Raw genomic sequence first — 57,671 nt, 5'->3', positions numbered from 1 at the left:
TCTTTCCGACTGAAGATATCGGTCAGATCAGTGTGACGGTGGAAGGTCCGGAAGACGCCTCCTATCCGACCATGGTCAAGCTGATGACACAGGCATCGGAAATCATTCGCGCCAATCCGAATGTGGCGACCGGCACCGTGCGTACGCGTGACAGCAATGTCGGCAATATGTTTATCGGACTCAAGCCGCGTAACGAGCGTGAATCGATGGACGAAGTCTTGAGACAGCTGCGCAAGGCTGTGCGCGAGGTGCCAGGGTTGAATGTTTTCATGACGCCGGTACAGAACCTGCGACTGGGCGGACGTCAGAGCAAGAGCCAGTTCCAGTTCGTGATGCAGAGCGTGAAAGCGGCTGAGCTCAACGAGTGGTCGGAGAAAATCATGGCGCGCATGCGTGCCGATCATGCCTTCATTGATGTAACCAGTGATTCACAGCTCAAGGGGTTGCAGGCACAGATCGATATCGATCGCGATCGCGCCAACGAGGCAGGTATCGGTATCCAGGACATCCGCACCGCCCTGTACAGTACCTTTGGTGATCGACAGATTTCGACAATCTATACCAGTGCCAACAGCTATTACGTCATTCTGCAGGACAGCAATGTCGGACAGCAGGATGAGTCGGATCTGAGCAAGGTTTATCTGCGTAGCAAGACGGGGGCGCTGGTGCCGCTGTTAAGTGTGGCGACTGTCACGCGTACGGCCGGGCCGATCTCTGTCAATCATCAGGGGCAGCTGCAGGCAATTACGATTTCCTTCAATCTGGCTCCCGGCGTTCCTCTGGGTGAGGCAACCACCAATATGGATCGCATCAAGGCCCAGATCGAACTGCCGCAGAGCATTATCACCAGCTATGCCGGCGATGCGGCAGTATTTCAGGCATCGCAGGGCAATCAAATTGCCTTGCTGCTTCTGGCAGTTGTCGTGATCTACATCCTGTTGGGCGTGCTGTACGAAAGTTATATCCACCCGATCACGATTCTCGCCGGTCTGCCATCGGCAGTGGTGGGCGCCTTGCTGACCTTGCGTATCTTTAACGTCGAGCTCACGATGATTGCGATCATCGGCATTCTGCTGCTGATTGGTCTGGTCAAGAAGAATGCCATCATGATGATCGACTTTGCGCTGGCGGCGCAACGCGACGAGGGCAAGACGCCAGCCAAAGCGATCCGCACTGCATGTATTCTGCGTTTTCGTCCGATCATGATGACCACCTTGGCGGCCGCGATGGGTGCCATGCCGATTGCGTTGGGGATCGGCGCTGGTGCCGAGTTGCGGCAGCCACTGGGCCTGGCCGTTGTGGGCGGACTGATGGTGTCGCAAGTCATCACCTTGTTTATCACGCCCGTGATCTATCTGTTCCTTGATCGCTACAGTGGTAATGGCCCGTTGCAGATCACGTCAGAGCAAATGGAGGCCGCGCGCTGATACAGGTGAATCCTGCATGCAGTGGCCGAATCTGCGGTCACTGCAAATCTCTGCCCGGTGTCAGGTAAAATGCGGGTTGTTTTTCGCATTCGCTGACATTCTTCCCATTCTTTTAGAACGGCCTCATGTCCTATCAAGTTCTTGCCCGTAAATATCGTCCGAAGAGTTTCGACACGCTGGTCGGGCAGGAACACGTCGTGCGTGCACTGACGCATGCACTGGACAATCAGCGTTTGCATCATGCTTATCTGTTTACCGGCACCCGCGGTGTCGGTAAAACCACCTTGTCACGGATTCTCGCGAAGTCGTTCAATTGTGTCGGGCCGGATGGCAATGGTGGCATTACCGCGACGCCGTGTGGTGTCTGTGAAGCCTGTGTCGCAATCGATGCCGGCCGTTTTGTTGACTACATCGAGATGGATGCGGCTTCCAATCGTGGCGTGGATGAAATGGCGCAGTTGCTGGAGCAGGCAATCTATGCACCGTCGAACGCGCGCTTCAAGGTCTACATGATTGACGAGGTGCACATGCTGACCAATCACGCCTTCAACGCGATGTTGAAGACGCTGGAAGAGCCGCCCGAGCACATCAAGTTCATCCTTGCGACGACCGACCCGCAAAAAATTCCTGTGACTGTCCTGTCGCGGTGCCTGCAGTTCAATCTCAAGCAGATGCCGCCCGGTCATATCGTTTCGCACCTTGAGAATATTCTGGGTCAGGAACAGATTGAATTCGAGACCCCGGCCTTGCGTCTGCTGGCACAGGGCGCGCATGGTTCGATGCGTGATGCCTTGTCGCTGACGGATCAGGCCATTGCATATGCAGCCGGCAAAGTCACGCTGGATGCCGTTCAGGGCATGCTGGGTGCGCTGGATCAATCCTTCCTCGTCCGTATCCTTGATGCATTGGCTGAAAAGGATGGTACCGGATTGCTGGCAGTGGCCGATGAAATGGCCACTCGCAGTCTGTCGTACAACGCGGCCCTGCAGGACCTCGGATCGCTGTTGCATCGTGTTGCCCTGGCGCAGAGCGTGCCATCGGCTGTGCCGGATGATTTGCCGGAACGCGAGGATATTCTTCGACTGGCCGGTTTGTTTGATGCAGAAGAGATTCAACTCTTTTATCAGATTGCCGTTCACGGCCGTAACGAATTGGGACTGGCACCGGATGAATATGCCGGTTTCTCCATGACCTTGTTGCGTATGCTGGCGTTTCGTCCAGGGTTTGGCCCTACCGAGGCACGGCCTGTTGGCAATGCGGCGCCTGCGGCGACGGCAGCAGCCCGTCCGGCAGCAAGTGCGGCACCTGCTACAACGGCACGCCTGAGTGCAGCACCGCAAGTGGCCACGACCAGTGCGCCACTGGCGCGACCGGGTTCTGCTGGCGGCGTGAGTCCCGCACGTGCAGCACTGGAAGCGGCTCGCGCGGGGATGAAGGGCGGTACGTCATCCACACGTCCTCCCGTCCCTGCCGTGAATGCGGCAGTTGCAGCACCTGTTGCCGTTACGTCGTCTGTTCCAGCCACACGCACCTCACCTGCGTTTGACCAGGCACCACCGATGGATTTGCCGGATTTGCCTCCGGCGCCACCGTGGGATGACGGGGCAGATATGCCGCCTGTGCAAAGCGGACGTCATGAGGATTTCGCACCTCCGGCCGCTGCTCAAAAAAAAACTGAAGTATTAAACGCAACAGCAGATGCACCGATGCAACGGGGGCAGTCAGCTGATAAGGATCCTGTTCGTCCGTTTGTATTGCATCCGATCGATGGACTGGCGTGGGATGGTAACTGGCCGGTGCTGGCTGCTACCTTGCCCGTACGCGGCGTGGCGCAACAATTGGCGCAGCAGAGCGAGCTCATGGGTGCGCGGCGGGAAGGCAATACCATCCAGCTGGATCTGCAAGTCAGCGTCGAGACCTTGCTGGCGGCTGGCAGTGTGGACAAGCTGATTGCGGCATTGAGCGATCATTTCGGGCAGACGGTGCGCATCAACAGCAAGCTCGGTCCGGTACAGCATACGGCCAATGCCGCCGCCATGGCCGATCGCGCCGAACGTCAGCGCGAAGCCGAGCAATCGATGCAGGATGATCCCTTCGTACAAAAACTGATGCGGGAGTTTGGCGCGACCATCGTGCCCGGCTCGGTCAGACCCATCTGATCGCCTCGCTGTTCTCTCGTTCCTATCCATTTCGAATCAAAGGAGTTTCCCATCATGATGAAAAACCAGTTGGCAGGCCTGATGAAGCAGGCGCAGGCAATGCAGGACAACATGAAAAAGATGCAGGAGCAACTTGCATTGATCGAGGTCGAAGGTCAGTCCGGTGCTGGTCTGGTCAAGGTTGTCATGTCCTGCAAGCACGACGTGAAACGCGTGACCATCGATCCTTCGCTCGTGGGTGACGACAAGGACATGCTGGAAGATCTGGTTGCTGCAGCATTCAATGACGCGGTCCGCAAGGTCGAATCCACCACGCAGGAAAAAATGGCTGGCGCGACTGCTGGCATGCCGTTGCCACCTGGCTTCAAGATGCCTTTCTAAAATCGGTTTCGCTTGAAAACGCCATCCAGTCTCGACTTTCTGACCGAAGCGCTGCGCCGTTTGCCTGGCGTCGGCCCGAAGTCGGCACAACGCATGGCTTTTCATCTGATGCAGCATGATCGCGACGGTGCGGCGCAACTTGGTCGCGCATTGTCGCAAGCAGTGGAAAAGGTACGCCATTGCGCCATGTGCAACACCTTTACCGAGCATGAGATTTGCGAAGTCTGTCACGATGGCGAGCGCAATCCCGAAATGCTGTGCGTGGTCGAAACGCCCGGCGATCAGTTGATGATCGAACAGACGCTGACTTACAAGGGTTTGTATTTCGTATTGATGGGGCGTCTGTCGCCACTGGATGGTATTGGTCCTCGTGACATCCATCTGGAAAAACTGATCACGCGGGCGACGGACGGCATTGTGCAGGAAGTCGTGCTGGCAACCAACTTCACCAACGAAGGCGAGGCTACGGCGCATTACATCAGCGAAACGCTGAAAGCACGCGGTCTCAAGGTCAGTCGTCTGGCGCGCGGCGTACCTGTTGGGGGCGAACTCGAGTATGTCGATGCCGGCACGATTGCGCGTGCCATGCTGGATCGACGTACGACCTGACCATTTCGTCGTTTCAAGCGACACCTGCATGGAGTAATGCCATGTCCGGCTCCTTTCACCTGATCGATGGTCTATCCGTACGCTGGCACCAACTGAGTGCCTCGCTGCAGGCAGATACCACAGCGGCTTCTCAAGTCTGGTGGCAGTTGTGCGAACGTTTTTGCGAACCGCATCGTCGCTATCACGATCTCTCGCATGTGACGGCCTTGCTGGCACAGGCCGAGCGTTGGGCAGATCAGATACAAGACACGCATATCGTCCATCTGGCGATCTGGTTCCATGACGCCGTCTATGACCCGCAACGCCGCGATAACGAAGCACGCAGCGCCGATCTGGCACGTTGTGCCTTGCTGGCGATGGAAGTGGACGAGTCGCTGATTCCTTCCGTCACCGCTTGTATTGCTGCCACGGCAGGGCATCGTGTGACCACGACGGAAGTTGCGGACATGCCGCTGTTTCTTGATCTGGACCTGGCCATCCTCGGTAGTGATCCGGACGATTACGCACGTTACTGCGCGGCGATTCGCGCCGAATACGCCTGGGTTGAAGAGGCAGAGTATCGTGCGACACGCAGCAAGGTGCTGCAATCGTTTCTGGATCGCCCCGTGTTGTATTTCACCGAGCCATTGCGCGCGGAATACGAGGCACGCGCGCGCGCGAATATGCGCACCGAATTACAGACACTTTCTTCCATCTGATTTCCATGACGGCAATTTCTACTTCTTCCGGTCCATTGGCCGGCATCAAGGTTCTTGAGCTTGGCACACTGATCGCCGGCCCGTTTTGTTCTCGCATGCTTGCCGAGTTTGGCGCTGAAGTCATCAAGATTGAATCGCCGGATGGCGGCGATCCGATTCGCCAATGGCGTGTGCTCAAGGATGGCACCTCGCTCTGGTGGTCGGTGCAGGCACGTAACAAGAAGAGCCTGACGCTTAATCTCAAGGACCCGCGCGGACAGAAAATTGCACAGCAACTGGCTCTGGACGCAGACATCATTATCGAGAACTATCGCCCGGGCGTGCTAGAGAAATGGTCGCTCGGCTATGCGCAGTTAAAGGCGATCAATCCGGCAACCATCATGGTTCGTTTGTCAGGCTTCGGACAAACGGGGCCGATGAAGGATCAGCCCGGCTTTGGCGCAATTGGTGAATCCATGGGCGGACTGCGTTATGTCTCCGGTTTTCCCGATCGTCCGCCACTGCGTGTGGGTATCTCAATTGGTGATTCGCTAGCGGCCATGCATGGTGTCATGGGGGCGATGATGGCCTTGCGTCATCGCGATGTGACGGGTGGGCGCTGGAATGGTCAGTCAGGTGCCGGACTGGTTGCGGGACAAGGGCAGATGGTGGATGTTGCGTTGTATGAAGCCGTTTTCAACATGATGGAGTCACTCGTCCCTGAATACGATCACGCCGGTGTGGTGCGTGAACGCACGGGCGGTGCCTTGCCCGGTATTGTGCCATCGAATACCTACACGACTGGTGATGGCGAGAACGTTGTCATTGCAGGTAATGGTGATGCCATCTTCAAGCGTCTGATGCTGGCAATGGGACGTGATGATCTGGCCAGTGATCCGCAACTGGCGCGCAATGACGGGCGTGTGCCGCGTACAGCCGAAATCGATGAAGCGATACAGGCCTGGTGTGCAACGCAAACGATTGATTCGGCCTTGTCGATCTTGCAGAAGGCGGATGTCCCGGCCGGGAAAATCTATTCTGTGCGCGACATGATGAGCGATCCACAATTTCTGGCACGCGGCATGTTCGAGCAGCACAGCTTTGCGGATGGTACCCCGGTCAAGATGCCGGCCATTACTCCCAAGCTATCGGCTACACCTGGCAAGACAAACTGGCTGGGGCCAAAGCTGGGCGAACATACGGAAGAGGTACTGCGCACGCTGGGTTACGAAGAGGCAGCCATTGCCGATCTGCGGCGTGACGGTGTCGTGTAAATCGAAGAAGAGGAGATCAGATGGATAAGAATTTTTTCAAGCAGTTTGCCATTGCCCTTTGCCTGTTCCTGCTCGGGTACTGGACGTTCAACGGGCTGATTTTCAACTGATCTGTCGCTGACAATTAAAAAAGACGGCATGCAGTTGCAATGCCGTCTTTTATTCCGTTTAAATCCGGACGTCAGAAACGCACGCCGCCCGTCCACATCGCACCGGCCGTGCCGAACACAATCACCTCCGTGCACAACTGTTTATAGCAATAGCCAACGGCCGGAAGAATCACCGGGGCGGTACCATATTTGTTCAACGGTATCTTGTCCTGATACTCGTCCTTGTATCCGTGAATCAAACCGCCGACCACCTTGACGTAGGTGTTCGGTGATACATCAAACGGATGATATTTCTTGCCCCAATAAACCAGCGTTGTCGGTTGACGATACGAATTCTTGAAATGCGCGGCGCCCACCAGTGTGTTGTCGCGATAATTCCATTCCAGATTAAGCAGGTGCTGCGTATTGTTGTGCGCATCATCCGGACGGAAGTGACGGGTCGCAATACTGGTTGCAAAGTACATGTTGTGCGGTGCGCTTTCTGGCGCGACGTCGGTATCCAGGACCGTATCTGACGCGGCGGCGGGGAGTATGCCAGCAAAACCCAGAAGGAGCAGTCCGGCGGAGAATGCCTTGCGCGTAAAAGGCGCCGTGAGAAGAGAGTGAGTGGATTGAAACATGGAAATGCTTTCTGGAAATGTTGTCGATACATCTATCCGACCATCACTCTATTCCATCTGTTCCCAATAGTTTCTTTCAGTAACACTCTTCTTGGTTAAATTTTCTTAACTGCAACTTCACGTTGGCTGCCGCACAGACAATGCGACCAATCTGACGTGTTGCCGGTTTGGCTGCGTTTGGTCGCAATGTCCTGGCGCCGCTGATTCCGGCTTTTGCAAGGCGGTATCCGCGTTTGATGATGGAACTGGTATTGGCCGACCATTACGTCGATCACATCCGTGAAGAGATTGATGTGAGTATCCGTTTTGCGCAACAGCTCGAGCCGGGCCTGGTTGCACGGCGTATCGCCTGCGTGCCGCTCAGATTCTGTGCTGCACCTTCCTACCTGACGCAGCGTGGTGTGCCGCAGCAACCGGAGGATTTGCAGGCACATCAGTGTTTGCTATTTCGTTCACCGATGGATGGTCGTTTGCTTGGTTGGGGATTTTTGCGTCACGGCGTGCGATTCGAACCGCGCCTCAATCCCGCCATGATCAGCAATGACATCGACAGTCTTGCCAGATTTGCGGTGGATGGGGCAGGCATTGCACGGCTCGGTGCATTCATCGCCGATCCCCTGATTGCACAGGGGTTGCTGGTGCCCTTATTCGAGGTCGAGCAAGGTAAACGCAAGAAGGGCAAGGCAGATGGCGCGCGCGCCGATATCGAGCCGCTGACGTTCTACGCTTGTTATCAGGACAGACGTGCTGCCAACGGCAAGTTACGTCTGTTTCTCGATTATCTGCTGGAGAGCATGCCGCCGGCGTGGCAGTTGCAGGTGAAAGACGGCACATCGCCTCCATGAAGCGATGTGCCGCTTATCTTACTTGGCGAGGGCCTCGATCAGACCATCGAGTTTGATGGCATCCACGCAAAATGCACGTATGCCTTCGGCCAGTTTTTCCGTTGCCATGGCATCGTCGTTGAGCATGAAACGGAAACGTTTTTCATCGAGATCAAGTTGATCGACAGAAGCTACCTGCGCGTCTGCGGGCGAGAGCTTACGTGTCAGCGGCGCGTCCGATGCGGCCAGTTTTTGCAGCAGTTCCGGGCTGATGGTCAGCAGATCGCATCCAGTCAGTTCCGTAATCTGTGAGGTGTTGCGGAAGCTGGCACCCATGACTTCAGTCGCATAGCCGAACTTGCGGTAATACGTGTAAATGCGCTTGACCGATTGCACGCCCGGATCGTCAGCACCGGTGTAATCGGTGCCCGTGGATTTTTTGTACCAGTCGTAAATGCGGCCGACAAATGGCGAGATCAGTTGCACACGTGCTTCCGCACAGGCGACGGCTTGCGGCAGCGAGAACAGCAACGTCAGGTTACAGTGAATGCCATCCTTTTCCAGCACTTCTGCTGCGCGGATGCCTTCCCACGTCGATGCAATCTTGATCAGGATGCGGTCACGCGAGATGCCTGCGGCTTCATACAGACGAATCAGTTCACGACCTTTGGCAATCGAACCTTCGGTATCAAACGACAGACGTGCATCGGTTTCCGTCGAAACGCGTCCCGGGATGACCTTGAGGATTTCCTGACCGAAAGCGACCAGCAAATTGTCGACGATCACCTCGGTGGGCTTGCCGGCGTGATCGCGGGCAACTTTTTCCATGATCGGGCGGTACTCGTCCTTTTGGACGGCTTTCAAGATCAGCGACGGATTGGTCGTTGCATCCTGTGGTGCAAATGCCTTGATGGATTGAAAGTCGCCCGTATCGGCGACGATGGTGGTGTGCTGTTTAAGCTGTTCAAGCTGATTCATGCTGTCTCGTTTGGTGTTGGTATGTGATGTGGCCTGATGACTATTGTACGAAATGAAGGCAGGCTACGCAGATCAGTCATCCTGTGACGATTGTAAAAAGGAGTCGAATGGCATATCGATCTTCTGCAATGCCTTGCGCGCATTGTGCATGGTACGCCGCTTTTCCGGACTGAGTCGCAACGCCAAGCCGACCGCCAGAATGTCGATCACGACCAAATGGGCCAGCCGCGTGGAAATCGGCGTGTAGGGATCCGTATGGAAATGCAGATCGATAGGAATCAGCACGGTCGCCAGTTCTGCCAGCGGCGTGCCACTTGGCGCGAGCACGATGACTTCGGCGTGGCTGTTGCGTGCCAGTTGCACACTGCGCAGCATGGCCGCACTGCTACCGCGCTGGGAGATCGCAACGACGGCATCGCCTTGCTTCAGCAACGATGCTGCGATGCTGTGAATATGCGGATCGACATAGGCAACCGTCGGCACACCGGAACGGAAAAACTTGTGCTGCGCATCGGCCGCCACAATGCCGGACGTCCCCTGACCATAGAACTCGATCTTGTTGGCAACCGACAGTACCTGCAATGCGCGTTCAATTGCCTGTGCATCAAGGCCGTTACGCAAATCCAGCAGGGTATTGATGGAACGGCTGCAGATCTTGTCGACCAGTTCTGTTGCCAGATCGTCTGGCGCGGGGGCATCGGCATTGCCGGGAGCGAGGGCAAGACTTTGTGCCAGACGTAGTTTGAAGGCATGCCAGCCGTCAAAGCCGAGTGATCGGCAAAAACGGACGACAGTCGGTTCGGAGACGTCGGCCTTGCTGGCAAGCGCGGCAAGGTTGGCGTCAATCGCGAGCTCGGGTGTGGCCAGTACGGCCGCCGCAACTTTTTTTTCCGAACGGGAAAGCGAGTCGTAGCGACTGCGTATGGAATCCAGCAGCATGCTTATTCAGGCAGCGCTTCTTCACGCCATTGCAGGCCGTCGCGACCGATCAGTGCGCTGGCTGCTGCCGGCCCCCAGCTGCCAGAAGTGTAGGGAATCGGCTCGTTGCCTTCCTGCTCCCAGTGGCGCAGAATCGGCTCGACCCATTCCCATGCGGCTTCCAGTTCATCCGCACGCATGAAGAGTGTCAGATGGCCGCGCAGCACGTCGAGCAGCAGGCGCTCGTAGGCGTCCATGCGCGGCGTTTTGAAGGTTTCCGCAAAGTCGAGTTCCAGCTCGACCGGTTTCAGACGCATGCCATCACCAGGCGTTTTAGCCATCAGGTTGAGTTGCAGGCCATCATCCGGCTGCAGGCGAATCACCAGACAGTTTGGCTGAAAGCTGCTATTGGACTGCGCAAAGATCGAGTGCGGAATCGATTTGAAACGCACGACAATCTCCGCCAACTGATCGGCCATGCGCTTGCCGGTACGCAGGTAAAACGGCACGCCAGCCCAGCGCCATGTATCGATCTCGGCCTTGACGGCCACAAAGGTTTCGGTTGTGGAGTCGGGATTTGCACTGTTTTCGGCGCGATAAGCGGGGACGGGCTTGCCTTCGACATGACCGGCGCGATACTGGCCGCGCACGACATTGCGTGCCAGCGTGGTTGGCGTGAATGGCTTGAGTGAATGCAGGACTTTGAGTTTCTCGTCACGTACCGCATCCGGTGTGACTGACAGTGGCGGTTCCATTGCGGTAATGCACAGCAGTTGCAGCAAATGGTTCTGCAGCATGTCGCGCAACGCACCCGAGGTTTCGTAGTAACCCATGCGATTGCCGACGCCCAGCTCTTCCGCAATCGTGATCTGCACGTCGGAAATCCACTCACGACGCCACAGGGGTTCGAACAGCACATTGCCAAAGCGCAGTGCCAATAGATTCTGTACCGCTTCTTTACCCAGATAGTGGTCAATACGGAAGATCTGCGATTCCTTGAAGACCTTGCCGACTTCCAGATTGATCTGCTTGGCGCTGGCCAGATCGCGGCCCAGCGGTTTCTCGAGCACCACGCGTGAACTGTCCGTGACAAGGCCGCGTTGATGCAGATTCTTGCAGATACTTGCAAACAGGCTGGGCGACATCGCCAGATAAAACACGCGCGTCATGTCCTGATCATGACGCAACAGGTCGATGAGCGGATCGTAGGTCGCGGCGTCGGTCGCATCGAGAGAAACATAGCGTACGCAAGCGCAGAAGGCATTCCACGCTTCTTGCGTAAAGGTTTTTTCGCTGATATTCGGTCGCGCGTTCTGGTTCAGTTCTTCGACAAACTCCTTGTCGGTCCACGGGTGACGACCAACGCAGATGATCTGCGCGGAAGGAGGCAGATCGCCGGCGCGATGACGCGCATACAAGGCTGGAATCAGTTTGCGCATCGACAGGTCACCGCCGCCGCCAAACAGTACGAGGTCAAAATCGGAGAGTGCCATGATGTGTGCTTATTCGGTGAAGTGAAAATGTTAGGTTGATCGAAACGGTATCACGGTCGAGGATGGCGCGGCAATGCGGGTTTGTGCTGTTACGACAAGGTCAGGCAGCAGATTTGCCTGCGGCAGTTCTTGCGCGCGCAATCAGACCATTGGTCGAGCCATCATGTTGTGCAGATACGGTTGCGCCGGTCAGTTCGCCTTCAATGGTTTTTGCCAGAACCTTGCCCAATTCGACGCCCCACTGATCGAAGCTGTTGAGGCCCCAGACGACACCTTGTACGAAGACCTTATGTTCATACAAAGCGATCAGGGCACCCAGCGCAGCCGGTGTCAGTTCGTCCAGCAGAATCGTGGTGCTGGGACGATTGCCGGGAAAGGTGCGATGTGGAATCAATAATTCAATGTCGTTGTCGCTGACACCTTGTGCTTGCATTTCCTTGCGTACTTCGTCGGCCGATTTGCCACGCATGAACGCTTCGGACTGTGCAAAGCAGTTGGCCAGCAATCTTTCCTGATGCAGCGGAAGCTGATGCGACGGTTTGAGCACGGCGATGAAATCGACCGGAATGACGTCGCTGCCCTGATGCAATAGTTGAAAATAGGCATGCTGCCCATTGGTACCTGTATCGCCCCAGATGACAGGACAGGTAGCGAAGTCGACTGCGTTGCCATCGACATGCACGCGCTTGCCATTGCTTTCCATTTCCAGTTGCTGCAGATAGCCGGGAAACAGGGCGAGATCCTGATGGTAAGGGGCAATCGACACAGAGTCGCTGCCCAGGAAGTTGCGGTTCCAGATGCCGACCAGGCCCATCAGGGCCGGCAGATTCTTTTCGAGCGGTGCAGTACGGAAATGCTGATCCATTGCATGCGCGCCAGCCAGAAATGCCTTGAAGTTGTCGATGCCGATAGCGATCGCCAGTGACAGGCCGATTGCCGACCAGACCGAATAGCGACCGCCAACCCAATCCCAGAAAGGAAACATGTTTTCTTCAGCAATGCCGAACCGGGTAACCAGATCGGTTTGCGTCGAGACGGCGACAAAGTGTTTGGCAAGATGCGCTTCGGTTGTGCTGCGCAATAGCCAGGCGCGTGCCGATTGCGCATTGGTCATCGTTTCCGAGGTTGTAAATGTCTTGGAGGCGACGATAAACAGTGTGGTGGCAGGATTGATCTGTGGCAGCAAGGCAGCCAGATCGTGTCCATCGACGTTGGAGATGAAGTGTAATTTCAGACGCGAATGTACGAACGGACGCAATGCCTGACACGTCATCTTGGGGCCAAGGTAGGATCCGCCGATACCGATGTTGACGATATCCGTAATTTCGCGGTCATCGTAACCACGCCATGTGCCGTTCCGTACACGCTCGGCGAAAGCACCCATGCGATCGAGGACGGCATGCACATCGGGCACGACATTGTGTCCGTCGACCATCACCGTATCGCTGGCAGGGCGTCGCAAAGCGGTGTGCAGAACTGCGCGTTTCTCGGTCAGATTGATTTTGTCGCCAGCAAACATCGCCTCGCGTTGCGACTCGACCTGCGCATCACGTGCGAGATCGCACAGTAAGGACAGCGTGTTTTCGTTGATAATGTTTTTCGAAAAATCGATGAAGAGTCCGGCAGCCTCAAGCGAAAATTTATCGAAGCGGTCCGAATCCTGCTTGAAAAGATCACGCATCTGCCATTGCTTCGCGTCGGAAAGATGTTGCTGAAGCGCTTTGTAGGGTGCGGAGGCAGGCAGGGAAAATGTGGGCATGGCGATCTGTTCTTATGGTTGAATTAACTATACAGCAGATTATGGTAATTTCACTACAAATATATGCTCTGGCAATGACGTCATGATGACTCGGCAAAGCGGTATAGATGAAGATTCCCAGTTACGAGCCAAAGTATTGTCCAAAGTTCCTTTTCTGGCGCTGATTGGTTTGATCGGAGGTTGCTAGGTGGTTGACTGTGTTGCGAATGCACTGCCGTTTGTCTGCACCGAAGCGTTACTTCTTCGTCAAGGAATCATCCAATTTTTGTAGTAAAATTTCAAAATTGTTTTCAAGGGAAATCCCATGCCGCTCCACCCAGTGATCGCTGCCGTAACCGGGCGCATTGTCGAGCGTAGCCGGCTGTATCGTGCTGCGTATCTGAACCGCCTCGCGGACTCGATTCACCAAGGCACGCAGCGTAGCGCCTTATCCTGCACAAATCTGGCGCACGGCTTCGCCGCCTTTCCGGCGAACGACAAGCTGATTCTCAAGCAGCAGAAGCAGCCATCGGTCGCCATTGTTTCCTCGTATAACGACATGCTGTCGGCGCATCAGCCGTACGAGCATTTTCCACGCATTATCAAGAATGCCGTGCGTGAAGCCGGTGGTGTTGCGCAGTTTGCCGGTGGTGTGCCGGCCATGTGCGACGGCATTACACAAGGGCAGCCAGGCATGGAGCTCTCGCTGTTTTCGCGCGATACGATTGCCATGTCGACCGCAGTGGCGCTATCGCACAACATGTTCGACGCCGCGGTGTATCTGGGTATCTGCGACAAGATTGTGCCGGGTCTGCTCATCGGTGCCCTTCATTTTGGTCATCTGCCAGCAATATTCATTCCGGGCGGTCCGATGACCAGTGGTATGTCGAACTCGGAAAAATCGCGGATTCGCCAGTTGTACGCCCAAGGCAAGATCGATCGCGAGGGTTTGCTCGAAGCGGAATCCAAGTCGTATCACGATGCCGGTACTTGCACGTTTTACGGGACGGCCAACAGTAATCAGATGCTGATGGAAGTCATGGGCCTGCATTTGCCGGGCTCTGCATTTATTACGCCCAACACCCCCTTGCGTGATGCCCTGACGGCGCAGGCAGCGAAACGTGCCGTGGCGATCAGTGGTCAGGGTGATGCCTTTACGCCGGTTGGACAGGTGGTCGACGAAAAAACCATCGTCAACGGCATCATTGCTTTGTTGACGACGGGCGGTTCGACCAATCACACGATTCACCTGATTGCGATTGCGCGTGCGGCCGGCATCGTGATCGACTGGGATGATTTTCATCAGCTGTCGGCTGTCATTCCTCTGCTGACGCGTATCTATCCAAATGGTGAGGCAGACGTTAATCATTTCCACGCAGCGGGTGGCACCGGTTTTGTGATTCGTGAATTGCTGGACGCCGGGTTGTTGCATGAAGATGTCACGACTGTGATGGGTAAGGGTTTGCGTGCACATTGCTGCGAGCCATTTCTGGATGGTGACAAGCTGGTCTGGAAAAATGTGCCGACGGTGACCGGTGACGAGAAGGTGCTGCGTCCGGCGGCCGAGCCTTTTGCGCCGGATGGCGGTTTGCGCTTGCTGACCGGTAATCTGGGGCGCGCTGTCATCAAGATTTCTGCAGTGAAGCCGCAATATCACCGGGTCGAGGCACCGGCGATTGTGTTTACGTCTCAGGAAGAGTTCATGCATGCCTATCAGGACGGCAAGCTTGAGCGTGATTTTGTCGCTGTGGTGCGTTTTCAGGGACCAAAAGCCAATGGCATGCCGGAATTGCATGCCTTGACGCCAGCACTCGGTAATTTGCAGGATGCGGGCTTCCATGTGGCGCTGGTTACCGACGGTCGCATGTCGGGTGCCTCTGGCAAGGTACCGGCGGCCATTCATGTCTCGCCGGAAGTGTTGGCTGGCGGTCCGCTTGGTCGCGTGCGGAATGGCGACATGATCCGACTTGATGCAGAAGCGGGTACCTTGCAGGCACTGGTTGCTGAAGCGGAGTGGGAACGTCGGCCGCTGGCGCGGGTCGATCGTTCATCGAATGTGATCGGCATGGGGCGTGAACTGTTTGCGATGTTCCGCTCGTCGGTCAGCATTGCAGAAGAGGGTGCGGCGTCGTTTGGTCTGCCGCATCTGGCAACGCCATCGTCGCCGGAAATCAATCAGCCGAACGATGCTGCAGAGCCGTTTAGCGATGAAGATACCCATGTTCAACAATCCATATGAGTACCGATATGAACTTGCTTGAAATTATGCGGGCATCGCCGGTTATTCCGGTGATCGCCATTGACGATATCCGTCACGCAGTCCCCATGGCGCAGGCCTTGGTGGATGGCGGGATTCGCGTTCTGGAAGTGACCTTGCGTACACGCCATGGTCTGGCAGCGATTCGTGCGATTGCAGAGCAGGTGCCGGATGCGATTCTCGGCGTTGGTACCCTGACGCGTGCGGAGGATTTTGCTGCCGCACGTGATGCCGGTGCGGTTTTTGGCGTGTCGCCCGGACTGACGTCCGATCTGATTCAGGCATCACGTGCAAGCGGATTGCCGTTACTGCCCGGTGTGATGACGCCGTCAGAAGTGATGGCAGCGCGCGAAGCCGGGTTCTTTCAGTTGAAACTGTTTCCGGCGGTACCGGCAGGGGGTGTCGGCATGCTCAACGCAATTTCCGGTCCGTTGCCGGATGTGCTGTTCTGTCCGACAGGTGGCATTTCTCAGGAAACCGCGCCGCAGTTCCTGGCTTGCAAGAATGTGGCTTGCGTAGGTGGCTCCTGGTTGACGCCAAAAGAGTTGCTGGCAGCCAGCAACTGGGATGGCATTCGCACACTGGCAAAAGCAGCAGCCGGTTTGCGTTAAGCCTCTCGCACCATCGCTTCCTCGGCCGTGATGACGATATTGCGGCCAGCTGCCTTGGCGGAGTAGAGCGCAATGTCTGCACGGTGCATCAAGGCGATGATGCCTTCGTCGGCCCGATGTGTCGCGACGCCGATACTGACGGTATAGGGCACGGTCTTTTCGGTTGATTGTTGTCCCGGGGAGATGACGATGGAAGTGCCGCTGTTCAGTCGCGCACGCAAGCGTTCGGCAATGGCGAGTGCGGCGTTGGCGTCGGCTTCCGGCAGCAGGATCGAGAACTCTTCCCCACCCATACGTGCGATGTAATCAATGTTGCGGATTTCCAGTTGCGCACGCTCCACAATATCGATCAGGACATTGTCACCTGTCGCATGTCCATAGGTGTCATTGATGCGTTTGAAATAGTCGACGTCAAACATCAACAGCGACAAGGAACGTTTCATCCGCTTTGCCCGCAACAGTTCGCGCTCGGCAAATTCAAAGAAGGCACGTCGCGTCCAGGCACCGGTCAGGAAGTCGTGATTGGCATCCTGAATAGCCTTGGACAGCATGCGGTCATGGACCATCATGATCGCCCCCATGGTCAAGAGCGGCATGACCAGCGTGCCGAGTGACAGAAAGAGCAGATTCCAGCTTGACGCCTGCATGGTCGAAATCAGGTGGTCGGTGCCGGTCATGTAGACCACTGCACGCAAGCCATAGCCGATGAAAAACAAAATCGATACCCAGGCCGTGAAACGGGCAGGGTATGGTGAAAGAGTGAGGGATCGATGCGCTGACTGAAAAATCAGCAAGCCAATCGCGAGACAGTAAATGCCCAGAAACCACGACACAATCACGGTACGGATCGCGATGGAGTCGTACACGTAATGAAAGACGAGAAAGAGGGAGAATAGTGCAAGCAGGCTCAAGGCAATCGGCTTGAGTGGCAACAGCAGCCCGTAGTAGCGTCGAAAGCCCAGATAAATGATGCAAATCGCCAGCCCTGCCAGCGTGTTGGCTACAACGATCGACAGAAAATTCGGAATGAGTCCACGGCAGGCCAGCAGTACGAGGGCGATAGCAGCCAGTGCATTGGCGCCAGCCCACTCCCGCAGTCCAGGAATGTGGCTGCGCATGAGCGAGCCCAGCACAAACAGCATGACAACACTGAAGCCGGCTGTAATCAGCAGTAGGTTAAACGGACTAAGCATGAGGATCCGTGGTCGTTACGATGCACTAGCAGGAGATCAGCACATGTGCCAAAAGTTGCCAGCATATTGCTACGTCTTCGCCAAGAAAACGACCTGTTGCGCACTAGTATATCTGGGTATTGCTGCGCGGAAACGAACATTGCCTTGAAAATACATGAAAAAAATCCGCTCGTCCGACCGCTTGCTGCATCTTGTATTTTTGAAATGGTGCACCGAATGTGGGGCATATCGGCAGTCTGATCGCAATGTCAGCGGGATGATCCGTTAAAATAACGGGTTCTTTTCCCCCAAACCAGATATGCCATGACGATGACTCAAGACGAAATGAAACAGGCAGTAGCGCGTGCTGCCATCGATTATGTAACAGCGGGTGAAATCATCGGGGTGGGAACGGGCTCGACTGCCAATTTCTTTATCGATGAACTGGGGAAGGTCAAGGATCGTATCCGCGGTGCCGTTGCCTCGTCGGAAGCAACGGCTGACCGTCTGCGCAGCCACGGTATTCAGGTCATGGATCTGAATGAGGTGGAGGCTTTATCGGTTTATATCGATGGCGCGGATGAAATTACCTTGCAGGGCGCCATGATCAAGGGCGGTGGTGCGGCACTGACACGCGAAAAAATCGTGGCCTCCGTGGCACGTCAGTTCGTCTGTATCGCCGATGGCTCCAAACTGGTCAAGACGCTGGGCAAGTTTCCCTTGCCGGTCGAAGTGATCCCGATGGCAGAAGCATCGGTTGCGCGCAGTCTGAAGGCATTGGGCGGTGAACCACGTTTGCGTGTCAAGGATGGCACGACGGTGGTAACCGACAATGGCTGCTCCATCATTGATGTGCATGGACTGGAGATTGTCGATCCGGTTGCACTGGAAGCGCAGATCAACAATATCGTTGGGGTGGTGACGGTCGGTCTGTTTGCACAACGGGGCGCCAACATCGGCCTGCTTGGTACTGCAGACGGCGTCAAACGCATGACGTTCTGATTAGTAAAAATAAAAAAGCGCGCAGACCGACTGTTTATTGCGCGCTGAGAAGTTTCAGAAAATCGCGATAGGGAACAGGGCGACTCATCAGATAGCCTTGTCCTTCATCGCAACCATTCTGCTGCAGGAAGCGGGATTGCTCAGCCGTCTCGATACCTTCTGCCAGTACATTCAGGTTCAGGTTGTGTCCAAGCGAAATGATCGCCTTGACAATTGCCGCGCTGTCCTGACTGGTCGCAATATCGCGCACGAACGACTGATCGATCTTGAGCGTATCCACCGGAAAGCGCTTCAGATAGCTCAGGCTGGAATAGCCTGTACCAAAATCATCGAGCGAAATCTTCACGCCCAGTGCGCGTAATTCGGTCAGCATGGCAAAGGATTTATCGACATCCGTTGCCATCACGCTTTCGGTGATTTCCAATTCCAGATAACGCGCATCCAGTTCGGTTTCCTGCAAGACGCGGCTGACCAGATCGACGATATCGCCACGGGCCAGCTGGCGCGGTGACAGGTTGACCGAAATCGGGATCGGCGGATAGCCGGCTTTTTGCCAGTCGCGATTCTGACGGCAGGCCGTGCGCAGTACCCATTCCCCGATCGGAATGATGAGCCCGGTTTCTTCTGCCAGTGGAATGAAGCTGGCGGGTGAAACGCGGCCGGTCGGCGTTTCCCAGCGAATCAGGGCTTCGACGCCGATGATACGACCGTTGTTCAGATTCAGTTTGGGCTGGTAATGCAGGACAAACTCGTCATTCGGAATCGCCTGACGCAGGCGGTTCAGGAGCTCCAGCCGGTCGGTGACCGAGGTATTCATTTCCGCAGCAAAGTACTGGAAATTATTGCGTCCCAGTTCCTTGGCCTTGTACATGGCCGAATCGGCATTTTTCAGCAAGGTTTCCGCATCGCGTCCGTCATTTGGACACAGCGTCACGCCGATACTGCAGGTGATCTGGAAGTCCAGATCATTGGCTTTCCATGGTTGCGATACTTCATGCAACACGCGCTGCATGGTTTGCGTAATTGATTCTTCGTTGGGCTGGCTGGTCAGCAGCAGCACAAACTCGTCACCGCCCTGACGTGCCACGGTATCGCTTTCGCGCAGGCAACCAGTCAGACGCTGTGCAGTAATCTTGAGCAGCTCGTCACCCACCTGATGACCCAGACTGTCGTTGATGAATTTGAACTGGTCGAGGTCGAGAAAGGCGATGGCGGTCAGGTTGCCATAGCGTTGTGAATGCAGAATGGCCTGTTGCATCCGGTCGTACATCAGGGTGCGGTTAGGCAGGCCGGTCAGGGCATCGTGCGTTGCCTGAAACTGGATCTCGGCTTCGTGCAGCTTGCGTTCGGTAATCGCTTCGACAGTGCCTTCAAAAAACAGCAGTTTGCCGGCGCTGTTATAAACGGCGCGCGCATTTTCGGAGATCCAGATGATCTCGCCATTGCGTCGATAGATGCGCGATTCGAAATTGGTGACCACGCCATGCTGTTCCATCAGGCGCATGAATTCCACGCGTCGTTGCGGGTCCACATAGACCTGATGCTCGATATCGCGCAAGGTCGAAATCAGTTCGCGTGGCGAGTCGTAGCCATACATGCGCGCCAGTGCCGGATTGACTGCCAGATAGCCGTTGGTCGGTGTGGACTGATAAATGCCTTCGATCGCATTTTCAAAAATGCTGCGATAGCGACGCTCTGCTTCACGCAGGGCTTCGTCGGCTTCCTTGCGTTCGGTGATGTCCTGGATAAAGCCTTCAAGTACATCCCAGGTTTTATGGGTGTGCGAAATATTGGTGCCACGTTCCCAGACCCAGCGGACCTTGCCGTCGGCGCGAACAATGCGATATTCGAGGTCGAAGCGCCGATTCTGTTTGACCGCTGCCATGATCGTGGTGCGCACATACTCGCGATCATCGGGGTGCGTAATATCTTCGTAAGAGACGCGGCTGTTGAAGAGAATATCCTCTTCCTTGTAACCGGTCAGGCTCAGACAGCCTTCACTGACAAACTCCATTGTCCAGCTATCGTCCAGACGGCAGCGATAGACCATGCCTTCCAGATTGGCGAGCAAGGTACTCAGCATGCGCGCCTGCATTGACGGGTCGGTTGAATTGGAGGGCATTGATAAAAGCATAATTAAATCGAGCTTGATGAAATGCACATTGCCCTAGCTTTCCTTCGCCAAAACACTGCATGCAGCAAAATACATTTCCTTGAAGCAATTACAGTGCCACGCAATTCACTCAAATTTCGCACCAAAGTTGTGCCTTGGAGGCAGGTTTAAGAGTGAAAACATGGCCTTCTTTCTGTTAACGTGAGCCTGCCACAGAAATTGAATGTGGTTTACCGTAGTACGTTCAATGGGATACGCAAATACCGTACCCCATTGTCATCGGGTGGAGGCAGGGCGCCGGCGCGAATGTTGACTTGTATGGCAGGCAAGATCAGTGTCGGCATATCAAGCGTGCGATCACGTGCCGTGCGCATGGCGACAAATTCCTCTGCCGTCACACCATCATGCGCATGGATATTGGTTTTGCGCTGCTCTGCCACGGTGCTTTCCCAACATGGTGCGCGTTCTTCCGGTGGATAGTCATGACACATGAATAATTTTGTCGTTTCCGGAAATGACAGTAGCTTGCGGATCGAGCGATACATGATCGCCGCATCGCCTCCCGGAAAATCACAACGCGCCGTACCCAGATCGGGCATGAACAGGGTATCGCCTACAAAAATTGCGTCATCGATCTGGTACGCCATGTCGGCGGGTGTGTGTCCGGGCACGTATAACGCACGGGCCTGCAGCGCGCCAATATGGAAAATCTCGTCCTCGGCAAACAGATAATCAAACTGCGAGCCATCGGATAAAAAAGCCGGCTCCAGATTGAAAATCTGGCGGAATGTCTGTTGCACGATGCGAATCTGTTCACCAATCGCAATGCGACCGCCAAGCTGCTGACGCAGATGTAACGCCGCAGACAAATGATCTGCGTGTGCGTGGGTTTCCAGAATCCACTGTAACGTCAGCTCCTGCGCACGAATGAAGCGGATGACGCGATCGGCAGAGACGGTGCCGGTATGCCCTGATTTGGGGTCGTAGTCCAACACGGAATCGATGACGGCACAGGCTGAGCCTCGGCCTGCATGCACAACATAAGTGACGGTGCCGGTTTGTGCATCGAAAAACGATTCAACCGAAGCCGTCATGTGCGGGAAAAGAGCAGATGGAAGAGAGGTCGATGCAAACGATCAGCGCAAGTTGTCACTGATTTCGCGCGCCTGACGATCCATCCGGTCATAGAAATCGCGTGTCCCGATATCGCCATAATTACGTTGCCGATCCGGAATCAGAAATTGTAAGTCGCGCGACAATTCATCATCGATTTCGCTATCTTCTTCACTACCCCAACTGTTGTTCATATCTGTTCTCCTTGCTGCTGACTATTGTAATTTTTTCGGCTGTTGACAGCCAGCACAGGCGCTGTCGAACAACCGAATCTGTTGCGGATCAGCCCAACGTATCAGGGACCTCGTCGCTGCCTGGTAATTTGGCTGCCAGAATGCCGATCTGCTCGATGAGTGGCTGCTTGGCAAGCAGGCTGGCACCTGCAGATCCTTGCAAGGCTTTGGCAATTTCGCCCTCAAGGTGTGCCTTGCGGCCGGTTTCGTCGGCAAACGCGTCAAAAATACCGAAGACGCCCGGACTGATTTTGATGGCAACCCAGACTACGGTGCCGGGCTCGCCAAGTGCGTAGGAAAGTTGTGTCTGCAGAAATTCTTCCAGTTCCTTTTCCTTGCCTGGTTTGGCTTCCAGACGGACTTGCAATCCAAGATTGACCATGATGCCTCCTTGTATGTTTGACAATCGAGCAGTTCTTCTGGTGTTTCCTTGTTGCATGCCGCCTGCTGTAATTGCAGACGGCCCTTCATTCTAGACCGCATCCGTCACTGACGTGCATCGCATGATCACAAGCCGATAGCGTCAGAAAGATATTGCACGAATGGTTCGATGTGAAAACGGACATCGAAGCGCCTCATGCTTTATCATCATGGCCCTTTTTCCATTTACACAGACAGGTTGGTCATGGCAAATGCGTGCGGTGTTGATTTCGGGACATCCAACTCGACGGTGGGCTGGGCGCGTCCGGGCAGTTCGCCTTTGCTCGTGCTGGAAGACGGCAAAGTCACTCTGCCGTCGGTGGTGTTTTTCAATGCCGATGAAGAGCAGGTGTATTACGGTCGTGCCGCACTCAGTAATTATCTGGAAGGTTATGAAGGGCGTCTCATGCGGTCCCTCAAGAGCTTGCTCGGTACCAGCCTGATTGATGATCAGACCGAGGTGATGGGCAAGGTCTTGCCGTTTCGTACCTTGCTCACGCAATTCATCTCGGAACTCAAGCACCGCGCAGAGCAGGCCGCTGGTAGGGAATTTTCGAGCGCGGTACTGGGGCGGCCTGTGCATTTTGTCGATGGCAACGAGGAGGCTGACACGCTGGCGGAAGACACGCTGTACGAAATTGCGCAGTCAGTCGGTTTCAAGGAGATTGATTTCCAGTTTGAACCGATTGCCGCTGCCTTTGATTACGAAGCACAACTGACGCGTGAAGAACTGGTACTGATCGTTGATATCGGTGGCGGTACGTCCGATTTTTCGCTTGTGCGTTTGTCGCCGGAACGCGCCAGGCAGGCTGATCGTCGACATGACATTTTGGCGACGGGGGGTGTGCATATCGGTGGTACCGATTTTGACAAGTACCTGAGCCTCAACAGCATCATGCCATTGCTGGGCATGGGGTCGCGGCTCAATAGCGGTGTGGAAGTGCCCTCCAGCTATTTCTACAATCTGGCGACCTGGCATACGATCAACCTGACATACACCCAGAAGACCTATCTGCAGATTCGTGACATCTATCGGGATGCAACAGAAAAGAACAAGCTGGATACCTTGCTTGATCTGATCGAGAACCGTTCCGGTCACTGGCTTGCGATCAAGGCGGAGGAGGGCAAGATTGCCTTGTCTTCCGATGTGCAGACAGAACTGCATCTGGATCGTCTGCGTCCGGTGCAATCGCTGCTGCTGGACCGTGCTGTCTTCGAGCAGGCAATCGATCATCTGGTCACCGAGATCGAAGCGACCGTCGCTGCCCTGTTACGGGATGCCGATATTCACGTTGACGACATAGATACGGTGGTTTTTACCGGTGGTTCCAGCGGGGTACGACTACTGCGTGAAAAAGTGGCGGCCTTGTTGCCGAATGCCAAAAGAGTTGAAGGTGATCTGTTCGGTAGTATCGGTGCAGGCCTTGCGCTGGATGCCGAGCGGAAATTCGGCTGAGAATAAGGCAAGGTGGGCCTGCCGCACGTTTCAGTGTTGGCTGGCGTACAGACCTGAGGACCACTTCCTGGTGTAATCAAGTAGCTATCAATTGTTGTGCATGTGATGCATGCACAGTCCTTTCGATTACGTTTGATTTCCCAGATAAGGTGACAGCCTCATGGTCAGGCTTCAATTCTCCGTCCAGCTTGCATACGATGTCCTTGATGATGCGAGTGATTTCGTCTTCAACATTCAGGCTGCCAAAACCCAATGTCAGACGGTCGTTGACGAACATCTGGCGATCAGTCAGACAATCGATCCGATTTTCTTTACTGAACCCGTCAGCGGCAATCGTATGCTGCGTCTGCAGGCGCGGCGCGGCTCCCTGGTCATTCGTTATCAGGCGACGGTCGATATTCGCCACCGCCTCAGCCAGCCGGAGCAACTGTACGAAACTCCAATCGCCGATTTGCCGTCGGAGGCGTTTGCTTATCTGTATCCGAGTCGCTACTGCGAGTCAGACCGGTTGATCCATATGGCATGTCGCGAGTTTGGCACGATGGAGCCAGGCTATGGGCGTGTGCTAGCAATCCAGAAATGGGTGCAACAGCATGTGAGTTTCCATTCCGGCATTTCATGTGGCACGACATCGGCGACCGAAACCTTGGTGGAACGCGCTGGCGTTTGTCGAGACTATGCGCATCTGATGATTGCCCTGTGTCGTGCACTGAATATTCCAGCCCGCTTTGCATCGGGTATCGACTACGGTGCGGATCCGACACTCGGCCCGCCTGATTTTCACGCCTATGTCGAAGTGATGCTCAGTGGTCGCTGGTATCTGTTCGATGCAAGCGGTGTGACCGCACCAATGGGGCTGATTCGCATCGGTACTGGACGTGATGCCAGTGATACGGCATTTGCCACCATCTTCGGCAATGTTTCTTCCTATGCACCACTGATTGAAATCGATGCGTTTGATGACAGTCAGCGTGGCATTGTGATTCCGGTGCATTGCGAACACGCCTTGTCCACTGCAGATTGTGATGCCTGATTCCGCATAAAAATGGTATAAATAATTCCTTGCAGCGTGTTTCTCCACGCTGGTTTTTCCTTCGGATGTTCTTGTCACGGGCATGTCATGCAGGCAGCTTATGATCACGAACTTTTTTGCGGGATACTCAAGGAAAGGATCGGATGTTTGCTGCAGTGGATTTGGGATCGAACAGTTTTCGTCTGCACATCGGGTATCAGGAAGGCGAGACGATGCGTATCGTCAAGACCGCACGTGATCCGGTCAGACTGGGAGCCGGTCTCGACAGCAAGGGGAATCTGACACCGGCCGCGATGCAGGCAGCGATTGCCTCGCTCGCGCGCTTTCAATCCATTCTCAGTTCCTATCCGCTCAGTGCCGCGCGGGTTGTAGCGACTAACACCATTCGCATTGCCAAAAACGCTGCGCAGTTTTTACCTGCAGCTGAAGCCGCCATCGGCTACCCGATTGAGATCATTTCGGGTGAGGAAGAAGGACGTCTGATCTACATGGGTGTTGCAACCACCTTGCCACATGATGAAGGGCGACTGGTAATCGATATCGGTGGTGGCTCGACCGAAGTCATCCTCGGTCATGGCATGGAAATTCTCAAGGTCGAATCGTTCAGCATCGGCACCGTGCCGCAGAACGCCGGCTTCTTTGGCAATGGCGTGATCGATGCGGATGCGTTCGAAGCCGCGATTTTGTCGGCACGCTCCCGTTTCGAGGATGTTGCGCCGGAATATGACCGTAGCGCCTGGACGCAAGCCTATGGTTCTTCCGGTACGGCACGGGCGATTGGTGATGCGATTGCCCGTAACAATCTGGGCGATGGAATGGTGTCGTTCAAGAGTCTGGAAGCACTCAAACGTCGCCTGATCCAGTTTGGGCATGCGGACAATATCGATCTGGCCGGCATGAAAGCAGATCGGGCTACCAGTATTGCTGGCGGTGTTGCGATTCTGATTGGGGCCATGCACGAGTTTGGCATCAAGGTGGTGCAGCCGGTGGAGGCGGGTTTGCGTCTTGGTGTGCTGCGTGATCTGCAGCTGCGCGCAACACAGCGTGATCGTCGTGAAGAATCGGTGCGTGAATTTCTGAGGCGGTTTCGCGTGGATGAAAAACGGGCTGATCGCACTGCCCATATCGCCGCCGCCATGCTGACGTTGCTAAAGCCGGCCGATGATGCCCATGATCGCCTGTTGCGGTGGGGCGCGCTGTTGCACGAAATCGGACTGATTGTGTCGCACAGCGGGTTTCACAAGCATGCAGCTTACATGATTGAAAATGCGGATCTGCCCGGCTTTACGACACGTGAACAGCGTGTGATGAGCCGGCTGGTTCTGGCACAAAAAGGCAACTTGCGTAAAGTGGTCGATAACCTCTCCGATGCCGGCTTCGCCAAAGCGGTACTGGCATTGCGTCTGGCAGCCATGTTCATGCATGCGCGACTTGATGTGGATGCCGATGCTGCCGCGATCCGGATAAAAATGAAAAACAGTATCGAGCTTGAATTGCCGCGGACATGGGTGCGCGATCATCCGACGGTTGCCTACTGGATCGAGAAAGAGAAAGAGGCATGGGGTGAAATCGGCATTGATTTCAGATTGCGTTTGAGTAACTGAACTGTGCAGCTGAAAAGCGTGCTTGGCGCAGAACGATTCGGTAAAATGAACCTTTTGGCAACTTTGCCTTCAGAGCATCTGGCGTCTGTCGTCATGGGAGACGCGCATGCGGTTGCCGCTTGTGGCAACGTTTTTTGCCATGGAGTACGCAATTGTTTAACGAGCTCGTCGATATGGCCGCAGAGGCCGGCTACCTTGGCATCTTTTTGTTGATGCTGGCTGAAAACATTTTTCCTCCCATTCCGTCGGAACTGATCATGCCGTTGGGTGGCTTCGCCGCGGCGCGCGGTGACATGAGCATGCTGGGCGTGATTCTGGCGGGTACCGCGGGTTCGATCGCCGGTGCCTTGCCTTGGTACTACGCCGGCCGTTATTTTGGTACCGAGCGTTTGAAGCGAATGGCCGCGACACGTTTTGGTCGTGTGATGACCCTGTCGCCTGCGGATATCGATAACGCCTCGCAATGGTTCATGCGTTACGGTTACTTCGCCGTTTTCTTCGGCCGTTTGATTCCCGCGATTCGTACGCTGATTTCGGTGCCGGCCGGGATTGTACGCATGCCGATGCTGCCGTTTCTGTTTTACTCGACCGTCGGTTCCCTGATCTGGACTGCCTTTCTTGCATTTGCCGGTTATGTGCTGGAATCACAGTACGAATTGCTCGAAGGTTACATCGATCCGGTATCGAAAGCCGTGTTGCTGATCATCATCGGCGTCTACGTCTATCGGTTCGTCCGCTTCAAGCCACAGGCTTCCTGAAAGCGATGGGCTAGAACAGCAGCCCGTTCTTGCTGAACAGCGCGATATCCACGAAGCTGGAAAGGGACTGGTTGGTGCTGCCACGCACGGCCATGCCTCCCAGATCGGCGCTGCCGTTACTACCGAGGTCCTGAACCGTGCCTGTCTGTTTGCCACGACGAATGGTCATGGCAAGTGTCTTGGCAACGGCAAAGCCTTCCAGCGTGAGCGTCGAGGGCGGCTCGTCGCGATACTTCACCATCATTGTCTGATGTTCGCGTTGCAAAACGCTTTTTCCCGTATTCGGGTTGGGCACCACTTGTGAAAAAACCGTCCATTCCACCGCACGACTGCCGGCCAGTTCGCGTAGCGTTTCCAGATTGATCAGCGATGTACCGGCAACATAAATCTTGGGTGCTGATTTACGGAAAGCCTTGAGGAACATGCCTGTGTTGATCGTGTCGCCGATCACGATGACGACACCCGGTGAAGTGGCAGCCAGCTTGCGTGCTTCCGCTTCGGTTTGCTGCTCGTTCACCGTGATGCGTGCGGTACCGATTAGCTGCAGGCCGCGCTGCTTCAGTTCGCTGGTCACGAGCGCCAGCGTTTGACGATTGTTTGCCTCATCCTGCAATGCAATGCCGACACGCGTAATGCCAAGCCCGCCAAAGTGCGACAGCATGTGCTGCACTTCGTGCAGATAGTCAGGGCGCCACAGTACAAGTTTCCCGCCGGGTTTAAGGCTGCTGGCACTGACCAAGGGTGCATAGAGTTGCAGCCGACTGCGCTTGAAGGTGGGCGTGTCAAGCACGGCACGTGTGACAGATTCACCAATGCCTCCCAACAGATAATCGATCCGATCATTTTCGATCAGTTCGGTGGTCAAGCGTGCAGCAACAATGGCGGAAGACTGATCATCGCGGGCAATGTAGTGAATCTTCTTGCCGTTGATGCCGCCGGTCGCATTGACCATATCGAAGTAGGTTTTGATGCCGGCGACGTAGTCGCGGCCAAGGGAGGCATTGGGACTGGACAGATCAATCACCTGTCCGATCACGATCGTGTCCTGAGTGTCGGCAAACGCTGGTGCAGGTGTCATCAGCATGGGGCACACGAAGGCCAAGAAAAGCGTGAAAATCGGCAGGGGAAAACACATGGTGGCACGGGGATGGAGAAGGTCGAGCCACGATTGTGTGGGTGAAATATGACCGCATGATGAAATTTGATGGCATTTCTTGCGGCTTGAAAATAAATTGTATATATTATTTATACTATTTATTGCCAAGGAGTCGATTGTGTCGCAGGAAAATCAGGAAACCCTCGCAGCCAAGCCGGCTGCCACCAAGACGCTAGCCCAAAAGGCGCCAGCAAAGAAAGCTGCGGTAAAGAAGGCCGCGGCCAAACAGGTTGTAGCGAAGAAAGCGCCTGCCAAGACGGCGGAAGGCAAGCCTGGCGCCAGGAAAGCTGCAGTCAAAAAAGTCGCTGCAAAAAAAGCGCCGGCCAAGACATCGACCAAAGTGCCAGTGAAGGCTGCCAAGAACGCTTTACCTGCAAAAACAAAGCCGGTGGCCAAAACCAAAGTCACATCGAAAGTCACCGCGAAGGCTGAAAAGCCTGTGACCAAGGCTGCGGCAAAACCTGCCACCAAAGTCAAAGGGACGGGCAAGCGTGCAAGTACCAAGCTGGCCAAGCCAGCCACAAGCAAATCCAAGGTCCGCAAACCTAAACTGATCCGTGACAGTTTCACAATGCCGGATCTGGAATATCAGGTCTTGAGTGACGTTAAAAAGGCATTCCTCAAGGCAGGTGTTTCGATCAAGAAAAGCGAGTTGTTGCGTGCTGGCGTAGCCCTGGTCAAAGGACTGGAATTTGGCAAGCTGCATGACGTCATCAACAAGCTGACGCCAATCAAAGCCGGTCGGCCGAAGAAAGAGAAGTAAGAAGGACGTTATCCAATCGACCCATCGGCGCATGTCTGTGCCGTGATGTTGCCATGGCGTGGAAAGAAGCCGATGCTGCTGCATCGGCTTTTTGTTTGTTTGCATGTTTGTTGTTGTGTCATCAAACCGACATCAAACGGTCATCGTGCTGAAGTAATCGCTGGTTAGGCTGGCGCCTGTCATTACTTCAAGGACCGACCATGCAACGATTGCTTGCTCCAGCAGAACAGAGTGCTTCCTCCCCACGTTTGACCCTCAGCATCGCTTCCACACCCGCAGAAGTGCGTGAAGTGCAGCGACTGCGTTACAAGGTGTTCATCGAAGGCCTGGGGCTGGATGCACTCAAGAACAAGGAGCGTCTGGATCGTGACGAGTTCGATGCCTATTGTGACCATCTGATCGTGCGTGATTCGGCAACGTTGAAAGTGGTAGGAACCTATCGCGTACTGAGTCCACAAGCCGCCGAGCGTCACCGTGGCTTTTATTCCGAACAGGAATTCGATCTGACACGTATGGCCCACCTGCGGGGGCGTATCGCAGAAGCAGGGCGTGCCTGCATCCACCCCAAATATCGTAGTGGCGCGGTGATCATGCTGTTGTGGGCGGGTATTGCCGGCTTCATGCAAAAGCATGGTTGTGAATACCTGATCGGTTGCGCCAGCGTCAGTCTGGCCGATGGCGGCCTCAACGCTGCTGCGATCTATCACGCGATTGCGGAAAGCAATATGGCGCCGGCCGAGTATCGCGTACGACCGCATCTTGCTTTTCCGATCGCGCCACCGCGCAGCGACAGCCAGCCGGTGATTCCGCCGCTGATCAAGGGTTACCTGCGCAGTGGTGCATGGATCTGTGGCGAGCCAGCCTGGGATGCAGAATTTCACAGTGCCGACATGTTCATGCTGTTGCCGCTGGCACGACTCGATAGCCGTTATGCCCGCCACTACCTGAAGGAAGGAGAGACCGCATGAAGCCAGGCGAATCATTTCTGACCAAGGATTTTCTGAGAGCCAATGGCAAGCGCGAGCCGCTGCGCTTCCGGGCGATCTGGATTTCCGATGTCCATCTGGGAACAACCGGATGCCAGGCACAACGGCTGCTGGAATTCTTGCGTCGTACCGAATCCGATACCTTGTATCTGGTCGGCGACATCATCGATGGCTGGCAGCTCAAGCGTCGCTGGTACTGGGATCAGTCACACAATAATGTGGTACAGACGGTGTTGAAGAAGGCCAAGAAGGGGACGGAAGTGATCTTTGTCCCGGGCAACCACGATGAAGCCGTGCGACAGTTCATCGATCTGGATTTTGGCGGTATTCGGGTCCGCGATGAGCTGATTCATACCACGGCGCAAGGCAAACGCATGCTGGTGCTGCACGGTGATCGCTTTGACGGCGTGATCGCCTGCGCCAAGTGGCTCGCGTATGTGGGCGATAACCTGTACACGATGATTCTCAAGTTCAACCAGATTTTCAACAGTTGGCGCGCACGTGCCGGCCTGCCGTACTGGTCGCTCTCGCAGTATCTGAAATTGAAGGTCAAGAATGCCGTCAGCTATATCACCTCATTTGAAACCGCGCTGGCTGATGAAGCGCGTCGTCGTGGTCTGGATGGCGTGATTTGCGGTCACATTCACAAACCGGAAATTCGCGATATCGACGGCATCACTTACTGTAACGATGGTGACTGGGTGGAAAGTCTGACGGCACTGGTAGAGGATCAGGCTGGCGTGCTGCGTCTGCTTACCTGGCAGGACGTGGTGGGCGTCACCATGCAACAGCATAACGAAGAGATGGAGGCGCTATGCGTATCGCCATCGTAACGGATGCCTGGACGCCGCAAGTCAACGGCGTGGTCAACACCTTGCGTGCAACGCGCAAGCAACTGCGTCTGATGGGACATGCCGTCAGAATGGTGACGCCGGAAGGTCTGCGGACCTATTCGTGCCCGACCTATCCGGAAATTCGCCTGTCCTACAAGCCCTACAGCAAGGTGGCGGCAGTGCTGGACAGTTTTATGCCGGATTGCATTCATATCGCGACTGAGGGGCCGATGGGCCTGGCTGCGCGTCGTTACTGTTTGTCCAACGGGCTGGATTTCACGACGGCGTATCACACCCGCTTTCCGGAATATCTGCGCGCGCGCTTTCATTTGCCATTGGCCGTAACGTATCGCTGGCTTCAATGGTTTCATGGTCCGTCCAAGGCGGTGATGGTGCCGACACCACGCATGCAGCACACGCTGGAAAAGAGCGGCTTTCGCAACGTCGTGCAATGGAGTCGCGGCGTGGATACCGAACATTTTCGTCCTGGGCCGCGTGAAGAATCATCGCTGACACGGCCGGTGTATCTGTATGTCGGCCGTCTTGCCGTCGAAAAGAATATCGAAGCGTTCTTGCAGATGGAGCTACCGGGTTCCAAATGGGTGATCGGGGATGGCCCGATGCGCGATGAGTTGGAGCGCCGTTATCCCGGCGTTCGTTTTCTTGGCAACAAGGCGCATGATGCCTTGCCCGGCTATTACAACTGCGCGGACGTCTTTGTGTTCCCGAGCCGTACGGATACCTTTGGTCTGGTCATGATCGAGGCGATGGCATGTGGTGTGCCAGTAGCGGCTTATCCGGTGGAAGGGCCGATCGATGTCGTGGCCGATGGTCGTAGCGGCATTTTGAATGACGATCTGATGCGTGCCTGTTTCAATGCGCTGACACTCAAGCGTTCTGCCGTGCGTGAATACGCCTTATCCTATTCCTGGGAAGCGGCAACCCAGCAATTCTTGCGTAATCTGCATCCGGTGCGTCGCGTGACGCATGCGATTTTGCCGCAAACGTCGACGATCTGAACCAACGGGAGCGTGCGGCTCCTGTTTTCTTGCGTTCTCGTATTGTTATGCAGTGAAGAAATCTGATGACCGTGTGATCATTTGGTAACCAGATCGGGTGCCAGCACGCCACGCAGATAGTGTTCCATCTCGCCTTCGCGCTCCCGACGCACGATCCACCATACATTGCCTTTACGAATCGTCCAGTCCTGCTTGACCCCCGTCAGCAGCAACGACGCGACCTGGCCAAGTGTTGGCTGATGGCCGACGATCAGAACCGGCTCGCGACTATCCGGCCAATTGGATGCCGCGATAACGCGTTCTGCCGTAGAGTCGGGCGCAAGCTCATCGACAATCTTGAACTTGCGACCGAGTGCCTCGGCAGTTTGCAGGGTGCGCGTGGCGGGGCTGACCAGAATCCTGCAGCCGCTGGTGAGGTGCCGGTCCAGCCATTCGCCCATGCGCGTGGCTTGCTTGTGACCTTTGGGCGTGAGGGCGCGGCCTTCGTCAGGCTCGCCCATTTCCGCCTCCGCGTGTCGCCACAGGATCAGTTCCATCGTTACTCCGTTTTTACTCCGTAGAATTGCCGTGCAATTGCATCAGCCACGCTTGCGCGCAGAAGGGCGCAAGCTTGCCGCGCGGCTTGCGATTTCTGTAGACGCCATTGGCATCCAGATCCCATGCGTTGACTGTATCTTTCAGATAAGGTTGCAGCCCTTCATTGATCACCCGTTTCTTTAGCGCGGAATCGAGGATCGGGAAGGCGACTTCAATACGGCGGAACAGGTTACGGTTCATCCAGTCGGCGCTCGACAGATACACGTCATGTGCCAGATCGTTGCGGAAGTAGTAGATGCGGCTGTGTTCGAGAAAACGACCAACGATGGCGCGGACCTTGATGTTTTCGGACAGGCCGGGGACACCGGGGCGCAAGGCGCAGGCGCCGCGCACGATCAGATCGATTTTGACGCCATCGGCCGATGCAGCGTAGAGCGCGCGAATCACGGACTCATCCAGCAGTGCGTTCATCTTGGCGATGATGCGTGCCGGCCGGCCAGCGCGCGCAATGCGGGCTTCGTTGTCGATCGCCTTGATGAATTCCTTGTGCAGCGCAAAGGGTGCCAGCCAGAGTTTTTCCAGTTTTTTGGGTTTGGTCAGGCTGGTGAGATGGATGAATATCTCGTTGACCTCGGTGGCGATGGCCGGGTTCGCCGTCAGCAAACCAAAGTCGGTATAAAACTTGGTCGTGCTCGGATGATAGTTACCCGTACCCAGATGCGCGTAATAGCGGAACTTGCTGTCTTCGCGGCGGATCACCAGTGCCAGTTTGGCATGGGTTTTCAGTCCGACCACGCCATACACGACTTGCGCGCCGGCGCGCTCCAGGCGGTCTGCCCAGTTGATGTTGGCTTCTTCATCAAAGCGTGCCATCAGTTCGACAATGACAGTCACTTCCTTGCCATGCTGCGCCGCGTAGATCAGCGATTCCATCAGATCGGAGTTCATACCGGTGCGATAGATGGTCTGCTTGATCGCAACGACGTCCGGATCATGTGCGGCATCGCGGATGAACTCCAGCACAGGCTGGAATGACTGGAACGGATGATGCAGCAAGACATCGTGTTTGCGGATGGTGGCAAACAGATCGGTATTGGCCAGCTTGGGCGGATAAGCCGGAACGTACGGTGGAAAGCGCAGTTCCGGTTTGGTGACATGATCGATCAGTTCCGACAGGCGAACCAGATTGACCGGACCATCAACGGCGTACAGACGATTGTCGTCGATCGAGAATTGTTCGAGCAGAAATCTGGATAGGTGGGGCGGGCAGTTCTTTGCGACTTCCAGTCGCACAGCCACGCCAAAATTGCGGCTTTGCAGCTCGCCCTGCAATGCCTGACGCAGATTCTTGACCTCTTCTTCATCGACCCACAGATCGCTGTTACGCGTCACACGGAATTGTGAATATGCCAGTACCTCGCGTCCGGTAAACAAGTCGTTGATATGCGCGTGAATGACCGAGGACAGCAGGCAGAAGGAAACGCCGTCCTTGGATAGTTCATCCGGCAGACGGATCACGCGTGGCAATACGCGTGGCGCCTTTACGATGGCAATCGCCGTGCCACGCCCGAATGCATCCTTGCCGGACAGCTCGACAATGAAATTGAGACTCTTGTTAATCACCTGCGGAAACGGATGTGCCAGATCCAGACCGATTGGCGTCAGTAAGGGCCGGACTTCCCGGTCGAAATAGGATTTGACCCATGCGCGTTGTGCATCGTTACGATCCTGATCGCGTAATAAATGCACGCCTTGCTGCGCCAGCTGCGGCAGCACGGTTTCGTTCAGGACACGATACTGCCGCTCAACGATTTGATGACATTCGGCACCGGCTGCTGCCAGCGCGGCTGACAGCGCAGGCGTTTCCTCGATCCTTTCGCCATCCATATGGTTATTGGCGAGCAGGCTGGCAATCCGTACTTCAAACAGTTCGTCAATATTGCTGCTGACAATACATAAATATTTCAGACGCTCAAGCAAAGGGACCGCCGGATTTTCTGCTTGCGCGAGGACGCGGCGGTTGAATGCCAGTTGTGACAATTCACGATTCAGAAACAGGGCGCTCTTGGGTGGAACGGGCTGCGGAACGGCTTTTTTTAGCATTTTTCGGACTTTGGCCATAATGTGGTTTCCAGAGTCTATGTAGTCAATATGACAGCTTGATGACACGTTTTGTGTCCGTTTTGCACTTTATGACAGCTTTTTTCAAAAGTCATAAAGCTGTCATATTTGGTAGATACAGTTCGCCCTGTCTTGTTAGTCAACCCTAAGGAGCAGTTATGCGATTGAATCACCTCATCAAGTCCGCCGTTATCGCTGCAACTGCAGCAATGGCACTGTCGTCCGCTGTGGCCGCTGATATTACCGGCGCTGGCGCGACCTTCCCATACCCAATTTATTCCAAATGGGCAGAAACCTACAAAGCAGCAACCGGCACCGGCCTGAACTATCAGTCGATCGGCTCCGGCGGCGGCATCAAGCAAATCAAGGCAAAGACCGTTGATTTCGGCGCGTCCGATATGCCGCTGAAAGCAGAAGAACTGGAAGCAGAAGGCCTGCTGCAGTTCCCGGCCATCATGGGTGGCGTTGTGCCTATCGTCAATCTGGACGGCGTTGCTCCAGGTCAACTGAAATTCACGCCGGAAATTGTTGCTGACATCTACCTCGGCAAAATCACCAAATGGAACGATGGCAAGATCACCGCGTTGAACCCAGGCGTGAAACTGGCGGATGCAGACATCACCGTTGTTCACCGTTCGGATGGTTCGGGTACCACCTTCCTGTGGACCGACTTCCTGTCGAAAACCGTACCGGCATTCAAGGACGGTGTGGGCGCTGGTACTGCCGTGAAATGGCCAGTCGGCGTGGGCGGCAAGGGTAACGAAGGTGTTGCAGCCAACGTCCAACGTATCAAAGGTTCGATCGGTTACGTTGAATATGCATACGCCAAGAAAAACAAAATGTCACACACCCAGCTGAAAAACAGTGCCGGCAACTTCGTTCAGCCAGATGACAGCACGTTCAAAGCTGCGGCTGCCGGTGCCGAATGGGCAAAAGCGCCAGGCATGGGTGTTGTGCTGACCAATCAGCCAGGCAAAGACAGCTGGCCGATCACGGGTGCATCTTTCATCCTGATCCACAAAGCGGCTGCTTCGGCGGAGCGCACCAAGGAAGTTCTGGCCTTCTTTGACTGGGCGTACAAAAACGGTGGTGCTGCTGCATCCGAACTGGACTATGTGGCAATGCCGGCACCGGTCGTCAAGATGGTGACCGATGCATGGAAGGCAAACGTCAAGGATGCATCCGGCAAAGCAGTTTGGTAAGTGCGGTTCTCGCAGCGAATGGATTTAAAAAACACGCGCTGTTTGAATGAAGTTGCAAGGGCTGTCGCAATGAGGATGCCGATAACGGCATCGCAGGGCGGCAGCCCCTTCTGACAAAAAAGAATATGAGTGCAAATCCAACATCCTTATCCGAATCCATGATGACGCAAGATACCAACGCCCAACGAGAAGCCGCCTTCGGCAAGGCGCTCATGGCGACCATGCGCCGCCAGCGGGTACAGGATTTTCTGTTTCACAAGATTACTTTCATCTTCGCGCTGAGCGTGTTGCTGGTCCTGCTGGGCATTATTGCCTCGCTGATGATCGGTGCATGGCCGGCACTGAAGGAATTCGGATTGCCGTTCCTCACCAGTGTGGAATGGGATCCCGTCAATGACCAGTACGGCGCGGCGATTGCGATCGTCGGCACGCTGGTGACGTCATTTCTCGCGCTCCTGATCGCGTTTCCGATCAGCTTCGGTATTGCCCTGTTCCTGACCGAAATCTGCCCGGCGTGGCTCAAACGTCCACTGGGTACGGCGGTCGAGTTGCTGGCCGGTGTGCCGAGCATCATCTACGGTATGTGGGGCCTGTTCGTCTTTGCGCCCCTGTTTTCCGATTACATCCAGCCAGCATTGGCTGCGACGCTGGGCCAACTGCCCGTCATTGGTGAACTGTTCCGCGGCCCACAGATGGGTATCGGCATTCTGGCTGCCGGCATCATCCTCGCCGTCATGATTATTCCGTTCATTGCTTCGGTCATGCGCGATGTGTTCGAGATCGTGCCGCCGGTATTGAAAGAGTCGGCTTACGCAATGGGCTGCACCAAGTGGGAAGTGGTGCGCAAGATTGTGTTGCCGTACACCCGTATCGGTGTGGTCGGAGGCGTGATGCTGGGACTGGGACGTGCACTGGGTGAAACCATGGCGATTACCTTTGTCATCGGTAACGCGCACAAATTGTCGTGGTCGCTGTTCGCAGCCGGCAACAGTATTGCGTCGACACTCGCCAACGAATTCGCAGAAGCCGAAACCGTGCTGCACGTTTCGTCGCTGTTCGCACTCGGTCTGATTCTGTTCCTCATTACTTTCCTCGTGCTGTCGGCTGCCAAACTGATGCTGCTCGGGATGTCGCGCAAGGAGGGTGCAAAATGAGCGCCGATAACATGAACATGATGCAATCCGCATCCACCAATCCGGTCTATCGCCGTCGTCTGCTGATTCACCGCGTTGGGATCACGCTGTCGTTCCTGGCAATGGTATTAGGTCTGTTCTTCCTAGGCTGGATTCTGGTTACCCTGGTCTCGAAAGGAATCGGGGCGATCGGCTGGAACATCTTCACGCAAACGACGCCTGCACCTGGTAGTGAGGGTGGCGGTTTGATGAATGCGATTGTCGGCAGCCTGCTGATGGTCGGCGCGGCAACCTTCATCAGTACACCGATCGGCATCTTTGCCGGAATCTATCTGGCGGAATATGGTGAAGTCAGCCTCTTCGCTAAAGTCACACGCTTCGTGACCGACATCATGCTGTCGGCACCATCGATCGTGATCGGTTTGTTTATCTATGCAATCTACGTTGCCAACGTCAAACACTTCTCCGGTTGGGCGGGCAGCTTTGCGATTTCGCTGATCGCGATTCCAGTAGTGGTACGCACGACAGACAACATGTTGAATCTGGTGCCGACCAGCCTGCGCGAAGCCGCATTTGCCCTGGGTGCGCCACGCTGGCGCGTCGCCACCTTTGTCCGTCTGCGTGCGGTCAAGGCTGGCGTTATCACCGGCGTTTTGCTGGCGGTGGCACGCATCTCTGGTGAAACCGCGCCACTGCTCTTTACCGCGCTGAATAACCAGTTCTACAGCAGCAACATGAACGCACCGATGGCCAACCTGCCGGTTGTGATCTACCAATTTGCGATGAGCCCCTATGACAACTGGCGCGATCTGGCATGGGGTGGTGCGTTGCTGATTACCTTTAGTGTGCTGGCGCTCAACATCCTGTCACGTTCGCTGTTCAAACAGAAAAACCAACATTGATTCGAGGCCAGGCCATGACTACTCAAACCTCCATGAACATGATCAACAAGAAAACGCTCGAAATTCAGAATCTCAATTTTTACTACGGTAATTTTCAGGGTCTGAAGAATATCAATCTGGATATTCAGGACAAGAAGGTCACCGCGTTCATCGGTCCATCCGGTTGCGGAAAATCGACGCTGCTGCGTACCTTCAACCGTATGTATGACTTGTATCCGGGGCAGCGCGCCGAAGGCAAGATTCTCTACCACGGCAGCAATATTCTCGAGCCTGGTCAGGACGTCAACATGCTGCGCGCCAAGGTGGGCATGGTGTTTCAAAAACCAACGCCGTTCCCGATGTCGATCTACGACAACATCGCGTTTGGTGTGCGCTTGTATGAAAACCTGCCGAAAGGCGAGATGGATGAGCGCGTCGAATGGGCACTCAACAAAGCCGCACTGTGGACCGAAGTGAAGGACAAACTGAACAAGAGCGGCCTGAGCCTTTCCGGCGGTCAGCAACAACGTCTGTGTATCGCACGCGGTGTAGCCGTCAAGCCGGATGTGCTGTTGCTGGATGAGCCGACCTCGGCGCTGGACCCGATCTCGACTGCCAAGATTGAAGAGCTGATCAGTGAACTCAAGGGTGATTACACGATCGCGATCGTGACGCACAACATGCAACAGGCGGCGCGTTGCTCGGACTACACCGCCTACATGTATCTGGGTGAGCTGGTGGAGTTTGGCGAAACCGATCAGATCTTCATGAATCCGGCCAAGAAAGATACCCAGGACTACATCACCGGTCGCTTCGGCTGATCGGCAATCAGAATATTCAGGAGAACAACGATGTCAGGCGAACACTCTTCCAAGCAATACGACATGGATCTGGAAACCATCCGCTCCAAGGTCCTGCTGATGGGCGGTCTGGTCGAAAGCCAGTTTCAGGATGCGATGATTGCCTTCCGCAGTGGTAACGTTGCGCAAGCCGATCAAATCATCAAATCCGACGAGAACGTCAACAATCTCGAGGTATCGCTTGACGATGCCTGCAGCCATCTGATTGTCAAACGTCAACCGGCGGCAAACGATCTGCGTACCGTGATGGCGACCATCAAGGTCATTACGGATCTGGAGCGTATCGGTGATGAATCGACCAAGATTGCTCGTGCGGCCAAGGCCATCAGCGAACGCGGTCTGGCCACCGTCAATCACTATGAAAATGTGCGTGTGATGGCGGCCAGCGCCGGTAAAATGCTGCATGATGCACTGGACGCTTTCGCCCGTCTCGATGACAAGCAGGCGATTCGCCTGATCGCGGAAGATGCGGTAGTTGACCATGAGTTCCGGTCGGTGATGCGTAACCTGATTACCTTCATGATGGAAGATCCACGCACCATCTCCAGCGCACTGGATACCTTGTGGGTTGCGAAGGCGATCGAACGCATCGGCGATCATGCAAAGAACATTGCGGAGTACGTGATCTACATCGTCGAGGGCAAGGATATCCGCCACACCGATTACGCAGCAGCGCAGTTGGCAGATTGATTACTGGCAGACTAGCGCATGGAAGGATACTGAAGACAATATGGCAAGTGCCGATAAACCGACAATCCTGATTGTCGAAGACGAACCGCCGATCATCGAGCTTGTGACCTTTACGCTCAAAGGCGCAGGCTGGAATGTCGTGTCTGCACAGACAGCAGGAGAAGCATGGGACTTTCTGCAGCAACGTCTGCCGCAACTGATTCTGCTTGACTGGATGCTGCCGGATCAGAGCGGTTTGCGTTTGCTGTCGCGCATTCGTGGTGATCGCCAGTTCAACGAGCTGCCGATTATCATGTTGACGGCCAAGAGCATGGAAGAGGACAAGATCGCCGGCCTAGACAATGGTGCCGATGATTACGTTACCAAGCCTTTCTCACCGCGTGAACTGACGGCGCGCATCAATGCACTGCTGCGTCGCAAGACGCCGGAACATTCGCAAACCTTGATGACTGCCGGTGCGATCAGCCTCGATCCCGTCAGTTGCACGGTGAGTCTGAACAGCGAGAAGATCGACATCGGCCATGCCGAATTCAAGCTGCTCAAGTTCTTGCTGGCGCATCCCGAGCGCGTGTTCTCACGCAATCAGTTGCTGGATAAAGTGTGGGGTGACCACGTTGTGATCGAGGAGCGCACGGTGGACGTGCACGTCTTACGTTTGCGTAAAGCGTTGAAAGAGGCAGAATCGCTGATCAAGACCGTGCGCAGTGTAGGCTATATGCTTTCCGAGAAATAACCGGACGCTCGATGAATCCACAATTGCTGTTTTGGGTCCCTGCGGCTTTACGCCTGACATTTGTGCTGCTGGCGGCCGCAGTGATCGGCTACTTCTTCGGTTTGACAGCGGGCTTTGCCGCCGGATTGCTGTTTCTGTTGGTGCTGGTCATCGTGCAGCTCAAGTATTTGTATCTGCTGAGCGGCTGGCTGGATCACCCGGACAGCGAAAAATTACCAGATGGCTGGGGCGCGTGGACCGATGTGTTTTCGCGTTTGTATCGGCTGCGTCGTGATGACGAGCGCAACCGCAAGGAGCTCGGCGAGTGGTTGACACGCTTCCGTCAGGCGATGAGTCTGTTGCCTGACGGTGTCGCCATCATGGATGATGTGCTGTTCCTTGAATGGTGCAATCCGACGGCGGAAAAGCATCTTGGTCTGAGCAATACACGCGATAAGGGTATGCGCGTGACCAACTTGATTCGCGATCCGGCTTTTATCGACTACATCATCCTTGGTCGCTATGAACAGCCGTTGACGCTGAATGTCAAAGACCGAAAACTGGTTGTCCAGATCATCCCCTTTGAAAACCGACGCCAGATTCTGGTGACGCATGACGTGACGGACAGCGAACGTATCGACATGATGCGCCGCGACTTCATCGCCAATGCTTCGCATGAGTTGCGTACACCGCTGACGGTCATTAACGGCTTTCTGGAGATCGCACAGGCACAGCCGGATCTGGAACAGTCGATTCGCATGTCCCATTTGAAACTGATGATCGAACAGGGACAGCGCATGCAGAATCTGATCGAAGACATGCTGACTTTGACGCGCTTGGAATCGATCGACTATCCGTTGCGTACTGAGCAGGTCAATATTTGCAATCTGCTCGACCAGTTGCTGCGGGAAGCCAACGCATTGTCTGGCGGTCGTCACACAATCACGCTCGCGCTCGACGGCCCGAATATTGAAGGCAATACCGATGAGCTGCGCAGCGCCTTCGGTAATCTCGTCACCAACGCGATCCGTTATACGCCTGAAGGCGGTCACATCCACATCAAGTGGCAGCAGACGGAAAAAGGTCCGCAATTCTCGGTGCAAGACAGTGGGATCGGTATTCGCGCCGAACACATCGCGCGTCTTACTGAGCGCTTCTATCGCGTGGATAAGAGTCGTTCCCGCGAAACACAGGGTACTGGACTCGGCTTGGCAATCGTCAAGCACGTACTTTTGCGCCATAAGGCAACGCTGGCGATTGAATCGGAGGAAGGTAAGGGCAGCACGTTCTCCGCTTTCTTCCGGCAAAGTTAATTACCGAACATTCACGTCCACTCTGGTACATCTTGTAACGATTCCGTAGTGTCATCACGTTGACTTTTGCGTAAAAAATAGTGCAAAATTGATAACTATATTCGGTGCATTCTTGAATGTGTCGAGCGCAATTTAAATTGAAGGAATTGACATGAAGATTGCCGTTGCCGGAACTGGTTATGTCGGGATGTCCATCGCAGTATTGCTGGCACAGCGTCACGAAGTGGTGGCTGTTGATATTGATCCAGAGCGCGTTGATCAGGTCAATCGTGGGCAGTCGCCGATTGCCGATCCTGAAATCGAATATTTTCTCGCACATAAAAAACTGAATCTAAAAGCGACTACAGATAAAAGCGAAGGTTATGGCAATGCCGATTTTGTCGTCATCGCAACGCCGACGGATTACGACGTTGAAACTAACTACTTCAATACCAAATCAGTCGAATCTGTGATTGAAGCGGTCAATAGCGTTAATCCCAAGGCGGTGATGGTCATCAAGTCGACCGTGCCTGTTGGATACACAGTCAGCGTCAAGAGCAAGTTCAACTGTGACAATATCCTCTTTTCTCCTGAATTCCTGCGTGAGGGAAAGGCGCTGTACGATAACCTGCATCCATCACGGATCATCGTTGGTGAACAGTCGGAGCGTGCGAAGGTCTTTGCCGATTTGCTGGTCGAAGGTGCAGTCGAAAAGAATGCGCCGGTGATGTTCACGGACTCCACCGAAGCAGAAGCCGTCAAGCTGTTCTCCAATACCTACCTTGCCATGCGCGTGGCCTACTTCAATGAGCTAGATTCGTACGCTGCGGCACATGGGTTGAATACGCGTCAGATCATCGAAGGGGTTTCGCTCGACCCTCGTATCGGCAATCACTATAACAATCCGTCGTTTGGTTATGGGGGCTATTGCTTGCCGAAAGATACCAAGCAGTTGCTGGCCAACTATTCGCAAGTGCCGCAAAGCCTGATTCGCGCGATTGTAGATGCCAATACGACGCGCAAGGATTTCATCGCTGATGCGATTGTGCGCAAGAATCCAAAGGTCGTTGGTATCTATCGATTGATCATGAAGGCGGGCTCAGATAACTTCCGCGCTTCGAGTATCCAAGGGATTATGAAGCGTGTGAAAGCGAAAGGTGTTGAGGTTATTGTTTATGAGCCCGTACTTGAAGATTTGGAATTCTTCCGCTCACCAGTCGTAAATGACCTCGACGATTTTAAAAAACGCGCAGACTTGATTGTCAGTAATCGGTTGGTTATGGAATTACATGATGTGGCCGATAAGGTCTATACCCGCGATCTTTTTGGTAAAGATTAAATTCTAACATTTGTCTATAGAACATGCCGTACGTTAGAATAGCGTTCAATTGTTGAACGCTGGCTGCGGCATGTTGACAGACGAGTATCGCTACAAAATCCTCAAATTGCTTGAACAAGATCCTTCTCTTAGTCAGAGAGATCTTGCAGCGAAGCTCGACATCAGCCTCGGCAAAGTTAATTATTGTCTGAAGGCGCTCGTCGATGTCGGTGTTTTAAAAATCAGTAATTTCAAAGATAGTAGTAATAAGCTTGCCTATATGTATCTTTTGACCCCGAAAGGGTTGGAGGAAAAAGCAGAAATTACGCTTCGTTTCCTGAAACATAAAATTCTAGAGTACGAGTCTCTAAAAAGAGAAATCGAGTTACTGCGCAGCGATCTTCGGCACGAAAATAATAAAGACACTACTTCTTATGAGTAAAAAATTGCATTGATTGCTGGTGTGACAGGCCAAGATGGTGCTTACTTGGCTGAACTATTACTGGATAAGGAGTATGAAGTGCACGGCATTAAGCGCCGTAGTTCATTTTTTAATACGGCTCGTATTGATCATCTTTTCAATGATGTGCATGAAACCGGAAAACCTTTCTATTTGCACCATGGCGATATGACGGATTCGTCGAGCCTGACTCGGATTATCCAGAAAGTACAACCAGACGAAATTTATAACCTTGCTGCGCAAAGTCATGTTGCCGTTTCGTTCGAAGAGCCGGAATACACGGCTAACTTGGGTGCGCTGCGTATCTTGGAAGCCATCCGTATTCTCGGTTTGGAGAAAAAGACCAAGTTCTACCAAGCATCAACTTCTGAACTGTCGGGGTCTAGTACAGGAAGTCCCGCAAAAGGAAACCACGCCGTTTTTTACCCGCGCAGTCCTTACGCGGTTGCTAAACTTTACGCTTACTGGATCACGGTCAACTATCGCGAATATCATTTAACAAAACGATATTTTAAAATGAAAGAACTTACTCCCACCGGTGATTGGAGTTTGTCATTTTTATATGCTGATTGTTTTTTTGTGATTTTATTTTAAAGTGCTAAATACTCAAAAGACCGACGATCTTAGTTATTTCGAGTGGCAGTATATAACATAAAAAATTTATATATGAGAGAGTTTGCATTAACAACTAAAAGAATTTTGGGTGATTAAGGGATTTCTCAAACGCAGCAATATATTGATCGCAATCAATGCATGGTTGAAGTGCCGTAACACAAAATATAGTTACGAAACTACGTTTTCTCAGTATGTAGTTAAAGCCTTTTCTCGAGAAATATCTGTACCGCGATTGAAAAAAGATCGTCTATTGACGATCTTTTTTCTTGGAACGGATGAGCAGCAAGACCGCAGCGGGACGTTGCAAGCCATAGAAAAATTAGGGGATTTGCTTTACTCGTGCAGATGGCAGTTATGGTCAAAATAATCCAGGTTCGCCGGCTGAACGGCGTTCTACTGATACTCAGAGACTGCGCGAAATTTTTGTAAATTTTTCGAAATCAGGCATGATGCCGGATATTCTCATAGCTCAAACATGGACAAGTTTTATTGATCCCCAAGTGTTCGATGAAATTCGCTGCACTTATGGAACATTGATTGTAAATATTGGTATGGACGATCGACATCAGTTTTGGGGAGATCGTATACAAGGGGGCGGGGGGGAAGTGCCTACTGAAGACGTGCCACGATTATTTGCACAATCAAAAATTTTTTTGGGAGTTAGAGCAATAGGACATTGTTCAGATTTTTATGCACTTAAATGCGTGATTTTGATGCTCCAATGTCGGGAAGTTTTTATTTAAATCATGATAATTTGGATTTGCATGATCTTTACGAAATTGGGAAAGAAATAGAAACGTATAGAGATATTGAAGACTGTGTTGCTAACGTAAAATGGTATCTAATAAATAATGTTGAGTGTGAAAAAATTGCTGCGGCAAGAAGAGTACGTGCTGCGAGAGAACATACATGGAAAAATAGATTTAATTCGTTATTTAAAATAATAAAAAATAAATAGAAAATTAAAATATGAAATGAAAATTAATTGCCAAATTAATGTTTAAAAATTAAGTTTCCAATTTAAATTTATTTTGTTTTATTTGATGGATTGTAAAATATATGAAAAAAATATTTCTTGATGTCATATATTGCATTGAACATTCGATTATTTTCTGCAACAAAAATTTTTATCGAATAGATAAGCTAAATCAGTTTTTGGCTAAAAATTTTTTAATTGTACACCTGCAAAATCAGAGGCATGCATGAAAATACTGGTCACAGGCTGTGCTGGCTTTATCGGAATGCATGTTACAAAAAGGTTGTTGGCGCGGGGAGATATCGTTGTTGGTATAGACAATCTTAATGATTACTATGATCCACAATTGAAAGTGGCAAGACTCGCACAACTGAGCCATGCAAACTTCCGATTCGAGCGGATGAATATTGCGGACCGATCTGCTATGTCTAATCTCTTTGATTGTGAAGAATTTAATCGGGTAGTCCACCTGGCTGCACAGGCGGGTGTGCGTTATTCTTTGAAAAATCCACATGCTTATGCAGAGAGTAACTTGACAGGTTTTGTAAACGTTCTTGAAGAGTGTCGACGTCAAAACGTTCAGCATCTTGTGTACGCTAGCAGTTCCAGCGTGTATGGTGCAAACACTCGCATGCCTTTTTCAGTGCATAACAATGTCGATCACCCGCTTAGTATTTACGCAGCGACCAAGAAATCCAATGAATTGATGGCTCATAGCTATAGTCATCTTTTTAACCTGCCAACGACTGGATTGCGCTTTTTCACTGTGTATGGCCCCTGGGGGCGCCCAGACATGGCTTTATTCAAATTCACAAAAGCAATTCTTGCCGGTGACAATATCCAGGTATTCAATTATGGCAAGCACAGGCGTGACTTCACCTATATCGATGACATTGTTGAGGGTGTTATCAGGGTGATTGACCGGCCAGCCCAGCCTAACCCTGACTGGTCTGGTGAAGAGCCTGATGCTGGCAGCAGCCTGGCCCCCTGGAAAATATACAATATAGGCAATCAGCAGCCTATCGAACTGATGGATTACATTCATGCGCTTGAAGATGCATTGAATAAAAAAGCGAAGCTGGATTTACTGCCACTACAACCTGGTGATGTACCTGACACCTATGCAGATGTCAGTGATTTGGTAACGCAGTTTGATTACCGCCCCACCACCCCGGTCAAAAGCGGTATCGCCCAATATGTGGAATGGTATTTGAGTCATTACTTGGCTCAAAAGGCTTAACGCGATTCAGATCATGCTTTTCCGACGCTTGAAATACCATCTTGATCTAGCTAAGGACCAGGCGCGTCGCCTGTCAACCCTGGGCAGGATCAACAGCATCATCAAGGCGCGTAAACTCAAGAAAGGTTTATGCCAGCTTCATGCGCACTATGCAGGACTCTCCGCCGATCGAGCCATTGTTTATGATGAAAACTCTGCCTGGCTGGAAGCCCAGAAACGCATTGAAACCCGATGGCAAGGCCGCACTATCCATCCACAAATGCCATTACGCATATTTTGGGTAGGTGCCAACCGGGATCAAGACGAGTCAGGCTTTCTTCAAGCATTGCGTCAACACGCTCAAGTTACCGAGTTTTACAACCATACTGGCACCTATGGGCAGTGGTACAAGGATGAGCATGGCCGAGTGCAGGTCTATGACCCGGCGATCATTCAACTCAATGATCAACAGCTGCTGAGTCAATTGGGGTCAATCCGGAAAAATGGCGGGATTGACCTGCTTATGGGACAGATGTGGGCAAACTACATCTCCCAAGAAGCCCTGGCAGAGGTCCAGGCGATGGGAATACCGGTCATCAATATTTCAATGGATGACAGACTGCCAGATAACTGGTCTCATCGAAGTGGTGTCAGGCTCGGCGCAGTTGGACTTGCACAGCATACAGACCTAGTACTGACCACATCTTCCGAGACCTGTGCCTGGTATGCAGTTGAGGGCTGCCCGGCCATCTTCTGGCCACTGGCGAGCGACCCCTCCGTGTTTAAGCCCGATGCCGATGCTCCCCGTGATATTGACGTGCTCTTCATCGGCAATAAATACGGAATCCGTGCAGAGATTATTGATGGCCTGGCTCAACATGGCATTCAAGTGGAATGCTATGGTGCAGGCTGGCCAAATGGCCCTGCAACAGCCGAGCAATCTGCCGCGTTGTTCAAGCGTGCCCGCATTATTCTTGGCGTAGGCACCGTTGGCTATTGTGATGACGTGTTTACACTTAAGCTACGGGATTTTGATGCCCCCATGTCAGGCGCGCTATACCTGACTCACAGGTCACAAGACTTGCTGAAGCTGTATCAGGAAGGCGTAGAGATCGAATGTTACATGACGCCTGATGAAGCAGCCGTTAAAATCCACTACTATCTCGCGCATCCGCAAGCGCTTGAGTCTGTCGCAGCTGCCGGGCATGCCATGGTATTAAAGCGTGATACTTGGCTTAACCGTTTGCACCATACCTTTCTTAACCTCACCCTCACCCGAGAGAACACCTATCGCTTGCAGGATCCAATAGTGACAATACCCGAATCCAATGGGTAATCCAGGCCTTGGGCAACAGGAAGACCGAGATAACAGTCAATTGTTATGTTATGGCGACATGCTCAAGGCTCAAGCAGAATTTCTAACTACCTGATTTAGCCCCAAGGCAAAGCCTGCATAACGACTGACCCTCCACCAGTACGGAATCAGAGCTTTCCAATTCACTTATGAAATTGACATCGGAAAAATTGATTGTTGTGATCGGCCGGATGATTGATGCACTGGGCAGCCTTGTGTTTCTCAAACTTCTGGCCATATCCATTACTAAAGCCGACATGGGTAGCTACCTATTGGCATCATCGCTGCTTGCCGTAGTGTTGACTATCTCGTTTTCCGCATTCGACCAGGGTTTGATGCGTAATATTGCCGATTACAATAGCAAGCACGCGACCCTGCCTCGGCGTTATTCGGCAATGGTGACTGCCTATACCGTCCTGGCTTTGATTATTGGGGCATTAGTGAGCCTGGTCATGATGATGGAGGGATTGGGCAACTCCCTGCACACGGTGTTGATACCATGGGTATTCTGGCTTGCCTGTGATGCAATCAAGAACCTCAACCTGACAGTGGCAAGCGGGCTCCGCTCCCGCACCTTGATCGCCATCGCAACAGGGGTTGACTACACCAGCAGGATCTTGCTTTTATCCACTCTCGCCCTGCATGACTCACCCACCCCAGCCATGATCATTGGCCTGCTGGCGATTTCGAGTCTCGCTGCTTCATTCACCTACATGCTGGGTCAACGCCAGCTTTTGGCTCGATTTTCCTGGCTAGATATCCGCGCTACTCTTCACGAGTCACTGGCATTCTGCTGGCCCATGATCATCTGGGGCTTGTTCGGCTGGCTGCAGAACATGTCCAATCGCTGGCTACTGGATTACTTCGCGGAGCTTTCGGTAGTAGCGGAATATGGCGTCCTGGTCTCGATTGCCAGCTTTCCCGTGACGGCACTACTCGGTGTTATCGTGACTTATATCGTACCCATTCTATATGAGCACGAAAACAAGCAACATGGATCGTCATTCGACGCTGTGCTGAAAGTGGCGCTGTATTGCATACCTGCATTTTCCATGGTTATGCTAGTAGCTGGCTGGTGGCACAAGGAGTTGATTTCGCTGCTTTCAGCCCCGGAATATGCCCTACATTCACAGGTGTTGCCATGGATTGTCGCATCCGCATCCTTTAGCGCCATCTGCTCCATCCTCACCTACGCCGTCTATGCGCAACGTCGCCTATCCTCTTTGCTACTGGCAAATACCGTACCTGGGATTTTCAGCCTTGCCTTTGGTTATGCTGCTGTCAAGGAATACCAACTTGATGGCGCTATCCTGACGCTGATTCTCAGTCACATTGTCGCAGGCAGCATGTTCATTATCACATACCTTAGAGCAAGATCGGCTTCAAGCATGCCTGTTGCAATATCTGGAGGTGTAGTTGAACGTTAAGGACATGCAGTTGAGACTGACGACACGGCGGTGTCGCCAATGCCAATCTGTTCATCAATCAGGCAACTGTCATAGCAGTTGCCTCCAACAGGAAAAAGACTAAATATCGTGTGCGGTATCGCCGGATTCATCCACTCAACTTCTGCTGACCCAGCCAGACTGGGGACCCAGCTGAACAAGCTTATCCATCGTGGGCCCGATGGTAATGGGATATGGTCATCAAATTGTGGCAGGGTGGTGTTTGGGCATCGCCGTCTGTCTGTCATTGATCTATCAAGTAGCTCCCAGCAACCGATGACCAGCCAGGATGGTCGTTACACGATCATTTTTAATGGCGAACTATACAACTTTGCCGCGCTACGCCACACACTCACAGGACTGGGACACCGTTTTCATTCAACAGGTGACACCGAAGTGCTGCTTGCCGCCTTCGTCCATTGGGGACCTGACTGCCTGGAACACCTGAATGGCATGTTTGCTTTTGCCATCCATGATCGTGGCAATGCACATACCCCTGCCTCGGTATTTATTGCGCGTGATCGTGCTGGAGAGAAACCACTTTATTTTGCACCATCCGCAAGTGAATTCTGGTTCGCGTCCGAACTCAAGGCCTTGCCCCACCAGTCTGCGATCGACTTGCAAGCACTCAACCATTATTTATCGCTGGGCTACATTCCAGCAGGTATGTGTCTTTTTTCTGGCGTACAGAAACTACCCCCGGCACACTGCGCCAAGCTATCACTGGATACCTTCAAGCTTGATATCTGGCGTTATTGGTCCTTGCCACCCAATCAATCATCAGGGGCTGAAGATGGCGAAGCGCTCGCAGACGAGGCTGCAGCACTCATCGAAGACTCCGTACGCCTGCGACTAGTGGCTGATGTGCCAGTTGGGGTAATGCTGTCTGGCGGGCTGGATTCCAGTCTCGTTGTAGGAGCAGCTGCTCGTGTTAGCGCCAAAGCGGTCGAAACCTTCACGATTTCGCTTCCCGGTTCACACTTGGATGAGGCGCATCATGCACAAAAAGTGGCATCACATTTTGGCACCCGTCATCATGTACTGCCATTACAGGAAACCAGCCTGCAATTATTGGATGGACTCGCGCCATTCATTGATGAACCAATTGCCGACTCATCCATCCTGCCAGCCTGGATGGTGTTTGGCCTTGCGCGCCAGCAGGTCACTGTCGCCCTTGGCGGGGATGGCGGGGATGAGTTATTTGGTGGTTATTCGGATTACACCACCAGCCTGGCAGATGCCAGTCGCTGGGGCTGGGTTTCATCGCCCATCATGGCTGGAGTTGCCAGTGCAGCGGCCATGTTGCCAGCCGGGGTTCGAGGACGCAACCGCCTGGCATCGCTACGGCATGGCCCACTACAGCAGATGATATGGGGGCGTCCATACTTTGATCAGACCTTACGCCGCCGTATCCTGCAGCGGCATGCTGTGAATGAACTCGGGGAAGAGCTGGGCCAGGCCGAACAGTTTTTATTGAAACAGTTCCTGCAAGGTAGGGACCCCGTAGACTCCATGACGCGCACCCACTTCAACAGCATATTGCCAGATGATTTCCTGGTAAAGGTAGATAGAGCAAGCATGGCGCACAGCCTTGAGGTCAGGGCACCATTCCTGGATCATCGCTTGATTGAATTTGCCTTTGGGCGCTTGCCTTCCAGCTGGAAAGTGCACAATGGGGAATCCCGACGCTTGCAGCGTATACTGGCACGCCGCTGGCTACCCCGCGATCTGGATGTTCAACGTAAACAAGGCTTTTCCATTCCCCTGAATGAATGGTTACGCCAGGCTGGAGAGAAAGACTTGATGCGACGCATGGAAAGCCTGCCAGCACTATTCAATCTTGATGAAGTACATGCATTGGTCAGGGGGCACCTAGCAGGCAGGGCCAATGGTGGCCGCCTGTTTGCATTAATCATGTTGGCAATTGCCATGAAAAACGCCTGAAAATGAATACAAGACCATTGCTTACTGTCTGCATTCCTGCATACAACAGGGCACAACTTCTAACACCATTGCTGGACTCCATCCTCCAACAGGATTTCCAGGATTTTGACATCTTGATCTGCGAGGATGGTTCGCCAGAACGTAACGCGATCAGGCAGGTAGCCGAAGATTTCAGTGCCCGCTATCCAGGCCGGATTCGTTACCGTGAGAACGCTAGCAACCTCGGCTATGATGGCAACATTCGTGAATTGGTAGAACACAGTCGCGGGCAATTCTGCGTCTTCATGGGCAATGATGACCTGTTATGTGCAGGCGCTCTATCCTCTATCGCTGACATTGCACACAGGATCGATGACTGCGGTGTGATCGTACGCACTTACGCCACATTTGACACCGACCCGTCTATACACAAACAAGTGTTTCGCTACTATGCCGAAGAGCATGTATTCCCTGCCGGCCAGTCTGCCATCGCGGCCGGCTATCGGCGTTCCGTCGTTATCCCTGGTATGGTCATCAAGCGTGATGCCGCGGCTGGTTTCGCTACCGATCGCTTCGATGGCACCCTGCTGTATCAGCTCTATCTAGTCGGCATGATCCTGGCCCACCACAGCGTGGTATTCACTCCCGGGATCATCGCGCTGCGGCGCGATGGCACCCCGCCGGATTTCGGCAATAGTGCTGCGGAGCGAGGCAAGTTTGTTCCCCAGAACCAGACCCCGGAATCCTCCCTGCATTTCATGCAAGGCATGCTTGATATTGCCCGGCATATTGAAACCCAGACCGGCATGCCTGTCTTCAACGCGATCCGTTCTGACATCGGGGCATACTCATACCCGATACTCTCCATCCAGGCCAAACAGCCTCTGGGAGTGTTCCTGAAATATGGATTCTCGCTGGCTCGACTGGGTTTCTGGCGCTCACCACTCTTCCATGCCTACTTCATTGGCTTATTGCTGGTAGGCCCTGAATGGCTGGATCGATTGATCATCTGGATCAAGAACAAGCTGGGGCATACTCCACGCCTGGGCGCAGCGCGGGGGCAATCCTCTTGAAGTTGCTGATTGCTGGTGACTGGCACTCCGACCTACATGAGGAGGAATTGAGTCGCGCCTTCCGCCGTTTGGGCCATGAAGTGATCTCATTCAAATGGTTCCACTACTTTACTGACGCATCTCAGCAAGCTAGCTTCTTGTCTGGGCTACTTAAGCGCATCCAGAACAAGTTTGTTGTCGGCAAGGTGATTGACCAGATTAATCAGGACCTGATGACATTGGCGCTTACGCAACAACCTGATGCCATCTTTATTTATCGGGGTACTCACATCACGGCAGTCACGCTGCGTGCCATTCGTCAACAATTGCCTCGCTGCGTGCTGGTTGGCTACAACAATGACGATCCCTTTTCCCCAACACAGCCTCGCTACCTGTGGCGACACTTCATGGCAGCCATCCCGGACTATGACCTGATGCTTGCCTACCGACACGCCAACCTGCTGGAATTCGTGCGAGCGGGTGCACGCCGGGTTGAGTTATTACGCTCATGGTATGTGCCGGACCGTAGCCACCCGGTCACGCTGACACCAGCTGAACAAGGCAAGTTTGGGACAGATGTTGTATTTATCGGGCATTACGAACCTGACCAACGCATGGATCACCTAGAGGCCATTGTCGCGAAAGGCCATCAACTGAGGTTATTTGGCCCGACAAAATACTGGGCAAAACCTTTGGTGCGTTCTGCCCTGCTTCAACACCTTGCACCAACCAGCATGGTGTGGCGCGAAGACTATAATCGTGCGCTGTGCGGTGCAAGAATTGCATTATGCTTTTTCTCGAAACTGAACCGAGATACCTATACACGTCGCTGTTTCGAGATTCCCGCCACCAGAACACTGATGCTGTCGGAATATTCCGAAGACTTGGCGTCACTGTATCTGGAGGGAGTGGAAGCAGATTTCTTCCGCTCGCGGGAGGAAATGTTGGCCAAGATTGACTATTACATAAAAAAACCCGACAAAGCATCCCAGGTAGCAGAAGCTGGCTACAGGAAGGTCATGCGCGCAGGCCATGACATTGATTCAAGGGCAGCCATGCTGATGAACTGGATTAAAGAGGAAATCGGAAAACACCATGCATAAATATTCTAGGGCAATGCAGCTCATGCTAGCCTTGCGCCTCCAGCCAATTGCCTGGGCACTGCGACGATTCCACACGCCGGTGCATCCGAACGCCCTGGTGCTGGAAGTAGGGTCAGGCGGCAATCCTTATCCCCGCGCAAACGTATTGCTGGATGCCTACGAACATACGCGTGAAAGGCACTGGGTTCCGCTCACATCGGACCGTCCAACCGTGCTGGGTTTTGTCGAAAACCTGCCCTTCAAGGACAAGGCGTTTGATTTCGTCATCGCCTCGCATGTCCTGGAGCACTCAACTGATCCTGAACGCTTTCTCGCAGAGCTGCAACGTGTGGCCCGGGCAGGATATATCGAAGTACCTGATGCCTTGTTTGAACGCCTCAATCCTTACCGCGATCACCGTTTGGAAATTACCGACAGGGATAACACCCTGATCATCACCAAGAAACAAGCCTGGATCAATGACCCTGGCTTGGTCGAATTATACGAACATCGCGTCAAGCGTTACCTGACCACCATGCTGATGCCCAAGCGCCCATTCGAGTTTCATGTACGTTACTACTGGCAAGACAACATAGCCTATCAGGTGACCAACCCGGAAGTTGATACCAACTGGACACCGCCAGAACAGATTCGCCCCAGCACCTCCCTGTCACTCAAGGCACGCTTGCGCGAATGGGGCAGACAGGGAATCCGTAACCTGCTGTCGCAAAGGAAGAGAAATCAGGGTATTGACGTCTTTCCCCTGCTGCGATGCCCTTCCTGCCAGTGCGAGCAGTTGAATCGACAGGCAGAGCAACTGGTGTGTTCCAGTTGCCAAACGCGTTATCCCGTTCGCAATGGCTTGATGGTCATGAACGAACTCCAAGGGAAATGACCTTGCCCTCAAGCAAGCTGCATATTGGCATTGATGCCAGCAACATCCGCTCCGGTGGTGGGCTGACACATCTCGTCCGCCTCCTGAGTGCTGCAGAGCCAGCAGGATCGTCTGTCGCACGCGTCACGATCTGGACCAGTACACAGACAGCACAGCAACTTCCTCAGCGCTCCTGGATCAGACCTATCACTCCAGCTTGGTGCAATGGCGGGCTCCTGCATCGAGCCATAGGTCAGCAATATTACCTGCCTCAAGAACTGAAGCATGCCGGATGTCACGTGCTGTTTTCACCGGGCGGCACCATACCCTGGCAATGTCCGGTACCTGCAGTCACGATGTCCCAGAATATGCTGCCTTTTGAGCCATCACAGGCCGACCTATTTGGTCGCTGGAGCCTCATGCGCCTGAAAATGCAACTGTTGAGATATAGCCAAGGTGCGTCATTTTCACGGGCACAAGGCCTGATCTTCCTGTCCAACTATGCACGCAATACCATTCAAGACTTACTAAAAACAGTAACACCGCATACGGCACTGATCCCGCACGGGATAGAAGAGCGCTTCATGCATGTTCCACGACCGCAACGGCGATTGGAAGATTGCACGGAGGCACAACCGTTTCGCGTGATGTATGTCTCCATCCTGATGCCTTACAAGCATCAGCTTGAGGTAGCGCAAGCCATTGCTGCATTACGGCAACAGGGGTTACCCATTGAAGCAAACTTTATTGGTGCCCCATGGGGACAATATGCGCAGGCGTTTCAACATCTGTTGCAACAACTTGATCCAGATAATCATTTCCTGAAATATACAGGCCATGCTCCATTCGACAGATTGCACGGCTTGTACCATGAGGCTGACGCATTTATCTTTGCATCTAGTTGTGAGAATTTGCCCAACATATTGATTGAGGCAATGGCGGCAGGGCTACCCATCGCCTGCTCAAACAAGGGGCCCATGCCGGAAGTCCTAGGGGATGCCGGCATATATTTTGATCCCTATTCAGCACCATCCATCACTCATGCACTGCTACAACTGGCCAAAGATAATACAATGCGCTCGGTACTGGCACAGGCAGCATGGCAAAAAGCACATGCCTACTCATGGAAACAGTGTGCAGACGACACTTTGGCATTCATCGAACATGTCGTGCATCAGCACAAAGGAGGATTTTGATGTTTAAAAACAAGGCGCTGTTGATTACTGGCGGTACCGGATCATTTGGTAATGCAGTGCTGCGCCGCTTCCTCGACTCAGACCTGCAGGAAATTCGCATCCTAAGCCGGGACGAAAAGAAGCAGGATGATATGCGCAAGAAGTACAACAGCCCCAAGCTCAAGTTCTACATCGGCGATGTACGGGATTATCAATCCGTATTGAATGCAGTGCGCGGGGTGGATTATATCTACCATGCAGCAGCCCTCAAGCAGGTGCCATCATGCGAATTCCATCCCATGGAGGCAGTCAAAACCAACGTGCTGGGCACCGAGAATGTGCTGGAAGCCGCAATCAATTGTGGCGTCAAGCATGTCGTCTGCCTTAGCACTGACAAAGCGGTGTATCCCATCAATGCAATGGGGATCAGCAAGGCCATGATGGAAAAGGTCATTGTCGCCAAGTCTCGTTCCAGTACCAGCACCATCATCTGTGCTACACGCTATGGCAATGTCATGGCCTCGCGTGGGTCGGTGATTCCGCTGTTTACCAATCAGATTCGTGCCGGTCAGGCCATCACCATCACGGACCCGCTCATGACGCGCTTCATGATGACCCTGGATGATGCCGTTGATCTGGTGCTTTACGCATTCGAGCATGGCAACCCAGGCGATATTTTCGTACAAAAAGCACCGGCGGCAACCATAGAGACCCTTGCCCGGGCATTGATCGAACTACTGCAACAACCCTCGCACCCGATCAATATTATTGGTACCCGGCATGGAGAAAAATTATTTGAAGTATTACTGAGCCGGGAGGAAATGGTATCGGCACAAGATCTTGGAGGTTACTACCGTGTGCCGCCTGACCTTCGTGACTTGAATTACGGCAAGTTTGTGGAACAAGGCGAAATCAAGATATCCGAGGCTGTCGAATACAGCTCCCACAACACAACGCGCCTGAATGTAGAAGGCATGAAAAGCCTGCTCATTAAGCTACGCTTTATGCAGGCTGCCATACAGGGAGCAAATGTGGAGCCAGAGGAATGAGCACACCCCCATCGCAAATCCACTGCGTGCTCGTCACGGGAAGCCAGGGTTTCATTGGCAAGAACCTGTTGGTTAGACTTGGAGAATCCACACAATACATTGTCACGACCTTTGTCCGTGGTGAACATGCCTGCCTTGGCCGAGGACTGATTTGATGAAGGTGTTGATAACCGGGGCGAACGGATTTATCGGAAAAAACCTGCAAGTGCATCTGGCCGAACGCAAGGATGTGCAGGTCGTGTGCCTTAATCGGCAGGATGATCTGGCGCAGTTGCCATCTCTTTTAATAGACGTCGATTGGGTATTTCATCTAGCAGGTGTTAATCGCCCGCAGGACCCTGCCGATTTCACGACGGGCAATCAGCAATTGACGCAGCGGCTGTGCGAAGCGATTGTCGCGAGTGCGCGTCCGATTCCGATCGTTTATACATCGTCGATACAGGCAACACTTGATAACGCATACGGCGCGAGCAAGCTCGCAGCCGAGCAGGCGTTGCTCTCACTGGCTGAAGAGACCGGTTCGCCCGTCTATTTGTATCGCCTGCCCAATGTTTTCGGCAAATGGAGTCGACCTAATTACAATTCTGCGGTCGCGACTTTTTGCAACAACATCGCCAAGTCGTTGCCGATTCAGATCAACGATGCGAACGCGGTTATCCATCTTGTCTATATTGATGATGTCATTGCGGATTTCATTGCAGTACTCGACGCGGTTTCAGCAGGTGTGCATAGAAGAGAGATCACGCCGATGTATTCGATTACGGTAGGCGCACTGGCCGACCAGATCAAGGCCTTCAAGGATAGTCGCGCTACGATGGTGACTGAGGCGGTAGGCCAGGGGCTGACGAGAGCGCTGTATTCGACCTATCTAAGTTTTCTGTCGCCTGAACAATTCTTTTATGAGATACCCGTGCATGTGGACCCGCGCGGTCGATTCGTGGAAATGCTCAAGACGAAGGATTCCGGACAGTTTTCTTTTTTCACCGCTCACCCGAAGGTGACACGTGGCGGTCACTACCATCATTCAAAAAACGAGAAATTTCTGGTCATTCAGGGAAAGGCTCGTTTCGCCTTCCGGCATGTCGTGACTGGTGAGACGTATGAGTTGATGACAAGTGGCGCGTCGCCGACTATCGTCGAGACGGTGCCAGGCTGGTCGCATGATATTACGAATATCGGTGAGGAAGAGATGATTGTGATGCTTTGGGCAAACGAGATTTTTGACCGGCAGAGTCCGGATACCATTTCCCATAAAGTCTAATCATGAAAAAACTAAAGATTGTTTCGGTAGTTGGAACGCGTCCGGAGATCATTCGTTTGTCGCGTGTGTTGGCGCGGCTCGATGAGTTTTGCGACCATGTTCTGGTACATACCGGACAGAATTATGACTACGAACTTAATCAGGTGTTTTTTGATGATCTGGGTGTACGCAAGCCGGACTATTTTTTGAACAGTGCCGGCCACAGCGACGGCCCGGCGCATACGATCGGCAACCTGATCATTGCCGTCGATCGAGTGCTGGCTGAGGTTAAGCCGGAAGCCATGCTGGTGCTCGGCGATACCAACAGTTGTCTGTCCGTGATTCCGGCGAAACGCCGGAAAATTCCAATATTTCACATGGAAGCAGGTAATCGCTGCTTCGATCAGCGCGTGCCAGAAGAGACCAATCGACGTATCGTCGATCATACTGCGGATGTCAATTTGACCTATAGCACGATTGCACGAGACTATCTGTTACGGGAAGGTCTTTCGCCTGATCTAGTGATCAAGACCGGCAGCCCGATGTTTGAGGTGCTGACGCATTACCGTTCCCATATCGATGCATCGGATGTTCTCGGTCGTCTGGTACTTCAGACCGGCGGTTATTTTGTCGTGAGTGCACATCGAGAGGAAAATATTGATTCGCCGCAATCGTTCGTCAAATTGGTTGAAATCATCAATGCGGTAGCCGAGGAATATCGGTT

Annotated in this window: 53 protein-coding genes (2 of these 53 running past the window's edge); 40 read left to right on the top strand and 13 right to left on the bottom strand. The window is 53.5% G+C overall.

Going from position 1 to position 57,671, the window contains the following annotated elements; all coding sequences use genetic code 11:
- The 6 genes from IEV29_RS06070 to IEV29_RS06045 form a co-directional block, all read left to right on the top strand.
- Positions 1 to 1,427, top strand: the final stretch of a protein-coding gene (locus IEV29_RS06070; RefSeq protein WP_188380329.1) for an efflux RND transporter permease subunit. Its footprint begins 1,666 nt before the window's first position; the window shows 1,427 of its 3,093 coding nt (coding positions 1,667–3,093); the start codon falls outside the window, past its left edge; it ends in the stop codon at positions 1,425 to 1,427.
- 125 nt (positions 1,428 to 1,552) lie between these two features.
- Positions 1,553 to 3,586 (top strand): DNA polymerase III subunit gamma/tau, encoded by a 2,034-nt coding sequence (locus IEV29_RS06065; protein ID WP_188380328.1) that lies wholly within the window; start codon positions 1,553 to 1,555, stop codon positions 3,584 to 3,586.
- A 54-nt stretch (positions 3,587 to 3,640) separates the two neighbouring features.
- Positions 3,641 to 3,967 (top strand): YbaB/EbfC family nucleoid-associated protein, encoded by a 327-nt coding sequence (locus tag IEV29_RS06060; RefSeq protein WP_188380327.1) that lies wholly within the window; start codon positions 3,641 to 3,643, stop codon positions 3,965 to 3,967.
- Between the two features lie 12 nt (positions 3,968 to 3,979).
- On the top strand, positions 3,980 to 4,576 hold the full coding sequence (recR, locus tag IEV29_RS06055) for a recombination mediator RecR (RefSeq protein ID WP_188380326.1): 597 nt from the start codon (positions 3,980 to 3,982) through the stop codon (positions 4,574 to 4,576).
- Positions 4,577 to 4,617: 41 nt separating this feature from the next.
- Positions 4,618 to 5,274, top strand: coding sequence for an HD domain-containing protein (locus IEV29_RS06050; protein WP_188380325.1), 657 nt, complete (start codon positions 4,618 to 4,620; stop codon positions 5,272 to 5,274).
- Positions 5,275 to 5,279: 5 nt separating this feature from the next.
- Positions 5,280 to 6,527 (top strand): CaiB/BaiF CoA transferase family protein, encoded by a 1,248-nt coding sequence (locus IEV29_RS06045; protein WP_188380324.1) that lies wholly within the window; start codon positions 5,280 to 5,282, stop codon positions 6,525 to 6,527.
- Positions 6,528 to 6,708: 181 nt separating this feature from the next.
- On the opposite strand, the gene IEV29_RS06040 is transcribed toward IEV29_RS06045, so the two are convergent.
- The gene (locus IEV29_RS06040; RefSeq protein ID WP_188380323.1) at positions 6,709 to 7,257 is read right to left on the bottom strand and encodes a hypothetical protein; all 549 of its coding nucleotides are present in this window, start codon (positions 7,255 to 7,257) and stop codon (positions 6,709 to 6,711) included.
- A gap of 167 nt (positions 7,258 to 7,424) precedes the next feature.
- Here IEV29_RS06040 and IEV29_RS06035 point away from each other — a divergent pair, with 167 nt between their 5' ends.
- Positions 7,425 to 8,102: a substrate binding domain-containing protein gene (locus IEV29_RS06035; RefSeq protein WP_188380322.1), complete on the top strand. Its 678-nt coding sequence runs from the start codon at positions 7,425 to 7,427 to the stop codon at positions 8,100 to 8,102.
- Positions 8,103 to 8,120: 18 nt separating this feature from the next.
- Here IEV29_RS06035 and tal read toward each other — a convergent pair whose 3' ends face one another.
- The 4 genes from tal to pgi form a co-directional block, all read right to left on the bottom strand.
- The gene (tal, locus tag IEV29_RS06030; protein ID WP_188380321.1) at positions 8,121 to 9,059 is read right to left on the bottom strand and encodes a transaldolase; all 939 of its coding nucleotides are present in this window, start codon (positions 9,057 to 9,059) and stop codon (positions 8,121 to 8,123) included.
- 72 nt (positions 9,060 to 9,131) lie between these two features.
- Positions 9,132 to 9,998 (bottom strand): SIS domain-containing protein, encoded by an 867-nt coding sequence (locus IEV29_RS06025; protein WP_188380320.1) that lies wholly within the window; start codon positions 9,996 to 9,998, stop codon positions 9,132 to 9,134.
- A gap of 2 nt (positions 9,999 to 10,000) precedes the next feature.
- On the bottom strand, positions 10,001 to 11,470 hold the full coding sequence (gene zwf, locus IEV29_RS06020) for a glucose-6-phosphate dehydrogenase (protein ID WP_188380319.1): 1,470 nt from the start codon (positions 11,468 to 11,470) through the stop codon (positions 10,001 to 10,003).
- A gap of 100 nt (positions 11,471 to 11,570) precedes the next feature.
- The gene (pgi, locus tag IEV29_RS06015) at positions 11,571 to 13,229 is read right to left on the bottom strand and encodes a glucose-6-phosphate isomerase (protein ID WP_188380318.1); all 1,659 of its coding nucleotides are present in this window, start codon (positions 13,227 to 13,229) and stop codon (positions 11,571 to 11,573) included.
- 304 nt (positions 13,230 to 13,533) lie between these two features.
- Between pgi and edd the strand changes: the two genes are divergently transcribed.
- Both edd and eda read left to right on the top strand, forming a co-directional pair.
- Positions 13,534 to 15,447 (top strand): phosphogluconate dehydratase, encoded by a 1,914-nt coding sequence (edd, locus tag IEV29_RS06010; RefSeq protein WP_188380317.1) that lies wholly within the window; start codon positions 13,534 to 13,536, stop codon positions 15,445 to 15,447.
- Between the two features lie 8 nt (positions 15,448 to 15,455).
- Positions 15,456 to 16,076: a bifunctional 4-hydroxy-2-oxoglutarate aldolase/2-dehydro-3-deoxy-phosphogluconate aldolase gene (gene eda / locus IEV29_RS06005; protein ID WP_188380316.1), complete on the top strand. Its 621-nt coding sequence runs from the start codon at positions 15,456 to 15,458 to the stop codon at positions 16,074 to 16,076.
- On the opposite strand, the gene IEV29_RS06000 is transcribed toward eda, so the two are convergent.
- Positions 16,073 to 17,269, bottom strand: coding sequence for a GGDEF domain-containing protein (locus IEV29_RS06000; protein ID WP_188380315.1), 1,197 nt, complete (start codon positions 17,267 to 17,269; stop codon positions 16,073 to 16,075). The genes eda and IEV29_RS06000 overlap by 4 nt on opposite strands.
- A gap of 309 nt (positions 17,270 to 17,578) precedes the next feature.
- Between IEV29_RS06000 and rpiA the strand changes: the two genes are divergently transcribed.
- The gene (rpiA, locus tag IEV29_RS05995; protein WP_188381094.1) at positions 17,579 to 18,250 is read left to right on the top strand and encodes a ribose-5-phosphate isomerase RpiA; all 672 of its coding nucleotides are present in this window, start codon (positions 17,579 to 17,581) and stop codon (positions 18,248 to 18,250) included.
- 34 nt (positions 18,251 to 18,284) lie between these two features.
- On the opposite strand, the gene IEV29_RS05990 is transcribed toward rpiA, so the two are convergent.
- The 4 genes from IEV29_RS05990 to IEV29_RS05975 all read right to left on the bottom strand — a co-directional run bounded on the left by IEV29_RS05990 (position 18,285) and on the right by IEV29_RS05975 (position 22,091).
- Positions 18,285 to 20,372 (bottom strand): putative bifunctional diguanylate cyclase/phosphodiesterase, encoded by a 2,088-nt coding sequence (locus tag IEV29_RS05990; protein ID WP_229726253.1) that lies wholly within the window; start codon positions 20,370 to 20,372, stop codon positions 18,285 to 18,287.
- 221 nt (positions 20,373 to 20,593) lie between these two features.
- Positions 20,594 to 21,457, bottom strand: a complete 864-nt coding sequence (locus tag IEV29_RS05985) for an MBL fold metallo-hydrolase (protein ID WP_188380313.1) — start codon at positions 21,455 to 21,457, stop codon at positions 20,594 to 20,596.
- Between the two features lie 42 nt (positions 21,458 to 21,499).
- Positions 21,500 to 21,670 carry a hypothetical protein gene (locus tag IEV29_RS05980; RefSeq protein ID WP_188380312.1) on the bottom strand — a complete coding sequence of 57 codons (171 nt, stop codon included), beginning with the start codon at positions 21,668 to 21,670 and terminating at the stop codon, positions 21,500 to 21,502.
- 88 nt (positions 21,671 to 21,758) lie between these two features.
- Positions 21,759 to 22,091: a putative quinol monooxygenase gene (locus tag IEV29_RS05975; RefSeq protein WP_188380311.1), complete on the bottom strand. Its 333-nt coding sequence runs from the start codon at positions 22,089 to 22,091 to the stop codon at positions 21,759 to 21,761.
- Between the two features lie 243 nt (positions 22,092 to 22,334).
- Between IEV29_RS05975 and IEV29_RS05970 the strand changes: the two genes are divergently transcribed.
- The 4 genes from IEV29_RS05970 (at position 22,335) to IEV29_RS05955 (ending at position 26,980) form a co-directional block, all read left to right on the top strand.
- Positions 22,335 to 23,585 (top strand): Hsp70 family protein, encoded by a 1,251-nt coding sequence (locus IEV29_RS05970; RefSeq protein WP_188380310.1) that lies wholly within the window; start codon positions 22,335 to 22,337, stop codon positions 23,583 to 23,585.
- A 160-nt stretch (positions 23,586 to 23,745) separates the two neighbouring features.
- Positions 23,746 to 24,618 carry a transglutaminase-like domain-containing protein gene (locus IEV29_RS05965; protein WP_188380309.1) on the top strand — a complete coding sequence of 291 codons (873 nt, stop codon included), beginning with the start codon at positions 23,746 to 23,748 and terminating at the stop codon, positions 24,616 to 24,618.
- A gap of 143 nt (positions 24,619 to 24,761) precedes the next feature.
- On the top strand, positions 24,762 to 26,222 hold the full coding sequence (locus IEV29_RS05960; RefSeq protein WP_188380308.1) for a Ppx/GppA phosphatase family protein: 1,461 nt from the start codon (positions 24,762 to 24,764) through the stop codon (positions 26,220 to 26,222).
- A 152-nt stretch (positions 26,223 to 26,374) separates the two neighbouring features.
- Positions 26,375 to 26,980 carry a DedA family protein gene (locus IEV29_RS05955; protein ID WP_188380307.1) on the top strand — a complete coding sequence of 202 codons (606 nt, stop codon included), beginning with the start codon at positions 26,375 to 26,377 and terminating at the stop codon, positions 26,978 to 26,980.
- Positions 26,981 to 26,990: 10 nt separating this feature from the next.
- On the opposite strand, the gene IEV29_RS05950 is transcribed toward IEV29_RS05955, so the two are convergent.
- Entirely contained in the window at positions 26,991 to 28,064 is a 1,074-nt protein-coding gene (locus tag IEV29_RS05950) for an ABC transporter substrate-binding protein (RefSeq protein WP_188380306.1), read from the bottom strand.
- 190 nt (positions 28,065 to 28,254) lie between these two features.
- Between IEV29_RS05950 and IEV29_RS05945 the strand changes: the two genes are divergently transcribed.
- From IEV29_RS05945 to IEV29_RS05930, 4 genes are all read left to right on the top strand, one after another.
- Positions 28,255 to 28,899 (top strand): hypothetical protein, encoded by a 645-nt coding sequence (locus IEV29_RS05945; RefSeq protein WP_188380305.1) that lies wholly within the window; start codon positions 28,255 to 28,257, stop codon positions 28,897 to 28,899.
- Positions 28,900 to 29,099: 200 nt separating this feature from the next.
- A complete protein-coding gene (locus IEV29_RS05940; protein ID WP_188380304.1) occupies positions 29,100 to 29,867 on the top strand; it encodes a GNAT family N-acetyltransferase in 768 nt (255 codons plus the stop codon).
- Positions 29,864 to 30,718 (top strand): UDP-2,3-diacylglucosamine diphosphatase, encoded by an 855-nt coding sequence (locus IEV29_RS05935; protein WP_188380303.1) that lies wholly within the window; start codon positions 29,864 to 29,866, stop codon positions 30,716 to 30,718. Before IEV29_RS05940 ends, IEV29_RS05935 begins: the two co-directional genes overlap by 4 nt.
- Positions 30,700 to 31,737, top strand: coding sequence for a glycosyltransferase family 4 protein (locus IEV29_RS05930; protein WP_188380302.1), 1,038 nt, complete (start codon positions 30,700 to 30,702; stop codon positions 31,735 to 31,737). The genes IEV29_RS05935 and IEV29_RS05930 overlap by 19 nt, the downstream gene beginning before the upstream one ends.
- 77 nt (positions 31,738 to 31,814) lie before the next feature.
- Here the strand turns inward: IEV29_RS05930 and sixA are convergent, their stop codons facing one another.
- Together sixA and ppk1 are read right to left on the bottom strand one after the other, a co-directional pair.
- Positions 31,815 to 32,273: a phosphohistidine phosphatase SixA gene (gene sixA, locus IEV29_RS05925; protein ID WP_188380301.1), complete on the bottom strand. Its 459-nt coding sequence runs from the start codon at positions 32,271 to 32,273 to the stop codon at positions 31,815 to 31,817.
- A 13-nt stretch (positions 32,274 to 32,286) separates the two neighbouring features.
- A complete protein-coding gene (gene ppk1 / locus IEV29_RS05920; protein WP_188381093.1) occupies positions 32,287 to 34,377 on the bottom strand; it encodes a polyphosphate kinase 1 in 2,091 nt (696 codons plus the stop codon).
- Positions 34,378 to 34,553: 176 nt separating this feature from the next.
- Between ppk1 and pstS the strand changes: the two genes are divergently transcribed.
- The 22 genes from pstS to wecB form a co-directional block, all read left to right on the top strand.
- Positions 34,554 to 35,597 carry a phosphate ABC transporter substrate-binding protein PstS gene (gene pstS / locus IEV29_RS05915; protein WP_188380300.1) on the top strand — a complete coding sequence of 348 codons (1,044 nt, stop codon included), beginning with the start codon at positions 34,554 to 34,556 and terminating at the stop codon, positions 35,595 to 35,597.
- Between the two features lie 161 nt (positions 35,598 to 35,758).
- Entirely contained in the window at positions 35,759 to 36,751 is a 993-nt protein-coding gene (gene pstC / locus IEV29_RS05910) for a phosphate ABC transporter permease subunit PstC (protein ID WP_188381092.1), read from the top strand.
- The gene (gene pstA / locus IEV29_RS05905; RefSeq protein WP_229726251.1) at positions 36,748 to 37,632 is read left to right on the top strand and encodes a phosphate ABC transporter permease PstA; all 885 of its coding nucleotides are present in this window, start codon (positions 36,748 to 36,750) and stop codon (positions 37,630 to 37,632) included. Before pstC ends, pstA begins: the two co-directional genes overlap by 4 nt.
- A gap of 14 nt (positions 37,633 to 37,646) precedes the next feature.
- A complete protein-coding gene (gene pstB / locus IEV29_RS05900) occupies positions 37,647 to 38,432 on the top strand; it encodes a phosphate ABC transporter ATP-binding protein PstB (protein ID WP_188380299.1) in 786 nt (261 codons plus the stop codon).
- A gap of 30 nt (positions 38,433 to 38,462) precedes the next feature.
- Positions 38,463 to 39,161 (top strand): phosphate signaling complex protein PhoU, encoded by a 699-nt coding sequence (gene phoU / locus IEV29_RS05895; RefSeq protein WP_188380298.1) that lies wholly within the window; start codon positions 38,463 to 38,465, stop codon positions 39,159 to 39,161.
- Positions 39,162 to 39,201: 40 nt separating this feature from the next.
- Positions 39,202 to 39,894 carry a response regulator gene (locus IEV29_RS05890; RefSeq protein WP_188380297.1) on the top strand — a complete coding sequence of 231 codons (693 nt, stop codon included), beginning with the start codon at positions 39,202 to 39,204 and terminating at the stop codon, positions 39,892 to 39,894.
- An 11-nt stretch (positions 39,895 to 39,905) separates the two neighbouring features.
- Entirely contained in the window at positions 39,906 to 41,186 is a 1,281-nt protein-coding gene (gene phoR / locus IEV29_RS05885; RefSeq protein WP_188380296.1) for a phosphate regulon sensor histidine kinase PhoR, read from the top strand.
- 151 nt (positions 41,187 to 41,337) lie between these two features.
- Positions 41,338 to 42,504, top strand: a complete 1,167-nt coding sequence (locus IEV29_RS05880; RefSeq protein WP_188380295.1) for a nucleotide sugar dehydrogenase — start codon at positions 41,338 to 41,340, stop codon at positions 42,502 to 42,504.
- 70 nt (positions 42,505 to 42,574) lie between these two features.
- The gene (locus IEV29_RS05875) at positions 42,575 to 42,925 is read left to right on the top strand and encodes a MarR family EPS-associated transcriptional regulator (RefSeq protein ID WP_188380294.1); all 351 of its coding nucleotides are present in this window, start codon (positions 42,575 to 42,577) and stop codon (positions 42,923 to 42,925) included.
- Between the two features lie 9 nt (positions 42,926 to 42,934).
- Positions 42,935 to 43,537, top strand: a complete 603-nt coding sequence (locus IEV29_RS05870; RefSeq protein ID WP_268234293.1) for a GDP-mannose 4,6-dehydratase — start codon at positions 42,935 to 42,937, stop codon at positions 43,535 to 43,537.
- Positions 43,538 to 44,258: 721 nt separating this feature from the next.
- Positions 44,259 to 44,516 carry a glycosyltransferase family protein gene (locus tag IEV29_RS05865; RefSeq protein WP_188380293.1) on the top strand — a complete coding sequence of 86 codons (258 nt, stop codon included), beginning with the start codon at positions 44,259 to 44,261 and terminating at the stop codon, positions 44,514 to 44,516.
- 244 nt (positions 44,517 to 44,760) lie between these two features.
- The gene (locus tag IEV29_RS05860; protein ID WP_188380292.1) at positions 44,761 to 45,774 is read left to right on the top strand and encodes an NAD-dependent epimerase; all 1,014 of its coding nucleotides are present in this window, start codon (positions 44,761 to 44,763) and stop codon (positions 45,772 to 45,774) included.
- Between the two features lie 13 nt (positions 45,775 to 45,787).
- The gene (locus IEV29_RS05855) at positions 45,788 to 47,089 is read left to right on the top strand and encodes a CgeB family protein (protein ID WP_188380291.1); all 1,302 of its coding nucleotides are present in this window, start codon (positions 45,788 to 45,790) and stop codon (positions 47,087 to 47,089) included.
- 167 nt (positions 47,090 to 47,256) lie between these two features.
- Positions 47,257 to 48,534 (top strand): lipopolysaccharide biosynthesis protein, encoded by a 1,278-nt coding sequence (locus IEV29_RS05850; RefSeq protein WP_188380290.1) that lies wholly within the window; start codon positions 47,257 to 47,259, stop codon positions 48,532 to 48,534.
- A gap of 108 nt (positions 48,535 to 48,642) precedes the next feature.
- On the top strand, positions 48,643 to 50,496 hold the full coding sequence (asnB, locus tag IEV29_RS05845) for an asparagine synthase (glutamine-hydrolyzing) (protein ID WP_188380289.1): 1,854 nt from the start codon (positions 48,643 to 48,645) through the stop codon (positions 50,494 to 50,496).
- 2 nt (positions 50,497 to 50,498) lie between these two features.
- Positions 50,499 to 51,548, top strand: coding sequence for a glycosyltransferase family 2 protein (locus IEV29_RS05840; RefSeq protein WP_188380288.1), 1,050 nt, complete (start codon positions 50,499 to 50,501; stop codon positions 51,546 to 51,548).
- Complete coding sequence (locus IEV29_RS05835; RefSeq protein ID WP_188380287.1) at positions 51,464 to 52,630, top strand: CgeB family protein; 1,167 nt, start codon at positions 51,464 to 51,466, stop codon at positions 52,628 to 52,630. The genes IEV29_RS05840 and IEV29_RS05835 overlap by 85 nt, the downstream gene beginning before the upstream one ends.
- The gene (locus IEV29_RS05830; protein ID WP_229726249.1) at positions 52,623 to 53,504 is read left to right on the top strand and encodes a methyltransferase domain-containing protein; all 882 of its coding nucleotides are present in this window, start codon (positions 52,623 to 52,625) and stop codon (positions 53,502 to 53,504) included. The genes IEV29_RS05835 and IEV29_RS05830 overlap by 8 nt, the downstream gene beginning before the upstream one ends.
- 2 nt (positions 53,505 to 53,506) lie before the next feature.
- The gene (locus tag IEV29_RS05825; RefSeq protein WP_188380285.1) at positions 53,507 to 54,679 is read left to right on the top strand and encodes a glycosyltransferase family 4 protein; all 1,173 of its coding nucleotides are present in this window, start codon (positions 53,507 to 53,509) and stop codon (positions 54,677 to 54,679) included.
- The gene (locus IEV29_RS05820; RefSeq protein WP_188380284.1) at positions 54,679 to 55,707 is read left to right on the top strand and encodes a polysaccharide biosynthesis protein; all 1,029 of its coding nucleotides are present in this window, start codon (positions 54,679 to 54,681) and stop codon (positions 55,705 to 55,707) included. The genes IEV29_RS05825 and IEV29_RS05820 overlap by 1 nt, the downstream gene beginning before the upstream one ends.
- Before the next feature lie 154 nt (positions 55,708 to 55,861).
- Positions 55,862 to 56,968 carry a UDP-2-acetamido-2,6-beta-L-arabino-hexul-4-ose reductase gene (wbjC, locus tag IEV29_RS05815; protein WP_188381090.1) on the top strand — a complete coding sequence of 369 codons (1,107 nt, stop codon included), beginning with the start codon at positions 55,862 to 55,864 and terminating at the stop codon, positions 56,966 to 56,968.
- 2 nt (positions 56,969 to 56,970) lie between these two features.
- Positions 56,971 to 57,671, top strand: the 5' portion of a protein-coding gene (gene wecB, locus IEV29_RS05810; RefSeq protein ID WP_188380283.1) for a non-hydrolyzing UDP-N-acetylglucosamine 2-epimerase. 448 nt of this gene lie beyond the right edge of the window; 701 of the gene's 1,149 nt are visible here — the first part of the coding sequence; it begins with the start codon at positions 56,971 to 56,973; the stop codon falls past the right edge of the window.

Source organism: Oxalicibacterium faecigallinarum, assembly GCF_014635705.1.
Classification (GTDB): Bacteria; Pseudomonadota; Gammaproteobacteria; order Burkholderiales; family Burkholderiaceae_D; genus Oxalicibacterium; species Oxalicibacterium faecigallinarum.
Note: the sequence above shows the minus strand (reverse complement) of the source record. Positions and strands in the feature narration are given on the sequence as shown.

What these genes read in the sequence shown, in the direction of transcription:
- IEV29_RS05960 (WP_188380308.1), top strand. Translation starts at nt 24,762, where the DNA reads ATGTTTGCTGCAGTGGATTTGGGATCGAACAGTTTTCGTCTGCACATC.
- IEV29_RS05975 (WP_188380311.1), bottom strand. Translation starts at nt 22,091, where the DNA reads ATGGTCAATCTTGGATTGCAAGTCCGTCTGGAAGCCAAACCAGGCAAG.
- edd (WP_188380317.1), top strand. Translation starts at nt 13,534, where the DNA reads ATGCCGCTCCACCCAGTGATCGCTGCCGTAACCGGGCGCATTGTCGAG.
- IEV29_RS05880 (WP_188380295.1), top strand. Translation starts at nt 41,338, where the DNA reads ATGAAGATTGCCGTTGCCGGAACTGGTTATGTCGGGATGTCCATCGCA.
- pstB (WP_188380299.1), top strand. Translation starts at nt 37,647, where the DNA reads ATGACTACTCAAACCTCCATGAACATGATCAACAAGAAAACGCTCGAA.
- pstS (WP_188380300.1), top strand. Translation starts at nt 34,554, where the DNA reads ATGCGATTGAATCACCTCATCAAGTCCGCCGTTATCGCTGCAACTGCA.
- wbjC (WP_188381090.1), top strand. Translation starts at nt 55,862, where the DNA reads ATGAAGGTGTTGATAACCGGGGCGAACGGATTTATCGGAAAAAACCTG.
- IEV29_RS05860 (WP_188380292.1), top strand. Translation starts at nt 44,761, where the DNA reads ATGAAAATACTGGTCACAGGCTGTGCTGGCTTTATCGGAATGCATGTT.
- tal (WP_188380321.1), bottom strand. Translation starts at nt 9,059, where the DNA reads ATGAATCAGCTTGAACAGCTTAAACAGCACACCACCATCGTCGCCGAT.
- IEV29_RS05930 (WP_188380302.1), top strand. Translation starts at nt 30,700, where the DNA reads ATGCGTATCGCCATCGTAACGGATGCCTGGACGCCGCAAGTCAACGGC.
- eda (WP_188380316.1), top strand. Translation starts at nt 15,456, where the DNA reads ATGAACTTGCTTGAAATTATGCGGGCATCGCCGGTTATTCCGGTGATC.
- pgi (WP_188380318.1), bottom strand. Translation starts at nt 13,229, where the DNA reads ATGCCCACATTTTCCCTGCCTGCCTCCGCACCCTACAAAGCGCTTCAG.
- IEV29_RS05980 (WP_188380312.1), bottom strand. Translation starts at nt 21,670, where the DNA reads ATGAACAACAGTTGGGGTAGTGAAGAAGATAGCGAAATCGATGATGAA.
- IEV29_RS05865 (WP_188380293.1), top strand. Translation starts at nt 44,259, where the DNA reads ATGCGTGATTTTGATGCTCCAATGTCGGGAAGTTTTTATTTAAATCAT.
- IEV29_RS05935 (WP_188380303.1), top strand. Translation starts at nt 29,864, where the DNA reads ATGAAGCCAGGCGAATCATTTCTGACCAAGGATTTTCTGAGAGCCAAT.
- IEV29_RS05965 (WP_188380309.1), top strand. Translation starts at nt 23,746, where the DNA reads ATGGTCAGGCTTCAATTCTCCGTCCAGCTTGCATACGATGTCCTTGAT.
- IEV29_RS05820 (WP_188380284.1), top strand. Translation starts at nt 54,679, where the DNA reads ATGTTTAAAAACAAGGCGCTGTTGATTACTGGCGGTACCGGATCATTT.
- IEV29_RS06065 (WP_188380328.1), top strand. Translation starts at nt 1,553, where the DNA reads ATGTCCTATCAAGTTCTTGCCCGTAAATATCGTCCGAAGAGTTTCGAC.
- IEV29_RS06060 (WP_188380327.1), top strand. Translation starts at nt 3,641, where the DNA reads ATGATGAAAAACCAGTTGGCAGGCCTGATGAAGCAGGCGCAGGCAATG.
- IEV29_RS05835 (WP_188380287.1), top strand. Translation starts at nt 51,464, where the DNA reads ATGGCTGGATCGATTGATCATCTGGATCAAGAACAAGCTGGGGCATAC.
- IEV29_RS05985 (WP_188380313.1), bottom strand. Translation starts at nt 21,457, where the DNA reads ATGACGGCTTCGGTTGAATCGTTTTTCGATGCACAAACCGGCACCGTC.
- IEV29_RS06045 (WP_188380324.1), top strand. Translation starts at nt 5,280, where the DNA reads ATGACGGCAATTTCTACTTCTTCCGGTCCATTGGCCGGCATCAAGGTT.
- IEV29_RS06040 (WP_188380323.1), bottom strand. Translation starts at nt 7,257, where the DNA reads ATGTTTCAATCCACTCACTCTCTTCTCACGGCGCCTTTTACGCGCAAG.
- pstA (WP_229726251.1), top strand. Translation starts at nt 36,748, where the DNA reads ATGAGCGCCGATAACATGAACATGATGCAATCCGCATCCACCAATCCG.
- IEV29_RS05850 (WP_188380290.1), top strand. Translation starts at nt 47,257, where the DNA reads ATGAAATTGACATCGGAAAAATTGATTGTTGTGATCGGCCGGATGATT.
- rpiA (WP_188381094.1), top strand. Translation starts at nt 17,579, where the DNA reads ATGACTCAAGACGAAATGAAACAGGCAGTAGCGCGTGCTGCCATCGAT.
- IEV29_RS05950 (WP_188380306.1), bottom strand. Translation starts at nt 28,064, where the DNA reads ATGCTGATGACACCTGCACCAGCGTTTGCCGACACTCAGGACACGATC.
- IEV29_RS05875 (WP_188380294.1), top strand. Translation starts at nt 42,575, where the DNA reads ATGTTGACAGACGAGTATCGCTACAAAATCCTCAAATTGCTTGAACAA.
- IEV29_RS06050 (WP_188380325.1), top strand. Translation starts at nt 4,618, where the DNA reads ATGTCCGGCTCCTTTCACCTGATCGATGGTCTATCCGTACGCTGGCAC.
- phoU (WP_188380298.1), top strand. Translation starts at nt 38,463, where the DNA reads ATGTCAGGCGAACACTCTTCCAAGCAATACGACATGGATCTGGAAACC.
- IEV29_RS05940 (WP_188380304.1), top strand. Translation starts at nt 29,100, where the DNA reads ATGCAACGATTGCTTGCTCCAGCAGAACAGAGTGCTTCCTCCCCACGT.
- IEV29_RS05840 (WP_188380288.1), top strand. Translation starts at nt 50,499, where the DNA reads ATGAATACAAGACCATTGCTTACTGTCTGCATTCCTGCATACAACAGG.
- IEV29_RS05970 (WP_188380310.1), top strand. Translation starts at nt 22,335, where the DNA reads ATGGCAAATGCGTGCGGTGTTGATTTCGGGACATCCAACTCGACGGTG.
- IEV29_RS05990 (WP_229726253.1), bottom strand. Translation starts at nt 20,372, where the DNA reads ATGCCCTCCAATTCAACCGACCCGTCAATGCAGGCGCGCATGCTGAGT.
- IEV29_RS05855 (WP_188380291.1), top strand. Translation starts at nt 45,788, where the DNA reads ATGCTTTTCCGACGCTTGAAATACCATCTTGATCTAGCTAAGGACCAG.
- IEV29_RS05830 (WP_229726249.1), top strand. Translation starts at nt 52,623, where the DNA reads ATGCATAAATATTCTAGGGCAATGCAGCTCATGCTAGCCTTGCGCCTC.
- IEV29_RS05890 (WP_188380297.1), top strand. Translation starts at nt 39,202, where the DNA reads ATGGCAAGTGCCGATAAACCGACAATCCTGATTGTCGAAGACGAACCG.
- pstC (WP_188381092.1), top strand. Translation starts at nt 35,759, where the DNA reads ATGACGCAAGATACCAACGCCCAACGAGAAGCCGCCTTCGGCAAGGCG.
- ppk1 (WP_188381093.1), bottom strand. Translation starts at nt 34,377, where the DNA reads ATGCTAAAAAAAGCCGTTCCGCAGCCCGTTCCACCCAAGAGCGCCCTG.
- zwf (WP_188380319.1), bottom strand. Translation starts at nt 11,470, where the DNA reads ATGGCACTCTCCGATTTTGACCTCGTACTGTTTGGCGGCGGCGGTGAC.
- IEV29_RS06025 (WP_188380320.1), bottom strand. Translation starts at nt 9,998, where the DNA reads ATGCTGCTGGATTCCATACGCAGTCGCTACGACTCGCTTTCCCGTTCG.
- IEV29_RS06000 (WP_188380315.1), bottom strand. Translation starts at nt 17,269, where the DNA reads ATGCTTAGTCCGTTTAACCTACTGCTGATTACAGCCGGCTTCAGTGTT.
- sixA (WP_188380301.1), bottom strand. Translation starts at nt 32,273, where the DNA reads ATGGAACTGATCCTGTGGCGACACGCGGAGGCGGAAATGGGCGAGCCT.
- phoR (WP_188380296.1), top strand. Translation starts at nt 39,906, where the DNA reads ATGAATCCACAATTGCTGTTTTGGGTCCCTGCGGCTTTACGCCTGACA.